This is a genomic window from Rhodococcus sp. MPR-R1B (assembly GCF_058793255.1).
This window is the reverse complement of sequence record NZ_JBXAFO010000017.1, coordinates 55,857-112,763: the sequence shown is the minus strand read 5'-3', so window position 1 is coordinate 112,763 and position 56,907 is coordinate 55,857. Positions and strand designations below refer to the sequence as shown.

The window sequence follows — 56,907 nt, the reverse complement described above, 5'->3', positions numbered from 1 at the left end:
TCGTCGCCTCCGACGACGCCTCGGCGATACACGGGGCCGTCTACTCGGTGGACAACGGAAAAATGGCATGACCCCGTTGGTCTCGGGACCGATCTTCCAGATCTGCTGGGCGGTCGAGGAGATCGAGGCCGCCGAACAGGAGTTCACTCGGCAGTGGGGAGTGGAGCGATGGCTACGTATGCCAGACATCGCCTTTGGTCCCGAGACCACAACGTATCGAGGTGAGCCCGCGGACTATGTCGTTCACGTGTCGATCGGATATGCGGGCAGCCAACAGCTCGAGTTGATCCAACCAGTGTCCGGACGCAACCTGTACACGGAGTTCCTGGAGACTCACGGCGTCGGAGTTCATCACATGGCTTGGGTTCCAGGCGATTACGAGGCGACGTTGCTCGAGGCCGAGCGTCGCGGAATGTCGGTGGTGCAACAAGGTCGGGTAGAGGGCGCCGGCATGGAGTTCTCCTACCTCGATGCCGGGCCGTTGGGTGGATACGTCGAGTTGATGAAGCTCTCGCCCGAGATTCGGTTGATGTTCGCTTCGCTCATTCCTGATTGACGGCAAACAATTTCGTGAAGTAATCGGAAACGTTCTCCGGGTGACCACGGAATCCGAGGTAGCCGTCGGGGCGAATGACCAGCGCCGCCGTACCTTCGACCCCATACGCGGCGCACAGTTGCGAGGCGTTGTCCTCGATGATCGGCACCAGCGAGTCGACGGTCACGGTTCCCGGTGGCACTATCGCGTAGACGTCCAGCAAGCCGTGCGCTGATCGAATTGCGGCGTCGGCGACCTTCTCCAAGCTGTTGATGCTCTCCGCGGATCCGTCCGAAGTCAGCAGTAACGTGTGGTCGACTCCGGACAGCAGGTCGAACAACCGAATTGGATACTGCACACCGTCTCGGCGCATTCCGCGTGCATCGGGTGCACGCTCGCCCGGTTGAACGTGTGGACTCGAAGAATTACGCCCGGTGTTCAGCGGACTCTCCGAGTAGTCGATCAACAATTGAGCCTGGCGCCGCATTGCCGTGTCGATGGAGGACTCTCCCGAACCGATTCCTTCTCGAGCATTTCGGACCGTCATCCCGACGACTTCTTCACCGACCGGCCGCCTTTCGGCGTCGTAGGTCTCGAGAAGATCTGCTGTTGCAACGCCTTTGACGGCGAGCGCTATCTTCCACGCAAGATTGTGGGCGTCCTGGATCCCGGTGTTCATGCCCTGCGCGCCAGTCGGGGGATGGATGTGCGCGGCGTCGCCGGCGACAAAAACCCGTCCGCGACCGTAAGCGTCGACGATGCGGTGGCTGATGCGGAAGACCGAGGACCATCGCAGCATCGAGGCGGTTGTCGGTTCTGGGGACAGTCTGTCGAGCACGGCCTGGATGTGATGGAGTTCAGGTGTCTTGCCGGTTGAAAAACCGTGTTGTACAGAGGCTTTGTTCGACGATTCGTCCGGCATCAAATCGTCCGGAACGAGCATCGACATGCGGTACCGCTTGTGTCCGGGAAGTGGGATGCAGACGAGTAGGTCGTCGGTGGTTCCGTCGTCGGTGGTGTGGTTGGCGCGGACGGAGTAGCCGCTGGGGATCGACCAGTCGACTTCGACGTCACCGAGCATGTAGCTTTCCGCAAACGCGCCGCCCTCGAAGCTCAGGCCAAGCCCTTTGCGGACCACGCTGTGAGCGCCGTCGGAACCCACCAGATACTGGACGTTCACGGTGCTGCCGTCGCTGAGGGTGCAGGTGACGGAGTCGTCGGATTGTTCGAATGCAGTGAGGCCGACTCCGCGTTCGACGGTTGTTCCCAACTCGGTGAGGCGCTCGGTGAGGATGCGCTCCGTCGAGTACTGAGGCAGGCAGAGAAACCAGTAAGGAACGTCCTCGGGGAGGGTGAGGTCGACGCGGCCGACCTCGACGCCGTTCGTGTACATGATCTGACCGCGCATCAATGTCGAGGCGTCGAGTGCCTGGCGGAGCACCCCCATGTTCTCGAAGAGTTCGAGAGTGCGTGGCTGAATCCCGACGGCTTTCGCGTATTGCCGCGGTTCGTCGAGGGGGTCGACTATTCGACAGGAGATACCGCGTCTGCGCAGCTCGATCGCGGTGGTCAAGCCGATCGGGCCGGCGCCCGCTACCAATACGTCGGTATCCATGAGGACCCACTCACGTCGGGGACAGTCGGTCATTTCAGTATGGGTAAGCGAACTTTCGTTTTGGGGAAATTCGCGCAAATCGGACATCGAGAGGTTGTGTCTCGCGCCGACTGTCCGTCCGCGCACCGACTGTTTTGCGCTATTGCTCGTCTTCGAAGCCGAGCGCGATTCTCCTGCACAGAAGCGTGAGCTCGACCTCGTCGACGCGTGGCGCGTCGTCCCATGAATCGACGTCGTTCCAACTCACTGAACTCGGAGCGCCGAAAGGCCTGACGAAAACGTGCTGATGAAAGTGGGGGACGCTTAGCCCAGCGATCGCGGAGAACACGAATTCCGGAGTCAATTCCGAGTCGAGGGCACGTGAGACGCACCAGACCGCGTGTGCGATGGCGAGTGCTTCAGGTTCGGATAGTGAAGGCAACCCGGACACGTGTCGACGGGTCTCGACGAACACATATCCAGGAACCGAACGTCCGTGTGGTGGAGGGGGCCGATGGGAGACAAGGACGAAGTCGTCCTCGAATATTCGAGGGCTGACGAGCGGGCCTGTTCCTCGGTGTTTGGCGCATATTGCGCACGTTGACGTCCCCATTCCACTTTTGTAGCGAGTGTGGCGCGGTGGCGGAAGATTTGCGATCAGCCCGAACGGAGGGTTCATCTAGATGTACAAATTGACATGTTTGTAAAAGTTTTACTTTGAAAATCGTTGACAAAACGCCATCATTTGTCCACTCTCTATACATAGATGTTGTTCGTGTCGCGGATTACCGCGCAGGACGCACTCACTGATCCGAACGAGAACTGGAGAATTCGATGGCGGCGTTGGTGTACACCGAGCCAGATGGTCGGCTCGCAACTTGGAGAGACCGGAAACGCTACTTGTGGCTGTTGGCGCTGATTCCGTCATCGGCAACTTTCATCGCCGTGGGGCTTGTTACCGCCACCGGATGGAATGTCTTCTGGTGGACCGGCCCACTGATCGCGTTTGCTCTCATTCCCGTCATCGACATCCTGGCGGGTGAGGACGGGAAGAATCCGCCCGACGAGGTGATCGACGAACTCGAGAACGACCGCTTCTACCGGTGGTGCACCTACGCCTATCTGCCGCTGCAGTACACGGCCTTCTTCCTGTCCTGCTACATCTGGGCGCGTTGGGATTTGAGCGTTCTCTCCAATATCGGACTCGCAGTGACGATCGGTGTGACGGCCGGAATCGGCATCAACACAGCCCATGAACTCGGGCACAAGAAGGAGAGCGTCGAGCGCTGGTTGTCCAAAATCGTTCTCGCACAGAGTGCTTACGGTCACTTCTACCTCGAGCACAACCGTGGCCACCATGTGCGAGTGTCGACTCCGGAAGATCCGGCGACCTCGCGCTTCGGTGAGACCCTCTACGGTTTCTGGCCGCGCAGCGTCGGCGGGGGATTGAAGTCGGCGTGGCATCTCGAGAAGACCCGCTTCGAGCGTTTGGGCACCACGCACTGGAGCATCAAGAACGACGTGCTCAACGCCTGGCTCATGTCGGTTGTTCTGTTCGGTGTCGCGCTTGCAGTGTTCGGGATCGGCATCGCGCCGTACCTCGTGATCCAGGCGTTCATCGGGTTTTCGCTGCTCGAAGCGATCAACTACCTCGAGCACTACGGACTCCTACGTCAGAAAACCGCAAGCGGACGGTACGAGCGATGCACGCCGGCGCACAGCTGGAACAGTGATCGCATCTGCACCAACGTCTTCCTTTATCACTTGCAGCGGCACAGCGATCATCATGCGAATCCGACACGGCGCTACCAAGCGCTTCGCAGTATGGAAGAGGCCCCTCAGCTCCCGAGCGGCTACGCCAGCATGATCATGCTCGCAACAGTCCCGCCCCTGTGGCGCAAGGTGATGGACCACCGCGTTCTCGAGCACTACCGAGGTGACATCACCCAGGTCAACATCGCGCCGAAGAAGCGGGCCAAGATCCTCGCAGCCTACGGGGTGAACGCATGAACGCCTACATCTGCCCGATCTGCGACTACACGTACACCGAATCGACAGGCGCTGCGCGAGAAGGCTTTCCGCCCGGCACGCCGTGGTCGAGTATTCCGGACGACTGGTGCTGCCCCGACTGCGGCGTCCGCGAGAAGGTCGACTTCACCCTCGTCACGCAATCCTGATCGAAATACCCACCGGTGAAAGGAAAACCGATGTCCGAGACTGCCACTGCTTACAAATTGTTCCGCTGCCTCCAGTGCGGGTTCGAATACGACGAAGCGATCGGCTGGCCCGACGACGGTATCGAGCCGGGTACTCGCTGGGACGAGATTCCCGAAGACTGGTCCTGCCCTGATTGTGGTGCCGCCAAAGTCGATTTCGAAATGGTGGAGGTGGACCGCTGATGACAGCGGTCAGCGAGCCCGACACACGCACCGTCGTGATCGTGGGCACGGGCATCGCCGGTTCCGGTGCCGCGCAGGCCCTGCGCAAGGAAGGGTTCGGCGGCAGCATCATCCTGATCGGAAGCGAACCTGAGGAGCCGTACCGCCGCCCAGCGCTGTCGAAGGAGCTACTGTCCGGGAAAGCGTCGTTCGATCGGGTTCGGTTGCGGCCGTCGACTTTCTGGAACGAGCAGGGTATCGATCTTCGGATCGGCGCAACTGTCACGAGTATCGACACAGATTCCCGCACAGTACTTTTAGCCGACGGTGACAGCATCGACTACGACGTTCTGATTCTTGCCACGGGTGGACGGTCCCGACGGTTGGCCGCGGAAGATTCCGAGCGCGTTCACTATCTTCGGGATATCGCAGACATGCGACGCTTGCAATCCCAGCTGATCGAAGGATCCTCGCTATTGGTGGTCGGCGGTGGCTTGATCGGATCGGAGGTGGCGTCAACGGCACGCGACTTGGGTTGCAGTGTGCAGGTTCTCGAAGCGCAACCGGTGCCCCTGTCCAGGCTGCTTCCACCGTCGATAGCGGAGAAGATCGCCGCGCTGCACGTCTCGGCGGGCGTCGCCTTGCAGACGGGAGTCGACCTCGAGACGCTCACGACGGGTGCCGACGGCGTCACCGCACGTGCGCGTGACGGACGCGAGTGGACAGCGGAGTTGGCCGTCGTCGCAATCGGATCCTTGCCCGATACCGATGTGGCTGCTGCTGCGGGTATTGCGGTGGACAACGGGATTTCGGTAGACCGATACCTCCGGACCTCCGTCGACAATGTGTACGCGATCGGCGATGTGGCCAACGTGCCCAACGGTTTTCTCGGCGGCATGCACCGTGGTGAGCACTGGAACACTGCGCAGGACCACGCAGTTGCAGTTGCCAAGACCATCGTCGGGAAGGAAGAACCCTTCGAATCCGTCCCTTGGAGTTGGTCGAACCAATTCGGCCGCAACATTCAAGTAGCGGGTTGGCCAGGCGCGGACGACACCGTGATTGTTCGAGGAGACTTGGACTCCTATGACTTCACTGCGATCTGCATGCGCGACGGAAATATCGTCGGTGCTGTGAGCGTGGGCCGGCCGAAGGACATTCGTGCCGTCCGAACCCTTATCGAACGCTCCCCGGACATCAGCGCCGACGTACTCGCCGATACAAACAGGGATCTGACCGAACTTGCGGCGGGTCTTGTCGCCTCACCGGTGCTCTGAGTGCACTCGTGACTTCTGTGGCTTGCGTGTCCACCGTTTTGACACCGAGCACGGGCGATGGAAATCTTCCCGATATGTCCACCGCTCGTGCCCGTGTCCCGTACCACGAGGCAGCTCGTCAACTCCTCCGTGCGTCAGCGCTCGACGCCACACGCGAACTCTTGACCGAGAAATCGTGGAACGACATCACGATGGCGCATATCGCGGAAGCTGCGGGTATGAGCCGGCAGACGTTGTACAAGGAGTTCACGTCTCGCCAGGGATTGGCGTCCGGATACCTCATCCGGTTTGTTGACGAGTTCCTCGAAGAGGTGGAACGCGAAGTAACGCTCCATCATTCGGATCCGCGGGGCGCGGTCTCGGCAGCCTTCCGTGCCTTCTTCGACGCCGGTGCCCGGGATCCGATGGTGGTCAGCATTGTCGGTCCCCGGCCGCAGCACGACCTGCTGAGCTTGGTCACCACTGACGGGACTCCGCTGCTCGAACATGCGAGCGCGAGGTTGGCCGAGATCTTCATGACCAGTTGGGCGAACGTCGACCGCATCCATGCCGAGATGTTCGGCAGCACGATAGTGCGTCTGGCGATCAGTCACGTGACGTTGTCTTTCGGTACCCCCGATCAGATCGCCGAGAACCTGGGGGAGATGTTCGGGCCGTTCCTCGATCAGGTCATCGGTTCGGGCACAGTCGAACCGAACTGAGCCGACAGGATCGATACGGTTTCCGGGCTAGGACGGAAGTTCGATCGAGCGTGATCGCCGTAGTTCTTTGGTGGGAAATATCGTCGTTATGTGTGAATCCGCGTCTCACTTCTCGGTAGCGTGCCGGGCGTAGATCGAGGTGCGATCCGCAGGGGGTGGCTCTCGTGAATTTCCGTCAACGGTGGAGGAATTCGAAGATGAAGAGCCGCAACAAATCTCGAGTGATGTCGACAGTCGCGCTAGTTGCAACATTTGTCATGGCCGGTGCAGGTGTGGCACTTGCCGACGAATCATCGTCAGGGTCTTCCGGCAGCGGATCGCTCGGTTCCTCCGGTGCGGCAGCGGTTGATCCGTTGACCTTCGACGGTTGGGGCACGTGCCCGATCGAGGATCTCGAGGTGACGACGTGCGCCAGCGTCGTAGTTCGCGGAGGGACCATGAAATTGGGCGCACTTTCGGTGCCGATCCCGGACGGAAGCCTCAAGGTTGCGGGCGGAGTGAAATACGCGACCCAGCCGGACAACAGTTTCATCGAGACGTTCGTCACCAAGCAGGACGGGTCCAACGGGGTCTATTCCAATCCGATTTCGGTACCCGGAGGTGCTCTCGGGATCGATACTCCGCTGGGACTGACTCAGATCAGCGCGACGGTGGAATCGGTGGGAGTCCCGGATCTGAAGGTTCTCGAGCAGGAACTCACCATGCCTGTTCGATTGAAACTGTCTAATCCCTTGCTCGGTGACGATTGCTACATCGGTTCGGTTTCGAATCCGATCAACCTTCACCTGACCACAACCGGAAACCCTCCGTCGGAACCTATCGGTGAGTTCCCCGGTGCAGTGTTCCCGGCAGTCCCACATTCGGATGCGGTGTTTGCGGCGCCGGGAGCCAGCGGGTGTGGACCGCTGGGTGCGCTCAACTGGGCCGTGAATCTACGCGGGGGAGTGCCGGCGGCCAGCGGAAAGAACTCTCTCACCACGTCGAGCGACGTCTACGCGGTGGCTGCACGAAAGGTGCGACCGCCTGCCTGACGGACGCGCGGGCGCTGGAACGTAAAACGAGGGCCGACCCGTGGGTCGGCCCTCGTTCTACACAATCAGGTCAGCTGACCTCGGGATCACGCACCGTGATGGTGCCGTCCCTAACCGCGTCGGCGATGCTGTCGTGCAGTTTCGGGCATCCGTCTTTCAATGCCGACGACTGCCCGGAAGCAATTGCCTCTTTGAAGGTGTGGCAACGCAGCGCCGGGTCGGAAGTCCACTGAACGCTGGTGTGTTTGTACGTGTTCTTGCGAACCAGTACGCACGCGCCGCATGCCTTGCAGTCGACTTCCTGCAGACCCGAGTCGAGGTATTCGTGCTTGTCCTCGATCGTCTGGGCCGCGATCGCCTCGAGCCGTTCCGTTTGCCCGGCAAAGTCCGGTGCCTTGGCCCAACGAGCCCACCGTGCGTCGGTTCCGATCGAGGCGCTCACGACTAGACCTCTGCTTCCTTCTTTGCCGCTTCTGCTGCAGCTTCCTTCTCGGCCTTCTGGCGTGCGAGGTTTTCCTCGACCTCGGCGTGCCAGGCTTCGTTTGCCTTGGTGGTGTCCACCTCGAACTCGAAGCGCTGCGTCATCTTCTCGGTGACGTCGGCCTTGTCCACGTAGAACTGCTCGTACCAGCGTCGTAGCTGGTAGACGGGGCCGTCTTCTTCGCAGAGAAGGGGATTCTCGATCTTGGTCTTGTTCTTCCAGATCGCGACGTCCTGCAGGAATCCCTCGCTGATGCCCTCGGTGAACTTGCCGGCCAACTTGTCGGCCATCTCGTCGGAGACACCCGTCGGCTTCTTCACCGTCACGCCCCACTGCAGCACGAACGAGTCCGGGCTGATCGGGTAGTGGCAGTTGATCAGAACACTCTCGACCTCGTATCCGCTGTAGCTGTTCCACAGGGGATTGACCATGTACGACGGTCCGTAATACGCAGCTTCGGAGCGAAGCAGCGTGTCGCCGCCGTACTGGGAGGCCATTCCGATGTCGGGACGGCCCGTGGTGTTGAGGTACTGAGTGGCGATCTCACCTTCGAAGACGTTCTTGAAGTACGTCGGGAAGGCGTAGTGGATGTAGTAGAAGTGCGCCATGTCGACCACGTTGTCGATGATCTCGCGGCAGTTGGACCCCTCGATGACCATGGAGTTCCAGGTCCAGTCGGTCCATTCGTCGCTGTACGCGCCCTCGATACGAGGAATCACGATCTCTTCGGGCGGCGGATTGCCCTCGGGGTCGTTCCAGACAAAGAGCTGACCGTTCTGCTCGAGGGTCGTCCACGCGCGGGTGCGTGCGAGCGGAGGCACGCGGCGGGCATAAGGAATGCCGGTGCACTTGCCGTTGCCGCCCCAGCGCCAGTCGTGGAAGGGGCAGGCGATGGAATCGCCCTTGACCTCGCCTTGTGTGAGGTCACCACCCATATGACGGCAGTATCCGTCGAGAACTTTGATGTCGCCCTTGCTGTCGGCGAACACCACGAGCTTCGTACCGAAAGCCTCGATCGCGTGCGGTTTGCCGTCCTTGAAGGTCTTCAGTAGACCCAGGCAGTGCCAACCGCGGGCGAAACGAGTTTGCACCGTTCCGACGTCGATCTCGCGAATCTGCGCCATTGTGACCTCACATCCCTTCTAGCTGTTAGTAGAACACGTTATAGAACTCGATCCGGTTCCGCCAGATTTTGGGGGCACTTGTTACAGCATTGCGGCCACAAACGGGACCTTTGTCAGCGTCTCGACAGAAAAGAGAACGTGTTCTAGTCTCAAGTGTAAGTAAACCAACCGATCGAGGAAGACGGGAGCGTCGAAGTGGGTAACCATGACAGCCACGAGGTGATGCAGAGGCTCGACGCACTACTGCCGGCACTGCGCGAGCGCGCACAGGAGACCGAGGATCTGCGCCGTATCCCCGACGAGTCCATCAAGGCTCTTCAGGAAACAGGCTTCTTCCGCTTGCTGCAGCCGAAGCAGTGGGGCGGATACGAAGCCGATCCGGTGCTGTTCTACTCCGCGGTCAAGAAGATCGCCAGCGCGTGTGGTTCCACAGGGTGGGTCTCCTCGATCATCGGGGTACACAACTGGCACCTCGCCCTCTTCTCTCAGCAGGCGCAGGAAGACGTGTGGGGCAACGACACTGACGTTCGCATCTCGTCCTCTTACGCCCCGATGGGTATGGGTGAAGTAGTCGAGGGCGGATACAAGGTCAACGGTGCGTGGGCGTGGTCTTCGGGTTGTGACCACGCCAGCTGGGCCGTTCTCGGTGGTCCGGTGTTCAAGGACGGCCGCGCAGTCGATTTCGTGAGCTACCTGATTCCTCGCGAGGACTACCAGATCGACGACGTGTGGAATGTGGTCGGTCTGCGTGGAACCGGCTCCAATACCGTTGTGGTCAAGGATGTTTTCGTTCCCAAGCATCGCGTTCTGAGCTTCCGGGCGATGAGCGAACTGACCGCCCCGGGCCTCGAGAACAACACCGCGCCGGTCTACAAGATGCCGTGGGGAACCATTCACCCCACGACGATCTCGGCACCGATCGTCGGAATGGCTTACGGAGCTTACGAAGCGCACGTCGAGCACCAGGGCAAGCGTGTGCGCGCTGCGTTCGCCGGCGAGAAGTCGAAGGACGATCCGTTTGCCAAGGTGCGCATCGCCGAGGCGTCCAGCGACATCGACGCCGCGTGGCGTCAGCTCTCCGGCAACGTCGCCGACGAGTACGCGTTGATCCTTGCGGGCGAAGAGGTTCCGATGGAACTGCGGCTGCGCGCTCGACGTGACCAGGTGCGCGCCACGGGCCGCGCGATCGCCTCGATCGACAAGCTCTTCGAGAACTCCGGCGCCACGGCGCTGCAGAACGGCACTCCTATCCAGCGTTTCTGGCGCGATGCTCACGCTGGTCGCGTCCACGCCGCCAACGATCCCGAACGCGCCTACGTCATGTTCGGAACCGGCGAATTCGGTCTGCCGATCACCGACACGATGGTCTAGAGGAGGCTCAGTGACAACCACCGAAGAAGCCCTCACCTACGAGTCCACTTCACGGTTCGCGCAAGTGCGCCCCGATCTGAAACTGCACTTCCACGAGGCGGGCGTCGGAAACGACAAGACCATCGTGCTGCTGCACGGCGGTGGCCCAGGCGCGTCGTCGTGGTCTAACTTCGCCCGCAACATTCCGGTGTTGGCGAAGAGCTTTCACGTCATCGCGGTCGATCAGCCCGGTTACGGGCAGTCCGACAAGCCGACGGAGCATCCGCAGTACTTCGTGCACAGTGCGTCGGCGCTCAACGATCTCCTGGACACGCTCGAGATCACCGGTCGCGTTGATCTGCTGGGCAATTCGCTCGGCGGTGGCGCTGCTGTTCGCTTTGCGCTCGACTACCCGGACCGTGCGGGTCGCCTCGTTCTGATGGGCCCCGGCGGTCTGAGTGTCAACCTGTTTGCGCCGGACCCCACCGAGGGCGTCAAGAACCTCGGAAAGTTCAGCTACCAGCCCACCCGAGAAAACCTCGAAGCATTCCTGCGGATCATGGTCTTCGATCAGAAGCTGATCACGCCGGAACTCGTCGACGAACGTTTTGCTGCCGCCAGCACTCCCGAGTCGCTGGCTGCGGCCAAGGCGATGGGTAAGTCCTTCTCCAGCGGTGACTTCGAGCTCGGCATGCTCTGGCGCGAGGCGTACAAGCTTCGTCAGCGTGTGTTGCTGATCTGGGGCCGTGAGGATCGGGTCAACCCTCTCGACGGCGCACTGGTCGCGCTCAAGATGATCCCGCGCGCGCAGCTCCACGTCTTCGGCGGTTGCGGTCACTGGGCGCAGCTCGAGAAGTTCGACGAATTCAACCGGCTCGCAACCGACTTCCTGCTCGACGGAGGTAAATGATGGGTATTCGATCTCTGGCGTACATGCGCATCGGGGCCACCGACATGGCTGCGTGGCGCGAATACGGACTCAAGATCCTCGGAATGATCGAGGGCAAGGGCGTCGACGCGGAATCGCTGTATCTGCGTATGGACGACTTCCCGGCGCGTCTTGTCATCGTTCCGAACGACACGGACCGTCTGCTCGTCTCGGGTTGGGAAACCGCGAATGCCGCTGAGCTGCAGGATATCCGTGACAGGTTGTCGGCAGCCGGTGTTCCGTTCAAGGAAGGCACGGCGGAGCAGCTCAAGGACCGTCGCGTCGTCGAGATGATCGCGTTCGAGGACACCTCGGGCAACTCCCTCGAGGTGTTCCACGGAGCTGCTCTCGAACACCGCCGGATCGTGAGCCCGTACGGGCACAGGTTCGTGACGGGCGAGCAGGGCCTCGGCCACGTCGTGCTCACCACCGATGACGACGATGCTTCGCTGCGGTTCTACCGCGACGTACTCGGATTCAAGCTTCGCGACTCGATGCGTCTGCCTCCGCAGATGGTCGGCCGGCCCGCGGACGGCGACCCGGCGTGGCTGAGGTTCCTCGGCTGCAACCCGCGTCACCACAGCTTGGCGTTCCTGCCGTTGCCCAACCCGACGGGCATCGTGCACCTGATGCTCGAAGTGGAGAACTCCGACGACGTCGGACTGTGCCTCGACCGGGCACTGCGCAAGAAGGTCAAGATGTCGGCGACTCTCGGTCGCCACGTCAACGACGAGATGCTCTCGTTCTACATGAAGACTCCAGGCGGGTTCGACATCGAATTCGGTTGTGAGGGGCTAGAGGTCGAGGACGAAAACTGGATCGCGAGGGAAAGCACGGCCGTGAGCCTGTGGGGTCACGACTTCACGGTGGGAATGAAGCCGTGAGTTCGCCCGACGCGTCGGTGAGTGCGGAGCAGGCGATCGATCCACGCCAGTTCCGCACGGTTCTCGGGCAATTCTGCACGGGTATCACCATCATCACGACAGTCGACGACGGTGAGCCTGTCGGGTTCGCATGTCAGTCTTTCGCGGCCCTGTCACTCGACCCGCCTTTGGTGTTGTTCTGCCCCACCAAGGGTTCTCGGTCGTGGGCGGCAATCGAGCGGACCGGTAAGTTCGCCGTCAACGTGTTGGCGGAGGAACAGCAGGCGGTGTGTGCTCGTTTCGGGTCACGTGAGCCGGACAAGTTCGCCGGCATCGATTGGACGCCATCGCCTCTGGGCTCGCCGATCATCGACAAGTCCCTTGCACACATCGACTGCACGGTGGAAACCGTCCACGACGGCGGCGATCACTACGTCGTCTTCGGTCGGGTTTCGTCGATGAGTGAGATCAAGACCGAACGCCCGCTGCTCTTCTATCGCGGGCAGTACACGGGCATCGAGCCGGACAAGACTGTTCCGGCTACCTGGCGTGACGATCTGGAAGCGTTCCTGACGACCACGACAGAAGATACCTGGCTGTAGGGGGCAAGCCCCCTGTGCGCCTTTTTGGTAGCGGTAACTACCAAAAAGGCGCACAGGGCCGGAGGCCCTACAGAGAAAAACAGGTATGACAGAAGTCGTCACCGAACGGCGTCAACAGGATGCTACGACGCACTATCTTGTTCGATCGCCCGGCGCGCTTGACCGCCTCGATCACCGACGGCTGCACCTCGACCACCTGGTACCGGTCGGCCTCGACGGGCTCGCGTGAGAACGCCACCAAACCGAGCCGATGCAGGTTGTTCAGGTAGGCGCTGATGCGGTCCAGATGTCGACATCCCGCCAGTTCTCCGATCATCGACAGACCCTCGTCGATCATCTCCGAGCCGACTCCGAACGGCCGCGCCGTGCGCACGTCGACGCTCGGTTGTGCGCCGGAGGTGGCCAGCAACCGAAGAATTCGAGCTTCGTCTGGTGCGATCTCGTCGAGGATCCGGTCGTAAGCCGGGTGCAGATCGTCGCGATCGGTCACGTCCGCGGAACGATCCAGCAACCTGTCGCCACGTGCCCGCAGCGCCGCGAGAGTGGCCTCCACGCTCTGCTTGCGATTGGTACGAGTTGCCATTGCTGCCCGTAGGTTCTCGGTCCGCGAGCCGTCTCCGTTGGAGTTCTCGGCCCGACGTTCGGATTGAACATTGGCCGATTCAGCGGCCTCTGCCGCGGCTTCGGCGGCAGCCTGAACGATCTGCCGCGTCGCCTCCTTCGCCGTTCCGAAAGCCCACCCTGTCAGCTTGATCGACGTGAGCGTCGTCGTGGCGGTCAGCCCGACGAGGCTACGGATCAGACGCTTTTCGACGGATTCGACCGGCGTGATGTCCGCAGCCCAGTCGTACGATTCCGCTTCGACGATCATGCGATGGTCGTGCTCACTCATGCTCATACTCCGAATATTGCGAGGTGTAGGAAACCGGCAAACGAGCCCAGCACGGCCCCGTGTACGAACAACAGCCACTCGTCCTGCTTGACGGCTGAGCGTAGTAGTTCGCTGAAATCTTCCGGTGAAAGGATGCTCATGCGTTCGGTGACGAAGACACGAATCTTCTCCGACTGGTTCTCGGCGAACTCCGCGTCCTCGAAGACCCTTGGGTACAGGTCGAGCACTTCGGTGGTGGCCAGTCCGGGCAGACGCTTGTAGCTCTGCGAACCGACGGTCATCTTGACCACCGACTTTGCCCAGCCGGCTGCGTCGTCGACGGATTCGCGCAGTACCTGATCGAGCATCCGCCGCGTTCGGTCCGAGCGGGGACCTTCGAGGAGTTCGGTGCCGATGTTCTCGAGCGTCACGACGTGATCGGCGAGGGTTTTTGCGTACCCGGCGATGATCTCGGTGCGTCGCTTCAGGAAGAGCCCCTGCCTCCACGGCACCCAACGGTTGGGGGTGATCGGCTCGAAGATCATGGTGATGCCGAGGTAGTTCACGATGTATCCGATGATCACACCGCCGATGGGAAGCACCCACCACTGCGGAACCAGATGGAGGATTCCGACGAGCACGAAGCCCATCGGGAACCCGAAGTAGAAGCCGAAGTTCTGCATGAACCTGAGCTCTTTGTTGCCCATCGTGCGGAAGATGTCGTTGAGCAGTTTGGGGTGCGAGGAGAGGTAGCGGATCACCATCAGCTTCGCGTCGATGAACTCGTCGATGTCCTCTTCGATGCGGTCGGTGATCATGCGCACGCTGGCCGGCAGATCGTCCTCCACCTTGCGGAAGACGGCCTCCTTCACCGACGTCGGAAGGTTGTGCCAGAGCTGAGGATTCTCGGCCGTCATGATTCTGGTGACCACGCCGCGCACTTCACTGCGAGAAATGTTCACCAAGTGCTCGGCGATGCTGTCCGGGTCCAGGACGCGATAGAAGTCGGCGATGCTGCCGACTTTCGCGAGGGATTTGTCGACGGCGATCGACGCCATCTTCTCCGCCCGCGAGGGGACGATGCCTTGCCAACCGAATCTGCCGTCGCTGGTGATCGCGGGGATCACCTGAACGCGCCGGGGGAGGAACGGGAAGAGCAGTTTGAGTCCGGGCACTTTGATCCCGTGGAAGTTGATCGGCGCAAAAAGCATCAGGACGCCCGACCAATTGGTGATGTACCCGATGATTCCCGTGAACAAAGGAATGGTGATCAACTGTTCGAGCAAGTGGTCCGGCACCGTCGCACATCCTCCTCATATCCGAGAACCTCACGTTCGGACATGATTGCCGAAACTTCGCTCTTCGTGGGTGTTTCGTTGGCTACTGCTGCGCCTTCCCAGTTGCGTCAGCATAGAGGCCCGACAATTCGGGCTGTAGGTGGGTAGGAAGTTGATGTAACCTCACGTACATGGTCAGTATTGCGCACAACACGACGACGCCGGTTCTCTTCCGGCGCATCGTTTAGCAACTGCTGACCGAACCCTTTCAGCCCCGGGAGTTATCGCCCCGGGGCTCTCCTGTTTCGTCGCTCCGTGTGCGTCTCCCCTTGAACGATTTGGAGACCTCTCATGAGCGTTGACCACCGCCAACTCGGGCGCGACCTGGAGTTTTTCGCCACCACCCCCATAGTCGGGGCCGGCCTCCCACTCTGGTTACCGGACGGCGCGATCATCAGGAACGAACTCGAAAAGTTCGCCGCCGAACAAGCAGCGCGCTCCGGTTGTCGGGGTGTCTATACCCCGGTTATGGCGAAGAAAGAGTTGTACGAGAGATCTGGTCATTGGTCCAAGTTCTCGGACGACATGTTCCCCGAAATGAAGATAGGCGGAGAGTCATTTCTCCTTCGTCCAGCTAACTGTCCTCATCACGCTCAGGTATTCGCCGCTCGCGGTCGTAGTTATCGCGAGCTACCTTTCCGCGTTCGTGAACTCGGCTCGATGTTCCGTAGCGAACTCTCCGGTGTTCTCAGCGGATTGAGTCGAGTCCGACAGATCAATCTCGACGATGCACATGTCTTCTGTAGTCGTGAACAAGTGCAAGCGGAAGTGATCGTCGCGCTCGATGCGATCGAGCGCTGCTACTCGACTCTGGGGATTGCCGAACGGAAGTACCGCCTCTCGATCAGAGGGGGAGAGGGGCAGTACCTCGGCACCGACGAGCAGTGGGCGGACGCCGAGGATCACCTTCGCGGGGCGCTGAATGCACGCTCGATCGAGTACGTGGAAGCGAAGGGGGAGGCAGCGTTCTACGGTCCCAAGATCGACGTCCAGGTGCGAGACGCGCACGGCCGCGAGGAAACACTCTCGACCGTGCAACTCGACTTCAATCAACCGGAGCGGTTCGACCTCGAGTACACCGCTGAGGACGGATCCAAGGTTCGCCCCGTCATGATCCATCGGGGCTTGCTCGGGTCGATGGAACGCATGACTGCGCTTTTGATCGAAAGGTTCGAAGGGCGGATGCCGCCGTGGCTGGCACCCAACCAAGTCTCGATTCTGCCCGTCGGCGACCGGCACCAGGTTGAGGCCGAGCGTTTGCGGGCCGATCTCGAGGCTCGCGATGCTCGAGTGGCGATCGCGCCTGACGGATCGTTGGGACGTCGCATCCGCGAGGCACGCACTCACCGTGACCCGTACATCGCGGTGATCGGGGACAACGAGGTGCACGGCGGCACCGTCGACGTTCTGGTCCCCGCGCGTGGTGGGCGGGTGGTCGTCGATGCGAGTGTGTTTGTCGCTCAGGTGGTCTCGGGCATCAAAGAGCGTGCCCTGCTTCCGGCAGACTTCTAGCCGACGGGAAGCTCGTGGAGGGCGCGCACCAGTGGCGCGAGTTCGGGTGTCTTGCATGCCTCGTCGAGCGCCGCCTCGAGGGTGGCGTCGTGCGTCGGCCGTGCGCTTTCGAGAAGCTCGCGGCCGGCCGGCGTCAGTTCGGTGTAGATGCCTCGACGGTCGTCGGCGCACAGGATGCGCGTCAATAGTCCTCGATCTTCGAGTCGATTGACCAAGCGCGTCGTGGCGCTGCTGCTCAGTGCGGCAGCGCGAGCCAACTGAGCCATCCGCATGTGCCAGCCGTCCTGGCGGCTCAACGCGTCGAGGACGGTGTATTCGACGACGGATAGTTTGTGCTCACGCTGGAGCGCGCGTTCCAGTTCGGTGTCGAGGGCGCCGTGCAGTGCTGCGAGCGTGCGCCACCCTTGCGAACGGATTTCGACGGCGTCGTCGGCGATCCCCATGTGATTCTCCTTGTCCGTTTCCTGCGACTCCAGGTTACCAGCTTGCGCATGTAGCGCGCGCGTGCAACTATTTATAGCGCGCCTGCAACTAATGCACACGCCCGCTAACGGCTTACGCGTAAATCTGTGAAAGGAACATCGAGATGCCATTGGGTCTCATTGCCCTCGCTATGGGCGGGTTCGGGATCGGCCTCACCGAATTTGTCATCATGGGCCTCCTGCCCGAGGTCTCGGCTGATTTCGAGGTCACCGAGTCCGTCGCGGGCTACCTGATCTCGGGCTACGCACTGTCGGTGGCGATCGGCGCGATCCTCCTGACCGCTGCCGTCACCCGCTTCGAGCGCAAGAAGGTCCTTCTCTCGCTCATGGTGCTGTTCATCATCGGCAACCTGATGTCCGCGCTCGCTCCCTCCTACGAGGTCATGATGGGCGGACGCATCGTCGCGGCGCTGTGCCACGGTGCGTTCTTCGGAATCGGCTCGGTGGTTGCCGCCGACATGGTCGCGCCCAACAAGCGCGCCGGCGCCATCGCGATGATGTTCGCGGGCCTGACCATCGCCAACGTTCTCGGCGTTCCGTTCGGCACGCTGCTGGGCCAGCAACTCGGATGGCGCTCGACGTTCTGGGCCATCACCGTCATCGGCGTCATCGCCCTGATCGGAATTGCAGCACTCGTCCCGACGACGCCCGCCAGCACGACCGGTGGCGGATTGCGCGGAGAGTTGGGGGCATTCCGCAACAAGCAGGTATGGCTCTCGATCGCCATCACCATCCTCGGCTACGGCGGAATGTTCGGAGCCTTCACCTACATCGCCTTCACCCTCACCGAGGTCACCGGCTTCGCGACGTCCAGCGTTCCGTGGCTGCTCATCCTCTTCGGCTCGGGCCTGTTCGTCGGTAACTTCCTCGGCGCCAAGGCGGCCGACCGTTCGCTCACGAAGGCGCTGGTCTGGATTCTCGCGATCCTGACCGTCGTTCTGATCGTGTTCGCCGCCACCGCGGAGAGCAAGGTCATGACAGTGATCTCACTGTTCTTCATGGGCGCCTTCGGTTTTGCGACGGTACCCGGGTTGCAGATGCGGATCATGAACTACGCGTCGGCAGCACCGACCATGGCATCGGGTGCCAACATCGCCGCCTTCAACGTCGGCAACGCACTCGGGGCATGGCTGGGCGGAATCACCATCGCCGCGGGACTCGGCTTCACCTCCCCGATCTGGATGGGAGCGGCAGTCACTGTCGCCGGTCTGCTGGTCTTGCTCGTCGCGGCGAAGATCGACCGCCCGGCAGCGTCAGAGCCGTCGACGCCGACCACCTCGCTGCACCCGACCGCCGCCTGAACCTGTCCATTGCGCTCTGACCCCATCGCGTGAACGTATCGCTCCCCTTGTCCAACAAGGGGAGCGATACGTTCACGCGGGTCAGGTGAGGCGGAATTCGGCGGTCACCCCGGAGAAAGGCGTGATCGCGCCGCTACCCCGAGCCTTCGACGCACCGAAGTGTTGGACTCGATACGTACCCGCCGGAGTATCGGCCGGAACATCCCACGTGATGCGCACGACGGAACCGTTGCTCCCGACCCGGCGCCAGTGCAGTTTGGTGGACCAGTCGTTGTCGTCGGCGACCCGTGTCCAGGATCCGCCGGTATTGCGCTGGATCTCGTAGAAGGTCCCGTTTCGGTGAGTGTCGTTCTTGGGGTGGCCGGTGACGAACTCGACGGCAACCTGCGCACCCGGTGAGCTGTCGCCGGGCTGGACGGTCGCATCGCCGAATTGTGTTCCCGGCAAGGGCTCGTCGAAGTCGACGCCAGGTCCGAAGCTGGGTTGGAACCCGGACAGGTCGGCCGGAGCGGGGCCGCGAGGAGGTTCGGTGCCGTCGCGCATCGCGGCTGCAAGGGCGGCATACCCCTGCTGATAGGCCGGCAGTGTGTAACGACCGAACATCGTCGAACCGCCCTCGTACTGCTGCGAATCGTATTCCTGTGGTGTGGTGCAGTAGCTCGAGTACGAGTTCGCGTATCCCTGGAAGATGACGTTCTCGAGCGGAATTCCAAGCTCCTCGGCGACGGTTCGACGCACTCGTAATCCGGAGACGATGGTGAATTCCGCAGGGCCACCGACGATGTAGAACTGACCGATCCGCAGGATCTGGATCTTGAGTACGTTCGGCACCCATCCTCCCGGTGGCAGCAGGCCGACCGGAACGACTACGAGTTTGGGCGCCTGTGCATCCTGAAGCCATTGAGGCACAGGAGCATCCATACCGCCCAGGGCGTCGATCATGGGGTTTCGGGTGCCCTCGGGGAAGATCGGGATTGCCGGTCCGTCCTCGACGCTTCCGGCGCTCATTGCCGCGCCGATCGCGGCCGGAGCGGTGCGGTGCTCGCGTCCGTCGGGGGTGAATCTTCCGCTCACCACCTGATTTGCCATGTCCAGGTACATGATCCGACTGTCGACGCCACCGGTGACGGTGTCGGACGCCGCGTCGAAGGCAGTTCGAGCTGCCGCTACCTGGCGCAGCCCGATGATGCGTGCGTTCTCGAATTCGTCTTCGGTCGGTCCGCGTCCGGGCTCGAGGAAGAGGTTGGGTGACATGTCGCCGCTGTTGGTCTGCGGAAACGCAGCAATGAAGCTGGTGTCGCCGTCGAGGTAGCGCACGCCCTGGTCGTCGTGCTCCCAGAAGTACGCCGCGGCGCCCTTGTTGTCCCCGGAGATGAGATGGTTCTCGTTCGTAAGCGAGGCGCAGTGGGTGGCGAACCAGTTGATCGCTCCGATGTCCTTGCTGCCCCGACTGATACGCATGACACGCATGTGGTGGTCGTTGCCACCGGGGTAGTAGGCCTTGTCCTCTTCGGGGTTGAGGTCGAACGCCACTCGCGATCGGTTGACGCTGGCGTCGGTGAGATCGGACCGCCCGAAACGGACCGTGCCTGGCGCCAGGTTCTCGTGCGCAGCGCTGATCGCCTCGACCATGCCGTTGACCTCGGCTTCGAACACCTGCAGTTCGAAGCCGAGAACTGCGAGGTTGTACGCGTAGTTGTGCGAGGCCCCACCACATGCCGCGTGTGAATGGATGGCCGTCAACATGACGTTGCGTTCGGTGTAGATGTCACCGAACCTCCCGGCCAGTCGGCGCAGGACCTCGTCGTGAACGGACTGGAAGATCATGCAGTTGTCGACGCACACGTAGGCGACCCGCGACCCGCCGGACTCGAAGATGAAGGCGCGTGCGCGCATTCGCTGGTGCAGGCCTTCGGCGCGTTGATCGAAGCTCGAGTAGCCCATCATGCCGACTTCGGCGACCGGTCCGGTCACGTCGGAAATTCCGACGCCCACCTGCAGTGACGCCGACGACTTGTCGGTGCGTGCGGGTGAAACGGTGCGTGCCGGCGAAGCTGCGACGGCCTGGTTCGTCGACAGAGCGGCGAGCGCAGGTGCGGCGGCAGCGCCTGCCAGTACGGTGCGTCGGGTGATCTGCACGAGTGTCCTTTCGGGCGGTCTGACGCGAGTTGGTCAACCGTCCAGGAGTGTAGCCCGAGTCACACGTGACCGAAAGGGGTGCCGTCGGCCGACACTCAGATTGTTGTGGCCTCCCCGAACGTCATCGCCAGGTTCTTGATGGTCGTGGTCATCAGGGCCCGGCGGGGGAGTCCCAGTTTCCGAAGCTCCGCCGCCATCGGGTGACTGCCCAGTTGAACCTCGGCTCCACCAGGGCGCGATTTGACGCCGGTCGGTGCCATGTCCCACGACGTGCACCTGGTGGCGCCGTCGAGATGTGAGTACGCGGCCAACGACATGTTGGCTCCGCCGCCCGGCACGCTGACGCCGGATTTCACACTCAACTGTGTGATGAGTTTGCCGTCGCGCGAGACCGATCCGCGCTTGACCGAGCCGACGTGCTCGGTGTCGAACTCGGCGAGCACCTTCGGGAATCCCCAGATTTCCCGGCCGGCGGCCTTGGTGAACTCGCCGTCCACCGGCAACTCGTGAATGAGTGCCCCTGCAGTTCCGGCAGCGAGCGAACGTAGATCTCCCAGCACCGAGGTTTCGGGAGGCGCAGTGTGGCTGCGCACCATGTACGTCACTCCGAATTCGTTGTACGGCCCCAGATCCCCGTCGATGTAGTCGACAAAAACCAGGCCGCACAGCGCCCGGCCGGGGCGGTACTGGAGCACGGTCAAGCCGGTGTAGTCGATGATCGACTGCGCGGTTGTGCTCGGTACCGAGTACAACGCCATGAAGGCCGACGCGGTGCGAACTTCGACGGGCATCTCGACCCTCTTGCCCAGAATCGTGTAGCTCATGGCGCTACCACCCCACGGAGTCCGTCGGAGCCGTAGACGGGTTCGAGCATCGAGCGGAAATCCGGTCCGCGGCGCAGCATTTGGCCTCCGTCGACGTTGATGATCTGCCCGGTGATCCAGGTGGATTGCGGTCCGAGTAGGAAAGAAGCGAGTCCGGCGACGTCCTCGACCTCGCCGACGCGTTCGAGCGGCGTGTTGGCCAGGTAGTCGTCCAGGATGGGGCCACCGTCGGTGATGAGCGCGACCAGATCCGTTCGGGTCAGACCCGGCCGGATCGCATTGACACGAATGTTGCTGGCGCCCAGTTCGTCTGCCGCCAATTGCACCAGGTGGTCGACGCCGGACTTCGAGACGCCGTACGCGCCGAACCAGCGATGTGTGTTGCTGCTGGCGATCGACGAGATCGCGACGATGGATCCACCGCCTCCTGCCACCAGTGCCCGCGCGCCGTGCTTGATCGTCAGCATGGTCCCCGTGACGTTGAGGTCGACGGTGCGGCGCCAGGCGTCGACGTCGAGTTGCGTGACCGGTGCGATGGTTTCGTTCCCGCCGGCGCAGGCCACGACTCCGTCGAGCTTTCCGGTGACGGACACCGCCGCGGCGACGGCGGCGACGACGTCTGTCTCGATCGTGACGTCGGCGGGGGAGACGCTGACCGATCCTTCCGGACTCGACTGCCGGATCGATTCGGCGGCAGCATCGAGTTTCTCCTTGTTGCGTCCGCAGATCGTGACGTGAGCGCCGGACCCAACCAGCGAACGAGCGATGCCCAGGCCGATGCCACTACCGCCGCCGGTCACCAGTATCGATGTGCCGGTGAAAGTGGGTATGCCCGCTGAGGCGGTGTCGTCGTCCATGCGTGTCTCCTGGTCGTTGCTCCGGCGGGCTCGCGTGCTGCTTCTGGAGGTTTTCCGGTCCGGCTTCGGTGAAAACGCCCCACGCTATATAGGAACAGGTTCTACTTATTGAGGCAAGGGTTGTGCGAGAGGTGGAGTGATGGCTACCAGACCGACCTTCGATTTGATCGACGGACGCTTCTACAGCGGAGACCTCGGGAATGTGCGCGACGCATACGCCTGGATGCGTGATCACGAGCCCGTGTACCGAGACGACGCCAACGGAATCACCGCGGCCGCGAGTTACGACGCCGTCGTCGCAGCCGAGCGGGATCCCGAACTGTTCTCCAACGCCGGTGGCATTCGCCCCGAAACCGGTCCATTGCCGCAGATGATCGACATGGACGACCCGCAGCACCTCACACGTCGACGCTTGGTCAATGCGGGTTTCACACGTAAGAAGGTCGAAGCCAAGGCCGGCCGTATCCGGGAGATCTGCGATCAACTGATCGACGCCGTCTGTGAGAAAGGAGAAGCCGACTTCGTCGCAGACCTGGCGGCACCGCTGCCGATGGCCGTCATCGGCGACATGTTGGGTGTCCGTCCGGAGGAACGCGCGTTGTTTCTGCGGTGGTCGGACGATCTGGTGAAGGCATTGGGAAGCAACGCTTCCCAGGATCAACTGCAGGCCATGATGGTTGCGTACGTCGATTTCACCGCGTACATGATGCGAACCATCGCCGAGCGGAGGAGCGACCCGGCCGACGATTTGGTGAGCACGTTGATTCACAGTGCGGTCGACGGCGAAGCCCTCTCCGATCAGGAAATCGTCAACGAATCCCTGCTGATCCTGATCGGCGGTGACGAGACCACACGGCACGTGCTCAGCGGCGGCATGGAACAGCTACTGCGCCATCCGGACCAGCGCCGGGAGCTAGTCGACGATCCCGATGCCATTCCCTTGGCAATGGAGGAGATGCTGCGGTGGTCCTCGCCGATCAAGAACATGGCTCGAACCCTGACCCGTGACACCGATTTCTTCGGCGCGCAGCTGAAGGCAGGTGAGAAGATGCTGCTGCTCTTCGAATCGGCAAATTTCGACGAGTCCGTGTTCCTGAACGCCGAACGGTTCGATGTCGGCCGCACACCGAATCCGCACGTGGCCTTCGGCTTCGGAACTCATTTCTGTCTGGGCAATCAGCTGGCCAGGTTGGAGGGACGGATCATGTTCGAGCAACTCTTCGCCAGGCTGCCGGACATGGAACTTGCCACCGACGCGCCGTTGCAGCGGCGTGCGGCCAACTTCGTGTCCGGGCTCGAATCGATGCCGGTGCGGTTTAACTCTTCTGCCCCGTCAGCCGGGTAGTTGGCAGTTAGGAGGCGCAGCATCTTCGGAGAGGGGGCTGCCCGCCGGATTGACGTAGACGACCTCGAGCACCAATGGTGTTGTCTGCGAGTTGTTTCCGATGTGCACATGATCTGAACCGCTCGGTTCGATCAAAGTATTTCCGGCGCTGTAGATCCCGTCGACGGAGCAATCGGATCGGTAGTGGCTCAACGTGCCCTGCGCGATCAGCGCGTAGAGCGTCCCGTCGTGGAAGTGCCAACCGGTGGAACCGCCGGGGTCGATGGTGATCTGGCGCAGGATGTAGTCCTTGCCGTCGAAAGTCACCTGCCCGAGGATTTCACCGTGTACTCCAGTGCTCGGTGTTGCCGACGCATTGATCGGCGTCAGCGACAATCCGATCGCTGCGGACACTGCAAGCAGAACCTGATGGCGTTTACGCATGAGCGGCCCTCCCAGACGGATGTGCTCCTGAGTGTCCTCCGTCGATGCCTGGTTTATCCCAGTTTTCGAGGATCCAGCACTGCGAAGGCAGAGGTATGCCCTTGAGAGGCGGTTACGCTCGTGCCGTGCAGCAAGTCGCGACGAGGCGCCGGAGCCAGCCGCCGCCTGCGCGCTTCATGTTCGAGGCATTGATCGATCCGTACCGCCAGCCCGACCCGACGCCGTCATCCGATTCGACATCGAGCCGGTCGGAAACAGCACGATGCTGCGTTGGACGCTCTTCTTGGACGATCCGATACCGCCCGAGGCAGAGGTTGTCAGCATGCGAAAGCGGCTCAACACCTTGATAAATGCGAATCTCAGGTTCAACTTCGGCCAATAAGTTGGATCACTGCCGCATTACTTGGTGTCGACTCGGCCGATCGGGTCGGCGTTGTCGCTGAATGCGGCCCGGGCCGCTGGCCAGCTGGTCTCATCGATGCGCAACGCGGTCCGAAGGTAGGCAGTACTCATCCGTTGGATGGCGGCGACCCGCTCTGGGTTCTCGTCAGTGGTCTCGGCGACTTCGTATCCGACGATTCCACCGAGTGCGTGCTCGGCACCGTAGAAGGTCAGGAGGTCGGTGGCTCCGGGGCTGTGCGTGTAGGCGTCGGTGAACCAGTCAGGTCCGCGGCTGGACATCTTGGACTGGTCGTGGTCGCCCGCGACGACGAGTGTCGGCGTCGTCAGTTCCTGGAACGAGGGGCGCATGAACGGGAAGTTCGCCTGCGCGAACGGATGCAGGTTCTCGCCGCCGAGACCGGTTGCTGCGAACAGGATTCCCGCGGTGACGCGACTGTCGGACATGTCCTGGCCGACCTGGCCGGCCTCGTCGAAGATCCTTGCTCCGAGGAGCGACTGAGCGGTTTGCCCGCCCCAGGAGTGACCAGTGGCGGCAACTCGACTGCGGTCGATGCGGCCGGCAAGCCCGGGCACGGCAAATTCGATGGTGTCGAGCTGATCAAGGATGCGTGTGAGATCCGCGATTCTCTCGGTCCAGATCGTCGGGAAAACCGGGTGGTCGAACCCGAAACCGTTCCGGCGCGAGTCCAGATGTGTCGGCTGGATCACCACGAATCCGTGGGATGCCCAGAATGCCGTGAGTGGCGAGTATCCATCGAGGTTCCAGCCGTTGCCGTGGGAGAACACCACAACGGGGAGGTTCGTGCCTGCTGCCGGAGCAGACACACGTACTTCCAGCGGGACAGGTCGATCGGGGGCGAACAACTCGACGGGGGCAACGGAGACGACCGGGGTGCCGGCGCCGATGATGCCGTTAAGAGTGTCGATCATTGATGAGGTCATGGCAAGTTCCTTGCTGAGGCTGCACCCTGCGATACTGTTTATCGGAGCGTCGCTCCGCAACATTACGGAGCGTTGTTCCGTAATGCAAACATATGTTGTGAGTCAGCGAGGAGTGCACATGGCTGATGCCCAGGACGAGCAGTCGCGCGTCGCGTCTCCCAAGCAAGTCGGTCGCCCACGTCGAAGCGAGCAGGCGCTGCTCGACGCGGCGGCAGCAGTGTTCGTGGAGTCCGGAGTCGACGCTCCGGTGCGGGAGATTGCGGCGAAGGCCGGCGTCGGCATGGGGACGATCTACCGCCACTTCCCGACGCGTCCCGAGTTGGTGGTAGCCGTATACCGACACCAAGTCGAGGCGTGTGCGGACGCGGGCCCACAGATGCTCGCGGAGAGTGCAACGCCCGAGGCGGCTTTGCGGGCATGGGTGGCTTTGTTCGTGGAGTTCCTGGTAACCAAGCATGGGCTCGCCGGTGCACTGCAAGGAGACAGCGCCGGGTCCGACGCTCTGCATATCTACTTCGTCGACCGCCTCGTTCCGGTATGTGACTCCCTCCTCGCGGCAGCGCTCGAGTCCGTTGGCACTGCTTCGCGGGTCGATGCGTACAACGTGCTCAAAGGCATCGGGAACCTTTGTATCGGTGCTGGGTCCGATGACCGGTACAAGGCCGAGGTCCTTGTACAGCTATTCATCTCGGGCGTACTCGCGCGGGAGGTTCGCTGACGCTCGGCAGTCAGATCAGCTCCGGATTCTCGGCGTACACCTCTTCGAGGATCGACATGTCGAACAGTTGGTCCGCCGTAATCTCCAGCCCCGCTTTCGACAGTGCCGCGATGTTCTGTTCGATCAGTTGGGGTGTCATCGTGAACAACCCGTTGGCTTTGGTATCTGCCGACACCACAAGATCGTTCTGTGCGGTGGCTTCCTTGATCTGCTCTTCGAGTTCCAGGTTCTGGTCCTTGCCGTAGACCTCGACGGCAAGCCGCGCCGACTCTGCCGGATCAGCGACCGCGTCCTTCCAACCCTGGATCTCGGCCTTCAGGAATGCCTTGAGCTTGTCCCTCTCGTTGTCGATGGTGGACTGGAGAACCGTGAACGATTCGGCGACCAACGGCAGGTTGTAGTCCGCGAAGAGGAAGTGGGCGTTGGGGAAACCTTTGGCGGCCAGTGTGATCGGCTCGTTGGTCACGTAGGAGACCCAGCCGTCCACCTCGCCGTTTGCCAGGGGGCTCGGATCGAACTGCGCGGGCACGATCGTCATCTGGCTTTCGGTCAGGCCGTTGGCTGCCAGGAGAGCTCCGAAGACGAGCTGATTGGAATCCTGGACGCCGATCTTCTTGCCGATCATGTCCTGCGGTGAGTTGATCGGTGCCGCAGCGGAACTGACAATCGCAAACGGATTCTTCTGGAACGTCGCCCCGACGATCTTTGCCTCCAGTCCGTCGAGTACGGCGGGTGCTGTGAGCTGCGGTGCGGACATTCCGATCCACACCTTGCCGGTGTCCAAGCCGGCTTCGACGCCGGTACCGGCTGCGCCACCTGCCACCAGGTCTACATTCCCGAACCCGGCATCCTTGTAGTACCCCTTGTCGAGAGCGAAGTACTCACCGGCGAACTCGATGTTCTTGATCCAGGACAACTGCACTGCAACTGTTCCGAATTCGGAACCGTCGTCCGTGGTTCCGCCACTCGAACTGCTGGAATCACTGCTACACGCGAGCAATGACGCACTACCGGCGACTGCGATGCCGGTCAGCGCGGAGTAGCGGAAGAAGGCCCTGCGGTCCAGCTGGCGGACGGGCTTGAATGGCGTCATGAATCGGAACACTAGGGCCAGTCGGTTTCGTTCAGTTTGCTTGGGAGAGAGAGTTTGTTGAGGTCGTGTTAACAGATGTCACGACTTGCCCGCCGAAGGACCGAAACGAGACAGAGCGATGCTTTCGAAGATCCCGACCACGGCGTAGAGGACGATCGACACCACGGTGATCACCACGATAGATGCCCACAATTCGTTGTACTGGTAGCGCGGAATGGCTTTGATCATGCTCGAACCCAAGCCTTGACCGCTACCGAGCCATTCGCCGATCAGTGCTCCGATCAAAGCGCCGGGCACTGACACCCTAGCGGCGGCGAACACCGCCGGAAGTGCGGACGGTACGGACACCATTCGCAATGCGGTCCAACGACTCCCGCCGTACGCAGCGATGAGGTCTTGTGCCTGAGCTGGAGCGGCGCGCAGACCGACCATGATCATGACCAGGGCAGGAAAGAACACCACTATCGCAACCATGACCGTCACACCCACGATTCCGCGGCCGAATATCAGGACGATGATCGGGGTCATCGCAACGAGAGGAACAGATCGTAGAAGCATTGCAACGGGCATGAAAGTCTGTTCGACAGTGCGGGAAACGACGAAGATCGATGCCACCACGAGCGCGGCAGTCATTCCGACGGCAAAGCCGACACCGGCGTCGCGCAGAGTGATGAACAGGTTGTCGATGATGCCCGAACGAGCGTCGGCGGACTTAGGACCGGAGAACAGGTACTCCCAGACGTCGGCCGGCGTCTTTCCCACACGCGGGCCGACCTGGGGGAAGGTGTTGAGGAAGACCACCCAGATGACAAGCAGCAGTGCCGAGGCGATGGCAATCGGAGCGAGGAATCTCAATGTTCCTCGTACCGCGGTCATTTCTGTGCTCCCGGAGCGCTCGTCCACGGGGTGACGAGCCGGGCGATCGCTGCGACGACGGCGTATCCCAGGCCGGCGAGCAAGGCGGCGGCGATGGCCATTCCCCACGTTCGCGGGACGTTGTACGACGTCTGAGCGGCCGTGAGTGCGACGCCGATCCCGCTGTCCACCCCGCCGAGATACTCTCCGAGGATGGCACCGAGTACAGCCGAGGGTGCAGCAATCTTGAGGGCGGCAAAAGTACTCGGAAGTGCGCTCACCAGTTGAACTTTGGTGAACTTCTGCCAACGCCCACCACCGTAGGCGGCAACGAGATCGAGACTCGTCTTGTCGGCCGATCTCAGGCCGGCGAGTGTGCCGACCATCGTGGTGAAGAAGCAGTACATCGCGGCGAGAAAGATCGTGGGGGTCCGGCCGCCGAAGACGACCAGGATGATTGGGCCAAGCGCCAACAGCGGTGTGCAGTAGCTCAGGATCGCCAATTGTGTGGCCAATCCCTCGATGGGCGGAATGAGGACGACAAGCACGGCAAGCGTGATCGCCAGCAGATTTCCCCAGAGAAAGCCCTGCAGCGCACCGGAAGCCGTGACGGTGAAATTGGGTCCGTACAGCGACCAACCGTCGTCGAACATCGTCGAGACAACCACCCACGGCGTCGGAATCGTGCCTCCCGCAACACCGGCCGCCGCCAGAATCCACCAGAGAACGATCAGTCCGCAGATGCCGACTGCACCGCCGAACCACGGTGGACGCTTCAATCGGATCCGGCGCGGTACAGATTGCTGCGCCGCCGCGGTCGCGACGTTCTCGATATCGGTAATTGTCATGCGACGCCTGCCTTTCCGAAGAGCAGTCCGGAGAGGTAGTCGTGGATCTCGTGGAACTCGGGTGTACGCATCATCTCGGGTGTACGCGGGCGCGGGAGGTCGATCGGCACGACTTCGAGGACGCGTCCGGGCCTCGGCGTCATGACGGCGACGACGTCGGAGAGGAACACGGCTTCGGCGATTCCGTGAGTCACCATCAACGTGGTCGCCGGTTTCTCGGTCCAGATCCTGAGCAATTCGATATTAAGTCGTTGTCGGGTCATGTCGTCCAGCGCGCCGAAGGGTTCGTCGAGTAGGAGGACACTCGGCTTGACCACGAGCGATCGTGCGATCGACACACGCTGACGCATACCGCCGGACAATTGAGCGGGCTTGGCCTTCTCGAATCCTTCGAGGCCGACGAGAGCGATCAGGTCGGCGATCTGGTCGGGGTCGGGATCGATGCCGGCAACCTGAAGCGGCAGTTTGATGTTGGAGGTCACCGTCCGCCACGGCAGCAAAGCCGAATCCTGGAAGGCGATTCCGAGTTCGCGGCGCTTGCGTAACTCGGCGGGCGACTGTCCGTTGACAAGTGCTGTTCCCGACGTCGGAGTGTCGAGGCCCGCAAGGATGCGGAGAACGGTGGACTTCCCGCATCCGGACGGCCCGAGCAGAGACAGAAAGGAGCCTTCGCTGGTTTGAAGGGACACGTCGGTCAACGCGGTCACCGACCGACGACCCATCTCGAAGGTCTTGCCGAGGCCGGAGATGTCGAGACCGGTTCCAGCGGGGCGAGGTGTGGTGACGGGACTGGTCATTCCCGCACAGTACGAACGTCCGGTTGCGGTCATGTTGCCTGCGCGTCACCGCTGCGTGAGGCTGGTTCGGCGTCTCCTGTCACAGCGCCGTGGTGAGATGGACGTCTGGACGGAGTGAGGGGAGCGAAGATTGCTGAAGTTGTACCGGGCCGAGCGTTCGGACACCTTGGTCTCGGCGTTGGCCACGCTCCTCCGTACACCGCTGTCGGATCCATTCGCCCAGGAAACTGTTGCGGTGCCGGCCAAGGGCGTCGAGCGTTGGCTCAATCAGCGGCTGTCCTCCCAGCTAGGTACGTCCGGACCGTCAGCAGTGGACGGAATTTCTGCGAACATCGCGTTTCCTTCACCCGCGCGCCTGGTCGCGGAATCCGTGGCTGCGGTCAGTGGAATCACGGCTGACGACGACCCATGGTCGCCGACGCGATTGGTGTGGACGGTTCTCGACGTGATCGACGAGTCCCTCGGCGAGCCCTGGTGCGGAGTCCTGGCGAAGCATCTCGAAGGCCATCGTGAAGGTCGACGGTTTGCCTCCGCCACACATGTCACCGAACTCTTCCGCAGTTATGCCGCGCAACGCCCACAGATGCTGATCGACTGGGCCGCCGGGCGGTTGACCGACGGACACGGATTGGCGCTGTCGGAGGATTTCGAATGGCAGGCACGTCTGTGGTGCATCGTCGCGGACAAGATCGACGTTCCGGGGCCCGCAGAGCGACTGGGGCAAGTGAGCCGCGCGCTGGTCGAGGACCCGGCCTTGGTCGACCTACCGGAACGTCTGTCGGTCTTCGGGCCGACCCGGCTGCCGGTCGATCAGCGAATGATCTTGAGCGCACTCAGTGCGAATCGGGACGTGCACATCTGGCTCCCGCATCCCAGCCCCGCGCTGTGGACCAAGATGAGCTCGCGCATACCGCCTCGAAGTGAGAGCACGATCCGACGTTCGGAAGACGGGTCAGCGCTGATATCCGCCAATCCGTTGCTGTCGAGTCTTGCTCGCGACGTTCGTGAACTTCAGATCAGCCTCGGTGCCGCCGAGTTCGAGTCGGTGCATCTTCCCGAACCAGCCGGCCCGAAATCCCTCCTGGCGACGGTCAAGGCCGATGTCATCGCAGATCGTGCTCCCAGCGTTGCAGCGGAACCGGACGGGACAGTTCAGGTCCACGCTTGCCACGGGCCGGCACGGCAGGTCGAGGTGCTCCGCGAATGTCTGCTCCGATTGTTCGAGGACGACCCGACATTGCAGCCACGCGACGTACTCGTGATGTGCCCGGACGTCGAAACGTACGCACCCTTGGTTCGTGCTGCATTCGGGCAAGGTGTCCATGGACACCCGGGGCATCTTCTTCGAGTAAAGCTGGCAGACCGCGGATTACGTCAGACCAATCCTGTCCTGGCCGTTCTCGGCTCTCTCCTCGAATTGGCCGACGGCCGGGCCACAGCCAGTGAGGTTCTCGACCTTGTTGCGACCGAGCCTGTCCGCACACGTTTTTCGTGGGGCGACGACGAATTGGAAAGACTGCGGGAATGGACGACGGAAGCGGGTGCTCGCTGGGGAATCGGTAGTCGGCAGCGTGCCACGTTCGGTCTCGATGCATTTCCGCAGAACACCTTCAACACCGCCATGGACCGAATCTTGTTGGGGGTCAGCGCGGACGAATCGGAAAATGCCTGGTTGGATCTCGCGCTGCCACTCGATGACGTGGACGGCACAGACATCGATCTGAGTGGACGTTTCGCAGAGTTCGTCGATCGCCTGGCAGTCTCGCTTCGCGATCTTGCCGGCCCACATTCGCCGGCCGAATGGCTTCGTGTGCTGATGCGGGCCCTGGATCTACTGACCGACACTGCGCCCGCCGATTCCTGGCAGAGCGCGGGGGCCCACCGCGAACTTGTAGCTGCTGTCGAATTCGGCGGAGAGACGGTGTTACGTCTGGCCGATGTTCGCGCGATGCTCTCGCGCAGCCTCGCTGGCAGACCTACGCGGGCCAACTTCCGAACCGGCGAACTGACGGTGTGCACGATGGTTCCGATGCGTTCGGTGCCGCATCGCGTGGTCGTTCTGATCGGGCTCGACGACGAGGTGTTCCCTCGAACCGGTGGAGTCGACGGCGACGACATCTTGTCCCGTGATCCAGTTGTGGGGGAGCGTGATCTGCGCAGTGAAGACCGGCAACTGCTTCTCGATGCCGTGATGTCTGCGGGTGAGCATCTGATTCTGTTGTATACCGGTGCCGATCCGGTCACCGGTGTCGTCAGACCGCCGGCGATCCCCCTCAGTGGCCTCCTCGACGTACTCAGTGCGACGGTGGGCCCGGAAGCGATCAACGGGGTGCTGACTCGACACCCGTTGCAGTCGTTCGACAATCGAAACTTCTCGCCGGATCAGCCGTTCAGCTTCGACACGGCAGCGCTGGCCGGTGCCAGGGCTGCTGCCGGAACACCGATCGAATTGCCGACAGTCTTGTCGGCCAAGCTACTCGAGGTGCATCCGAAGGAAGTGAACCTTGCCGACCTGGTGAACTTCCTCGTACACCCCGCCCGTGGTTTTCTGCGCCAACGCCTCGGCGTCCGGGTACCGGAACTCGACGACGACATCGCGGATTCGCTGGCAACCGAGCTCGATCCACTGTCCACCTGGGCTCTGGGTGACCGAATGCTTCTCTCGCGCTTGGCTGGACGCAGCTCGGCGGATTTCCGTGCAGCCGAGTGGCGCCGCGGTACTTTGCCGCCCTACAACCTGGGCGCCTCGGTTCTGGGCAACGTCGAGTGGGTGGTAGACCAACTTGCCGGTCTTGCATTGCCACACCTCGAGGGCGACTCCGAGGCTGTCGACGTCGACATCGACCTCGGTGACGGGCGTCGTCTCACCGGAACGGTAACCGGTGTGCACGGCAATTCAGTGGTGCGAGCGTCGTATTCCTCACTGGCGCCTAAACATCGAATGACGGCCTGGATAAACCTGCTCGCCTTGAAAGCGCACGGACGACCCGGTGCGCTCGATGCAGTCTCCATCGGACGGGGTCGGGGAAAGATAGCAGCGGCACGGTCGGTGCTCGATGCGCCAGGCAATGCGGTCGAGATCCTGCAGCAACTGGTGGACCTACGCGAGCGGGGGTTGCAGCGTCCGTTGCCGATGTGGGCCGCTACTTCAGCCGAATATGCGCGCCGACGCTTTGGTGGCGAGTCGGTCGACGATGCGACAAACGGTGCGGACACCCAGTGGACCGGGCAGTACGGCGAGATGATCGATCCGAGCAACGCTTACGTTTTCGGAGAAGCTCGAACACTGGCGGAGTTGGCTGCGGATCCGCCGTCGGACGACGAATTCGTCTGGGCCGAGGAACCGACTCGATTCGGAGTTCTCGCCCGACGACTGTGGGATCCGTTGCTGACCAACGAAAGAGCGGAGTAACCCGTGGACTTCGACCTTTTGGGGCCGCTACCGACCGGCACCACGGTGTTGGAAGCGAGCGCCGGAACTGGCAAGACCTACGCGATCGTCGGACTCGCGACCCGTTGTGTTGCCGAAGGTCTCGCTGACATTTCGCAAGTTCTGCTGGTGACATTCAGCCGGGCCGCCACTCAGGAACTTCGTGAGCGTGCCAGGGAGAGGTTCGCCGGAGTGTCCGCCGCTCTGGTCGACCCGGAGGCGGCGAGGCGGTCGGATGATGATCTGGTGTCGTACCTCGCCACAGCTGACGACGAGGAGATCGGCGTGCGGCGTCGTCGACTCCTGCGCGCTCTCGCGGAGTTCGACGCCGGCACCATCACGACCACCCACAGTTTCTGTCAGAGGATGCTCGACGGACTCGGCATCGCCGGGGAACGCGAACCCGACACAACTTTTGTGGAGTCGGTCGACGACCTGATCAGTGAGGTCGTCTCGGATTTGTACCTCAGCCGCTACAGCCGGACGGACTCGTCTCCACCGTTTTCCACGAAGGACGCGCTGGCCATTGCCCGAAGCGCAGTCGGCGATGGCCAGGCAATTCTCGAACCCGACGGCGAGGAGGAGACCGCTCCCGGTCAGCGAGTCCTGTTCGCGGCGGCTGCTCGTCTCGAGGTTGAACGACGTAAGCGGACCAAAGGAATTCGCGACTTCAACGATCTCCTGACGCTGCTGCACGGCGTGTTGACGGATCCGGAATACGGCCCCGTCGCGTGCCGTCGGGTGCGCGAGAAGTTCAAGGTCGTGCTGATCGACGAGTTCCAGGACACCGATCCGTTGCAGTGGGACATTCTGCGGTTGGCCTTCCACGGTCACACCACCCTGGTCCTGGTCGGTGATCCCAAACAAGCCATCTATGCGTTCCGCGGGGCAGAAGTCCTGAGTTATCTCGATGCGGTCAATCAGGCGGATGCGCACCAGGAGTTGACCACCAATTGGCGCAGCGATCCAGGGTTGTTGGCGGCACTCGAACACCTCTACGGCGGCGCCGCACTCGGTAACGAGGGTATCGTCGCGCATCCAGTGGAGGCTTCGCACAAGAAGTCCCGGTTGTCCGGCCCGGTGCCGATGCGTGTACGCCATCTGCCGCGTACCGGAGCCGGACCGCTCAATCGTTCGGGATTTCCGGCCGTAGGCAGACTTCGCAGTCGCGTCGCGGGCGACGTCGCAGCAGACGTGGTCGGACTGCTGGGCAGCGATGCCCGCTTGGCAGTCGACGGTGATCCGCGCCCGGTCGAGCCGGGAGACGTCGCGGTATTGGTGCGCACCCACAAGCAGGTGGCGATGATTCGCGATGCCCTCGATGCCGTAGGTGTACCGTCCGTGTTGACCGGCGGTTCCAGTGTTTTCGCGACACCCAGCGCAACACAGTGGCTATGGCTGCTGCAGGCGATCGAGCAGCCGCACCGGTCTGATCGCGTCCGGTTGACCGCCCTCTCTCCGATTTTCGGGCGCACCGCCGAAGAATTGGACCTCGACGGCGACAACGTCGTCGCGGAACTCGCGGGTCAACTGCGCTCATACTCCGGGTTGTTCGCACGCGTCGGGTTCGCAGCCGTGTTCGAAAGGATCTCCGCCGAAACGAATCTGGAGAAGCGTGTACTCGCGGCCCCGTCCGGCGAACGAGATTTCACCGATCTGCGGCACGTCGCACAACTTCTCGGCCGCGTCGCCACCGAGGAAGCGTTCGGGTTGAGCGCATTGGTTCGCTGGCTCTCCGATCGGATCAAGGACCCGACGTCCGGGAGTGCCACCGACAGAAGCCGTCGCCTCGACAGCGATGCTGCCGCTGTACAAATCGCAACCGTGCACGCCACCAAAGGGCTCGAATTCCCGATCGTCTACGTCCCGTTCAGTTGGGAGAGCGTGGGCGGCTTCAACTCTCCGACGCAGTTGTTGCACGATCCGGATGGGCGCCGCATCCTCGACGTCGGTGGGCAGGAAGGCCCGGGGCACAACGCCAGAAAGACTGTTGCGGAGGCTGAAGAAGCGGGCGAAGAACTGCGGCTGCTGTACGTGGCGCTGACCCGGGCGCAGTGCCAACTCGTGCTCTGGTGGGCGCCCAGCTACGGGACCTCCCGCTCGCCGCTGCACCGGTTGATGCTCGGACGTACACCCGGCATCGCCGAACCTGCTCGGGTAGTGAAGGTGCTCGACGACGGTACAACCGCAGCACGACTCGCGACGTGGCCGGCAGCAGCTTCCGATGTGATCTCGGTGGAACCTGTTGGTCCACATCCACCCTCGCCCGTCCAGTGGTCCGGTGCAGCCGCGAACGTGACCGAACTGGCCGCGGCGCGTTTCGATCGAGACCTGGACACTCTCTGGCGTCGTACGTCGTACTCGGCACTGACCGCCGGAGCGCACCACGCGGTCACGAGCACCGACAGTGAGGTAGAGGATCCCGAAAAGGACGACGAGCCGGAGGATTCCGTAGACGTCGGGACCGTCACCCCCTCGCCGCTGGAGGCGTTGCCTTCACCGATGAACGGTCTTCCGGCGGGCGCCGCATTCGGCACGCTGGTGCATGAAGTGCTCGAGGTGGTGGACACGGCTGCTTCAGACCTGAGAGCGGAACTCCGTATACGCTGCGCCGAGGCGGTCTCGGTTCGGGCGGCCGAGGTCGACTCCGAAGCACTCGCGGATGCGTTGTTGCTGGTGATGCAGACTCCACTGGGATTCGGAACCTTGGCCACGATCGCGCCGAAAGATCGTCTTCCCGAACTCGATTTCGAACTCCCACTGGCCGGTGGCGACGATCCGGTGTCGATGAGTGTCACACTTCGCGGAGTGTCGGAACTGTTGAGGCGCCACCTTCCCCCGGACGACATTCTGGCGTCGTACGCCGACCATCTTGACCGTGTCGAGACGTCACCGATGCGCGGGTTCCTGACGGGCAGTATCGACGCCGTCTTGCGGATCCCGGGCCCGTCGTTCGTGATCGTCGACTACAAGACAAATCGGCTGGGCCGCGGCGATCTGACGGCTGCCAACTACACGCGCGAACTCATGGCGACGGAGATGATGCGCTCGCACTATCCCTTGCAGGCACTGCTGTATTCGGTTGCGCTGCATCGATATCTGCGGTGGCGACTGCCCGACTACGATCCGCATCACCAGCTCGGAGGCGCGCAGTATCAATTCGTGCGGGGGATGCTCGGCCCGGACAGTCCGCCGGAATGTGGTGTATTCGAATGGAAACCGCCTGCTCAGCTGACGGTTGAACTATCGGATCTGCTGGCCGGTCTTGATGCGTCCCACACAGTAGGGGAGAAGATTCGATGACCGAGGCGCAATTGGCGCAGCGCGCCAAAGGGATCGTGCGAATCTTCAATGAAGCCGGGGTTCTGGTTGCCGCCGACGTTCATGTCGCGACGAGAGTGTGCAGCCTGGGCGGTGAAACTTCCGAAGAAGTGATGCTGGCCGCGGCGTTGGCAGTTCGGGCCGTGCGATCAGGTTCGGTGTGCCTCGATCTACGACGGATGCGCGATGTGAGCGTCGACAATGCGACGGAAGACGAACTTACGTCGTTGCCGTGGCCCGAACCGTCGGAGATCGTTGCCGCCCTTCGGCTGAGCCCTCTGGTGATCGGCGGCAACGCCGGACCGCTCAGGCCCCTCCGGTTGGTCGACACGGACGACGGTGAGCTTCTCTACCTCGATCGGTACTTTCTGCAGGAGCAGACGATTCGGCGAGTGCTCGACGAGCGTGCGTCCACGTGGCCGCCCGCCGACCTGGAAGCGGTCCGAACGCGCCTGGATTCGCTGTTCGTAGACGAGAACGGGCCGACCACCAGCCCTGATCGTCAACGGATAGCCGCTGCTCTCGCCGCGACACAGTGGACGACGGTCATCGCCGGTGGGCCCGGAACCGGCAAAACCCATACGGTCGCACGTATTCTCGCTCTCCTGTCGGAGGAACTGGGTTCGAATGCTCGCATCGGGCTGGCCGCACCGACGGGCAAAGCCGCAGCACGTCTGCAAGAGTCCGTACGTGAGCAGACCGCGAGCCTTGGCCTTCCCGAAGAACTAGCGGCCATGACCCTGCACCGGCTACTCGGTTGGCAGCGGGGGAGTTCGAGCCGTTTCAAATACAATGCGACCAACAGACTTCCATACGACGTGGTCGTCGTCGACGAGACGTCGATGGTCTCCCTCACCTTGATGGCGCGCCTGCTCGAAGCGGTTCGCCCCGATGCCCGTCTGCTGCTCGTCGGCGATCCCGATCAGTTGACCTCAGTCGACGCCGGCGCTGTTCTTGCTGACCTTGTCGCCCGCCCGGTAGAAGTCAGTGGAAATCCGGCGCTGGCACAGTTGGTGGGTGACGATCTCACGGCCACTGGTTCCGAAGAGGCGCTGAGTGCGGATGAGCAGGATCGTCTGCGGGGCGGGATCATTCAACTCTCACGTGGGCGCCGCTTCGACGGAACCATCGCGTCGTTGGCCAGGGCAGTTCGAGCGGGAGATTCCGCTGAGGTTCTGCGCATCCTGCGTAGTGGCGATCCCGCAGTCTCCTTCCATTCTCCCGAGGACGTTGACGCATTGCGCGCCGATATCGTTGCGAGTTCAGAGTTGGTGACGAGGTCGGCTGAGGGGGGTGATGCGATCGGCGCCCTGAAAGGCCTGGAATCGCACCGCCTTCTGTGCGCGCACCGTGACGGACCGTACGGTGTCGGGCGGTGGGCGCAGCAGGCGATGGAGTGGGTCGGCACGGCATCAGGGCAATTCCTGGACCCGACGAGGTGGTATCCGGGCCAACCCCTGTTGGTGACGGCCAACGACTACGAGGCCAAGATCTACAACGGGGATGCCGGGGTGATCGTGCAGCGTGAGGATGGCGTTCCTATTGCCGCATTCCAGCGGGGGAGTGATGCGTTTCTGATTCACCCGAGCCAACTCTCGTCGGTGCAGACCGTTTACGCGATGACGATTCACCGGAGCCAGGGCAGCCAGTACGACACGGTATCGGTGATGCTGCCGGCCGAGGCGTCGTCACTGCTGACCCGGGAGTTGTTGTACACGGCGATCACTCGCGCCAGAAACCATGTGAGGGTAATCGGCACCGAGGATTCCGTGAGGGCGGGAGTTCAGCGACAGGTGCTCAGGGCAAGTGGGCTGCGTCGGGAGATCCGTCCGTATGACGGGCCGTAAAAGTCGGATGTTGCGGATTCTCTTGGTCATTCGTTGTATACGACGAACACCTTGCGTACGGTCTCGGTGACCGTCCACGTACCCTTCCATCCGATTGGGAAGATTGCACTCGTACCGGCAACGAGATGTACGGGATCGCCGTCGTCCTCCTCGACGGTCATGGCGCCGGAGACGATGGTGATGATCTCGCCGCGGGTGAGGAACTCCCACCGCGACCTTCCCGGTTCGCTCTCCCAGACTCCGGATTGAATGCGGCCGTCGTCACTGGTGAACTCGACATCTGCACGAGTGATGATGTCTCCGCCGAGTGGCTCTGCACTGGGTTGGCCGAGCAGTGCTTGCTGGAAGATCCCACTTGCGCTGTTCAACTCTGCGGCACGGAAGGTAATGGTCACAATTCAATCCTGACTTTCGAAACTCATGTGAATCATCGGACTTGTCGATGATGTCGTGTGTCTGCTGGGTCGGGATAGGTTCACTTGTCGCATCTTTCGGCACTTCGCTCGTACAGATGTCGAAAGTGCGATCGGCCACCATTCAACCGGGGTTCAGAGACCCGGCTCGCGCCGAAACGTGACCGAGCCAATGGCAAACGGCCCCGCGTCGGTGATTTCGAACGAGGGTGATCGGTTGTGAGGCCTTACGTGGTGGACGCTGTCAACGAGGTGATGAAGCGCTCGGCTGCCGCGTCGACCTCGGCGTCGGGGGTGAGCAACCTCTGCAGCAACAGTCCTCGCAGACATGCGGTTGCGATGATGCTCTGCTGCTTTGCATCCACCACAGTGAATCCTTCGCGAAGGGCTGCCGCTTCAAGGAGATGAGCCAAGTCGTCGAGGTCGGCGGCGAAATCTTGAAATGCTTTGTGCTCGTACACCGCAAGTCCGGCCAGGTGAAAAAAGGTGCGGCTTCGATCTTCATGCTCGGCGTTCGAGTAGAAACTCCAGATCGCCCTGCACAGGGCCGCGAACCCGAGATCTTTGCCCATCGCGGCGATGACGAGGTTGTCACGGCGGCGCGCTTCCGACAGTACGGCGCTGAGGAGACCTGGTCGTGATCCGAAGTGATAGGTCAGAAGCGTGTGGTGCACGCCGAGTCGCTCCGCTACTTGGCGCATCGACAGCTTCGGACTTGGGCCGGTTTCACCGAACTCGTCGAACAGTGCCTGCAACAGTCGCTCTCGACCCTCCCCAACCGGCGATCTCACGCTACCTCCATTGACGGGTTCACCACTGTTGAGTACGGTACCGCATATCGAATTCACCAGTGTTTAGGAGAGTGGTTTCCAATGCTCGGAGGTCCCTTTGACTGACGTATGGTTTGCCGGCGGCATGGTCGCGGATGGATCGGGTACCGACCCGGTCGAAGTCGACGTGTGCGTGAGCGACGGCATTGTCACCGCGATCGGACAGGCGCCGTCGGGTTCGACCACGGTTGACTTGGACGGCATGCTTCTAACTCCGGGGCTCATCGATGCCCATGTCCACCTGGGCATTTCGAGTCCGATCCGAAGGCAATTCGGGTTTGAGCTCTCGGCAGCCGAACTGGCTGCGGGCATCTTCGCCACCGCGGGCCATGCCCTCGACGCGGGCTTCACCACGGTGCGAGACGTCGGTGGCATCGACGGCGGAGTCGTCGACGTTATTGCGAGCGGCAAGGTGCGTGGTCCGCGTGTCCTCTCGTGCGGTCCTGTGCAGTGCCAGACCGGTGGACACGGCTACTACGGGGCCGCATGGGAGCCGACCGAGCTGTGGAACATGCACCACATTCCAGGGCTCTGCGCCTTGTCCTTGATGTCGGGTAATGCCGACGAGCTACGACGCAACGTGCGCGAGTCGTTCCGCCGAGGCGCAACATTTCTGAAACTGTGCGTCACCGGCGGTGTCGTCGGAGGCCATGACAGCCTCACCGACACACAGTTCACCGTCGAGGAAATCTCCGTGGCAGTGGAAGAAGCAGCGTCGCGCGGCACCTACGTCACGGTCCACGCGCACAACAATGCGGGCATTCGCAACGCGGTGCGGGCCGGCGTCCGGTGCGTGGAACACGGCACCGACATCGATGCGGAGACGGCCCAGCTGATGCGGGAACATGACGTGGCACTTGTCCCCACCTTCGCCGTGGTCGAGCAGTTGGCGGACACCGAAAGCATGGACCTGGACCCGGCAATACGAGAGCGTGCAGCCGGAGTGCGTCAACGCATGGCCAGAGCGCTCGAGGCCTCTCGCGCAGCAGGCCTGAGGATCGGCCTGGGCTCGGACCTCATCGGGCCGCACCAAAAGCGCCGAGGTGAGGAGTTGCACTTGCGCGCGGAGTTGGAGTCGCCGATGCATGCACTCGTTTCGGCCACCAGCGTCAATGCCGACATTCTCGGTATCGGGGAAAGCGTCGGAACTATCCGCGTCGGAATGCAGGCGGACATGGTCGCCTGGCAGCAAGACCCGCTCCACGACGCCAAGGTGTTCGCCGATCCGGACATGGCTGTTCTCGTCGTGAAGGCCGGCCACGTAGTGAAGGGAGAGGTTCGATGAGCGCAATGCTGCACGGATGTTTTGCAGACACGGAGTACTTCGAAATAACGGCGAAGTCGGGGTACAGCTACGGCATCTGGGTGACCACACCCCCCGGCTACGCGGACTCCACGGATCCCTTACCGCTGATATACGTGATGGACGGCAACTGGGCTGTAGGTCTTACCGCCCCGCTCATCGTCACGCAGGCAGACCCGTATCTGACGATCGCCCCGTACATCCAGGTCAGCGTCGGTTATGCCGGTGAAGAAGCTGCCAACTGGGCACGACTACGCAACCGCGATCTCGTGCCGCCCGGGGAACCGGTAGGCGACGAAATGACGGCCACTCTTGCCGCTGCTCGCGACTCGGGTGCAATGACCCAGGAGTATGTGGACGCCTACCTCGAGGAGCTGGCAGACACCCACGCGGACGTCTTCCTCGACTTCCTGACCAACGAACTCCACCCTCGCCTGTACTCGTCGGAGCTACGTGTCAGCGAGTCCGGGCACGGACTCTTCGGGTACTCGTACGGAGGCCTTTTCGCCCTCTACGCATGGCTGCGCGACGCGCCCCCATTCGCGACCTTCGGTGCGGGTAGTCCCGGAGTTGTGAACGCCGACAGCCAGATCCACACACTGGTCGAGGCACTGCCCGAGCGTGGCGTGGGCTCAGTTGTTCCGCAGCTGCACGTCACGCTGAACGAAGCCGAACTGACTGGACCCATTCCGATCTATCGCGGACTGTCACGCAACGTTCTCGCCGTCGTGGAGCAGTTGCATGGCAAGGGACGGTCGCAGGATGTTTCGACCGCGTTGTTGCACGAGACGCACGTAACCGGGCTGCAGGCATCGTTCCTGAGCTACTTGAAGAGCTGCCATGCACGTTAGCTCTCCGTCCCGGAGGCGATGTGCCGCTGACACGTTCTAGGGCGATTTTCCGTAGACGCCGTTGAAGGAGAAGTCGGCTGTGGGTGTCCACCACGTAGCGGACACCCACAGCCGTGTCTATTCAGTTGTCGCGGCTATCGATTCTCCAAGCCGGACAAGACTTCTAACCCATGACCGTCCCGGTCGACTCGGCATTGGGTGCCCGAAGGCGGGAGAATGCGCCGAGGTCGATTTCGAGCCCGGTGTGCATCCCGACATAGGTCAGGGGATCAGCGTCGTGATCGTGTCCAGCTTCCACCTGGTCGATGATCCTGGACATGAGGCGCCCAGCGATGGGCGCATTTTTGAATTGGTTCCCGCTGGTGCCCATGGCGACGTAGAAACCTTGCCTGTCTGTCTTGTCATAGATCGGGGTCCAGTCGGATGCTGCGTCGTACACGCCGGCAATACCTTTCGGTTGTGACGGGACCTCCAGGGTGGGGAAACGCCTGGCGGCGCGGAAAACCTGCGCTTCGAACCGGGCAAGAGTGCGATTCGGGTTGGCGGTATCAGGGTCGTCGATCCACTCGAGCGGATCGCAATCCGGTTCGGTTCCGCCGACAAGGAAACCGTTTCCAGGTTCGGCTCGCATGTAGGTTCCGAGATCCAAATCGGCGATCATCGGGCCGAGGATCTCGTCGTCGTTGTAGCCAGTGGGTGCGGTGACGTGATGAACTTCCTGGCGCAAGGGCCGAACCGAAACCTTGAAGTCGGCCCCGACGTTCGACAGCTTGTTGAACGCTCCTGACCAGGGGCCGGCGGCATTGACGACAATCTTGGATTTCACACTTTCCCCGTCGTCGAGCCCTAGCTGCCAGATGCCGTCAGGCAACTGCTCGACTGCCAATACACGCGTGTTGTATGCGAAAACCGCACCGTGCGAACGTGCTGCCGAAGCAAGATTCGCGGCAGCCAGTTGCGGGTCGTCGACGAACCCCGCCTGAGGTGTGTACAGCGCGCCGAGCGTGGTTTCGGCATCTGCGAAGAAGGACTCCGAGTCGACTGGCTTCGGAGGATAGTATTTGCCGGCGTCGATACCGGGAATCTTCTCGACGAGTGTCGTTGCGTCCCAAAGCTGGTAATCGATTCCTATCTTCTCGAATAATCCGATCGTGCGCGCGTGGGGCGCGACGTCGACATCGAGCAGTGCCATCCCGCATTGCCGAAACTTCGCAAGCGCGCCGTCGACTGTCGCGTTGAGATGCTCGCTCCAGTTTTGCCAGCAATGCAGCGACTCCCAAGCCGCAGCCATACCGTCGAATGTGGAGTAGTTGAACCGGATAACCGCACTGGATGCACTGGTCGAGCCGTAGCCCGGACCACCAGACTTGTCGATGACCAGGACTTCGTAGCCTCGAGCGGCCAGTTCGTAGGCGATGGAGCTGCCGATCACTCCAGCTCCGACCACAACTGCATCGGTCTTGTCGGTAGGCACTTTCGGCCTCTCTTTCTACTGATGGCTTCGCCGGATCGAAAGCACAGCTGTTCGATCCGGCAAGCTTGGGTTCTGGTAATTCCGACGCCGTCGACTTCCTCTGGAGAGCTTCATCCCGACTTCTCGGATTCGGCTCTGCCTTAATGAATTTGGCACCTGAAAGTCCAGAGGTGTTCGTCGTCCTCAACTCTCTCGTGGCGGCCATCGGAACGCTATCGACAGCTGCGCAAATAATTACAGCCGTGGCGCGTCCGTTGTCAGAAATGTTTCGTCGGGCTGCCCTGAGTGGCAGACCAGTTTTTCGTTTCCGGAATCCCTCGCCACAGAATGGGAAGCGCGATCAAAGCGATGGCGGTCGCATAGAAGGCAGGCGACAGATCGCTTCCAGTGGCGTTGACCAGTGCTGCGCACACCAGAGGAGCGGTCCCTGCAAAAAGTGCATATGCGATGTTGTAGGGGATTGCCGTGCCGGTGAATCGAGCATGCGTCGGCATCATTTCGAGGATTACGAGCAAAGCGGACGCGAGTAGGGAAAGCGCGATGACCAGAGCAGCCAGTGCAACGGCAATCGCGAAAATGTTTCCGGTGCCGATGAGCATGTAGCTGGGCACCGAAACGAAAACTGACATCACCATGCCGATTCTGACGAGAGGTCTCCGGCCGATTCGGTCGACCGTGGCGCCGAAGAAGATGAACAGCGGGACTGCGAGAACCAAAGCGCCGGTTGTCATCAGCAGTGCCACCGTGCTCGAAACGTCGGCTGAAAGAATCAGAAATGTCGGCATGTAGCCGAGCAGCATATGAGTAACGACACCGAGCGAGGCGAAGTACACGAAGGACGTGAGCAGAGTCCGCCAGTGATTGCGGAACAGATCTGCGAGTGGGCGGGTTGGAAGGGAATCGTTTTCTTGCATTTCCTTGAACGCCGGAGTCTCCTCGACGGCAAGCCTCATGAACAGGCCCACCATGGCGACAACGCCTCCGATGATGAACGGCCAACGCCATCCTCCGTCGGCGAAGTGCTCAGCGCCGACCGAGCTGAATGACAAGACTGTGACCGTGGCCAAGATGCTGCCGACAAATGACGAAGAGCTGATTATCCCTGCGTACAAGCCTCGGCGGTGGGACGGCGCATGCTCGACGACGAAGGTGGCAGCTCCGGTGTATTCGCCCCCGGCCGAGAATCCTTGAACCAATCGGCACAGCAGCAGCAACAGCGGTGCGGCAACACCGATCGAAGCGTACGTCGGTAGGAGACCGATTGCCGCCGTCGAGCAGCCCATGAGCGTAATTGCCAGGGACAGTGACCTCCGTCGGCCGAGGCGGTCACCCAGTCTTCCGAAGAATATGCCGCCGGCAGGTCTGGCCAAGAATGCGACTCCGTAAAGAGCGAAGGTGGCAAGCAGTGCGCCACTGCCGAACTCCGGAGGGAAGAACACTGTCGCGAGAACTGCGGCAGTGAAACCGTAGATCGTGAAATCGAACCATTCGACGATGTTGCCTGTCGCGCCGGCAATCAGGGCCCTACGGCGTGCCGATCGAGGTCCGGGTGACGTCTCGGTTTGATGCTCTACAGGAGCATTTGCTGTGCCGGTCATGATGATTCCTCTCGGGATGTGCTGAATGGCAACGGCTTTGCGATATCACGGTCACCGATGTCATTCGAGGTATTCGACATTGAAAGAGGTCGGTGGGATTCGATGTTGAACTGGCGACCGAAGGTCGTTTGTCGATTTCGGGTCGGAGGCGACTTCGTCTGAGGGAGATCGTGCCGGCCGGCCTCGCTCCCCATTACGCAAATCCCACGGCTGCAACAGATCTCGTCGCTGCCACTTCTGCCGGTTTGCGGACCGAGTGAAGACGTCACGGGTCTCGGGTGCTTGGCATGAAGCGAGCCTATGGTGCAAAAGTTAGTTGCATCACTGTCATGTGTTCAATTTTCTACGTAGAAGTTTGGGCATATGTTGCAAACCGGAGAGGGGGCTCGTACAGTTCGACCATGGTCGGAGAACTGCAGCATTTGGTGGACACTACCGGGCGCCGACTGGACCGTTCCGTTGCGATCGATGATGTACAGATTCGTCTGCTCGCGTACAACTCGCATGACAGTGCCGTCGATTCAGTCAGAATGAATTCCGTTCTACAGCGGAATGTTTCACGCGAGATCGTAGACTTCATCTACGCGAGTGGAGGCCGTGAAGCCCTCGATCTCTTCACTGTTCCCGTCAACGAAGAACTAGGGCTGACCCTTGGCCGGGTCGGGATGCCGATCCGATATCGCAATGCGCTGCTGGGCTTCGTCTGGCTGTTGACTTCGGAGGGCGAAGTTGACGAGGATCAAGCCGAGGTCTTGAGGCGCACGGCTGATGCGGCAGCGATGATCCTCCACCGCGAACAGTTGCTGGACGAGTTGTCCCGAAGTCGGGAGCGGGAACTTACTCGAGACGTCCTGTCGGGCGAGCGGTCGCTGCGCGAGGACGCGGCAAACAGGTTGGCCGAGGAGGGCTTGTTGGCTGCGGGTCCAGCAGTCGTGGTCACTGTGTTGCTCCGTCCTGGCGACCAGTCGACATTGACCGAAAGAGATCGTCTGAGTGTTGCCGTCGGCGTCGATCAGCTTCGTCGGAGGCTCCCGCGGAACAGTGCAATCCAACTCGACCGCCCCGACCACAGTCTGTTGATCGTATCGGTGGCCGAACGCTCGACTCAAACCCATCTGGTCTCGCTGATCGTGGCAGCCCGGGAGCGAGTCTTGTCTGAAAGTGGGCGCCAGAACATCGAATGTTGGGTCGGTATCGGTGAACCGCGAACCTCGGTTGCACACGTGCGCGAATCCTACGAAGAGTCCAGACGTTCCGCAGATGTGGCCCAGGTCGTCAAGGTGCTCGGAAATGTTGTGCGTTATCGGGATCTCGGCGTCTACGGACTTCTGGCCGAACTGTCGGAGGATCGACTCGAGAACAGTATTCACTCAGGTTTGCAGTCCTTGCTCAGCCATGAGGACTCGAAAAGTGAGGCTCTTCTCGCGACGCTGGAGAGTTTTTTGGACAATGCCGGTGACGTAAAGCGAACGTCAGAGGCGCTCTGTGTGCATCGAGGGAGCTTGTACTATCGCTTGCGGCGAATTCAGGAGATAACACGAGCAGACTTGGCAAACGGCGACGACCGGTTGGCCTTGCATTTGAGCCTGAAAGTCGCGCGGCTGTTGGATCTCCGATGATCCCGATCCGAGAAGAGGGGACTGCGGAAGAATCAAGCGGCTCAACGTAGTTGGCGGCTTTCGATCGTCAAGCGGGATGATTCCGGGGTGGGAAAGGAAGCGCGTCGTACATCGGCCGGGGTGGGTTGGCTTGACCTGCTGAGACGTTCATACGTTTGATCGGGCACCTTCTATCCTCCTGTCGGCAGATGCGGCGGAGTGCAACTTTTTCGGGCATTGAAAGTGCAGAATCGTCCAGATGGGTGTCGAGCTGCGTGAAGAACGCGCGTTTTTGCAAACCGAAATGACGACGAATTTGGTCTGAGTTCGGTCCCCCGGTACGCAGATGTTTGCGCGCGAACTGGACTATTTGTTGCCGACTGCAAATTGGGGATTTCGCGACCATCCCGTTGGCTCCCTTTACGGTTGGATTGGATCAGATACCTGAGTCGGTGCGATTTTTACGCACCCCTTCACTGCAGGTCTGGTCTGATCTTTCCGAAATTGGAGTCGCGGAGATATATGCAGTTGTTCGAGATCGTTCCCCCGAAATTGAACAAACGCGCCAGACTGGATTGTGGCCATTGATGCTGCACGTCTAGCCATTTGCTTGCTGCTGAACTGGCTGGTCAGTACGACACGGTATCGGTGATGTTGCCGGCCTAACGCCAAACGGTGAAATGGTTCTGCCAGGAGAACGACACGTTTTTGCCGGCATTCGAGACGACGACTCCGCGTGGATCAACTTCTGGGGGAAGGGGAACCGACCACATCATCTTTCCGTCGCGAGCCCGGATCGCGTGCATGCCGGTGTAGTCGCTGAAGACGAAGTGGTCGCCATCGGTCGCACCGCTTCGAACCCAGTACGCGTCTTGCCAGGGCGTTTGCCACAACTGTCGGCCACTCTCGATGTCGAGACCCGAGATTGTGCGCGTCTCGGGAGACGTGACCAGGATTGTTTTTCCTACCACCGCGGCGATGGCGCTTCCTGTCCCGGCCGTCGCGGTGTTGACGATTTGTGAACTGCGCCAAAGTTCGTCACCCGACTCCGGATCGTAGGCGCCGTCGCCGAGAAACATCGGCACCGCCGTCGAAGGCTTACTTGGGTAGGACGACGATGAGTACGAGGGAATCGGTATCGCACGAATCGTGGATCCGTCGGAAGCCAAGAGGTTTTGGGTTCCGGCATATCCCGACCGGCCGCCGACACTGGTGAGGAACAATCCGTTCCCGTTAGGGACAAGCGAATCGCCCTCGAATCGGAATCGTTCGGCGCCGGACTGCAGATCGTAGATTCGATAGCGGTACTGCGGGTCCCCGCCGTCGCCCTGTTCCATCGCAATGACAGTGTCGGTGTGAGGGACCGTGTAGACGGCTCCGAACTTCTCACTTGGTTCGAAGGTACGCACGAAGTTGGCCGTCAAATTGGTTGTGGTGCCGCTGGCAAGAATTCGTGTTCGAACCGTTCCGTCCATCCTTTCGCCGGACGTGTACACGGTGTCTCCGGCGATGGTGGCGCCATTGAGATCGAAGTCGGTTCCGAGGTCGGACATCAGAGTTCCGGTCGCGGTATCGACAAAGATCATCCGTCGATCGCCCCAGCACGCGATGATCGTGGATTCGTTCTGCTGACTGCACTGGCCGATGACTCCGCCGATTCGCGTTTTCCACAGCGGACTTCCGTCGTCGGGATTCACCCCGACGAGTGTGACGGCACCGACTCCCTGACTCGACGAAGACTCGTCGGTCTTGGGAAGCGGATAAGCAGTCGCGGCCACCAGCACGTCACCGACTTGGTACGTGTTGCCGTAGCCGTAGTAGCCATCGAGCGTGGAAGGCATCGACAGCAGCACGTCCCCGGGGTTGTCCGTGAGCGCTCGGACATCGAGTTCCCAGGCTTGTTGCGGAGGATCGGAGAGGTCTACGTCGACAACGCCTTGCTCGACGATCGGACCGCCTGTCTTCTGCTTCGGCCATGCCGCATCACTGGAGTCGGAGATTACCGATACGACGATGAACGCGATCGCCACGAGCAATGCCAGTCCGAGTGCGACCAGTTTCCAATGTTCCTTCAACCGAAGCTGCATCGAAAGACCGTAACCGATCGATCAAACTGATCGGTTCGTTTCGCGGACGGCCGGCACGATGTCGATCGCGAGATCGAGCCCACGTGCTCGGTGTGACGAAGTGTGGTGGCCTCGTACGCACGAGACCACCACACCGACGGCGTCAGACGTACGGCGAGTACGCCGGAAGATCCAACTGACCGTTGCCGGACAGCCCGATCACGATCACCTCGGGTTCGGTGACGGCACGGGCGTGAGCGATAGCGCCGGCAACCGCGTGGGTTGATTCCGGAGCCGGGATGATTCCTTCGGCGCGGGCGAAAATCAGACCTGCCTGGAGTGCGTCGTCCTGATCGACGGCAATTGCATCCATGAGTCCGAGGTTGACCGCGTGCGAGACCATCGGCGACATGCCGTGGTAGCGGAGGCCACCGGCATGGATGGCCGGCGGTACGAAATCCTTACCCAGAGTGTGCATCTTGAGCAGCGGCGTCAGGCCGGCGACGTCACCGAAGTCGTAGCGGTACTCGCCCTGGGTGAGGGACGGGCATGCCGACGGCTCGCAGGCGACCAGACGAGTCTTGGTGCCTTCGCGAAGGTTTCGTCCCAGGAACGGGAAGGTGAGTCCGGCGAGGTTGGAACCGCCGCCGGCGCAACCGAACACGGTGTCGGGGACGGCGTCGCCGGCTTCTTCGAGCTGGACCATTGCTTCCTGACCGATCACGGTCTGGTGCAGCATGACGTGGTTCAGCACGCTACCGAGTGAGTAGTGCGTGTTCGGATCCTGCGCAGCGACCTCGACGGCCTCACTGATGGCCATACCGAGCGAGCCGGTGGTGTCGGGATGCGACTTCAACAGTGCGCGTCCGGCTTCCGTCAGGTCCGAAGGCGACGGGTGACAGATTCCGCCGTACGCCTCCATCTGGATGCGTCGGTACGGCTTCGAATCGAAGGACGAGCGAACCTGCCATACCTCGACGTCGAGTCCGAGCAGCGCGCCCGCGAACGACAGCGACGCACCCCACTGTCCCGCACCGGTTTCGGTGGTGAGCTTGGTGGTTCCTTCGATCGCGTTGTAGTACGCCTGCGCGACAGCAGTATTCGGCTTGTGCGAACCGACCGGGCTCACGCCTTCGTACTTGTAGTAGATGCGGGCAGGCGTGCCCAGAGTGCGCTCGAGTCGATGCGCCCGGAACAGGGGAGAGGGCCTCCACATGCCGTAGATCTCGCGAACCGTCTCCGGGATCTCGATGTAGCGCTCGGTTGCGACTTCCTGCGCGATGAGGTTCATCGGGAACAGCGGCGCCAAGTCCTCGGGGCCGAGCGGCTCACGAGTGCCCGGATGCAGGTGCGGGGGAACAGGCTCGGGGAGGTCAGCCGCCAGGTTGTACCAGTGCGTCGGCACTTTCGACGGGATGGAGACGCCCAAAGGCTCGAGCGAACGGTTGAGTGGGGTGGTGGTCAACTAACTCTCCTTCGTGGATTCGGTACCTGATCTTGGCGGTCGTAGCGACGACGCGTACGGCATTTGCCGGATCGGGGATCCTGAGAGGAGCCTGCTGGACCACCCGATATCGGTCCGGGCAGCACGCAGTTGCGGCTGACCGTCAGCGGTCGGGCCACCAGAGGTGCGCAGTGAGCAGGGTCACGAGCCGATCGTACATCGGCACTCGCACCCTGCTCACGTCGGGCTTAGCGGAAAATCATGCACGTCGTAGTTCCGTGCGCCACCAACTTGCCGTTCTTGTCCAGGACCTTGCCCTCTGCGGTCGCGGTGCGCCCGCCCACGTGAATGACGCTGCCGTGGGCTGTCAGCTCGTCACCGTCGAGAGGCACAGTGCGGATGTAGTTGAGCTTGAGTTCGAGGGTCGTGTAGCCGACGCCCGCGGGAAGCATCGTGTGTACCGCGCAGCCCATGACCGAATCGAGCAGCGTTGCGCAGATGCCGCCGTGAACAGTGCCGAGCGGGTTGCTGAAATCGGCGCGCGGGGTCAGGGCGAAGCTCACGGATCCTTCGTTGACCTCGCGCATCTCCATGCCGAGGAGGCGTCCGATGCTGGGTCGGTCGTTGACCTGCGTTCCCATCCAGCGGAGAAGTTCGAGGCCTGTCATCTGCGCCGGATCGACGGTCGCGGTTGTCTCGTCACTCATTGTTTCATCCCATCACTATGTAGGTCGTCATACATAACGTAGCGTATGAGTCGACAGGTGTACCGACGGCCGAAGGATCTGTGACATGGCAGAGCTGAGCTCACGTGATCGCATGATTCGCAGTGCGGTTGAACTGATCAGCCGCAACGGTGTCGACGCGACGTCCTTCAGCGACGTCATCAAGCACAGCGGCGCACCCCGTGGGTCGATCTACCACCACTTTCCTGGCGGTAAGACCGAGTTGATGGTCGAAGCCGTGCGCGCGGCCGGTGCGATCATCACCAGACGGATCAGCTCGGCTGCGGCTACCGGTTCCACGGCCGACGTGATCGAAGCGGTCGGAGACATCTGGCGACTCAATCTCACACGCTCGGACTTCGCGATCGGCTGCCCGGTGATTGCCGGCGGGTTGGCGCGTGCCAGTGAGCCGGAAGTCGCGGAAGTGTCGGCTGAGGTCATGCTGGGATGGCAGAAGTTGATCGAATCGCAACTCGAAACTGCGGGTTATCCTGCAGTGCAGGCAAAATCGATGGCAAACCTGACGATCACGTCGGTCGAAGGTGCGGTGGCGGTGTGCCAGACGACTCGAAGTATCGAGCCGCTCGAACAGGTCATCGCTTCACTGCAGGGGCTCTCTCGTTCTGAGGCTTGGTCCGGCTGAGCCTTCGGGGGTTGACTTCGGTCGTCAAGTATCCGTAACTTCATGTAACGGCTAATTGGGCAGGAGTAGGCGATGACACATTGGTTCGACCTCGAACCGGTCGGTGTCGATTTCTTCGACACGGCACCGCATATCTTCACGTACTCGATCGACCTCACCGCCGAACCGGATGACGTCTGGGCTGGTCTGACCGCGGACGAGCCTTTGTCGTGGTGCCGGCTGCTCACCAAAGTGCACTACACCTCGCCGCGCCCCTACGGCGTCGGCACGCGCCGAATCGCGGAGGTGGGCGGCGGTGCGATGCAGATGCGCGAAAAGTTCATCACCTGGGACGACGAAACGCGTCGGCACTCGTTTTACGTCGAACAGTCCAATGTTCCGCTGTTCCAATCCTTCGCGGAGGACTACCGCGTCGACGAGCTCGCAGTGGGTTCGAGACTGCAGTGGAATTTTGCATTCTCGCCGCGTCCGAAGCTGTCGCTCGCGGTGCGCGGCGGGCTACCGGTCAACTCGCTGATCTTCTCGAGCTTCGTGCGCGATACCAAGCGGCACTTCGGTTCTGCGCCACGCCATTGACTTTCTTCCCTTCATACGAGAGGCATCCATGACCACGCTCGGAGAATCGTTGACTTTGCCCTGCGGGCAGATCCTGCGGAATCGCACGATGAAAGCTGCGCTCAGCGAGGCTCTGGGTGACCGCACTCATGGACCGTCCACTCGCTTGGAAACGCTGTACGGTCGTTGGGGCAGTGGCGGGTTCGGTTTGCTGATCACCGGCAATGTCATGGTCGATCGATCGCAGATCGCCGAACCGGGCAATGTCGTCGTCGACGACGATCGTGATGCCGAAGCACTGACTGCCTGGGCCAAGACCGCCAAGAACGGCGGCGCCGAGATCTGGATGCAGCTGAACCACCCAGGGCGGCAATCTAACCCGATTGCCAGCAGAGGTAGACCGGTCGCCCCGAGCGCGATCGCGCTGAAGATTCCGGGAATGGCGACGCCGCGAGAACTCTCGACCGCTGAGATCGACGAGATCATCGACAAGTTCGCGGAAACCGCTCGCGTCGCCGAGTCCTCCGGCTTCGGGGGCGTGCAGATACACGCAGCGCACGGTTATCTTGTTGCGCAGTTCCTTTCGCCCTTGTCCAATCAGCGGACGGACGAGTGGGGTGGAGATCCTGAGCGTCGACGACGCTTTGTGATCGAGATCGTTCGGCGCATACGCTCTGCCGTTGCTCCGGGATTCGCGGTCTCGGTCAAGCTCAACTCGGCTGATTTCCAACGAGGTGGATTCTCGGAAGACGAGTCGCGAGAAGTAGTGCGCGCGTTGACCGAAGAGTCGGTGGATCTCATCGAGATCAGCGGTGGCAGTTATGAATCGCCGGCCATGATGGGTAAAGCGCAGAAGCAGAGCACTCGCGATCGAGAGGCATATTTCCTCGAGTACGCCGAGACAGTCCGAGCGATTGCCGGCGACATTCCCTTGGCGGTCACCGGCGGCTTCCGCTCGCGATCGGCGATGGTCGAGGCACTGGCTTCCGGCGCGTGCGACGTGATCGGCCTCGGCCGGCCGACGATCACGATCCCCGACGCGGCAACCGTTCTCCTGGAATCGGATCGGGAACGATTGACCGTGCCGACTGTTGAGTTCGGAGCGCGGAAGTTGTTGGGGAAGGTTGCCGACATCTCGATGCTCGACGGTGCACTCGACCTGCAGTGGCATACCGATCAGCTGCACCGGATGGGCGACGGAAGCGAGCCGGATCCGGCTCGGCCGTGGTGGAAGACCCTCGGAACGATGGTGAGGCGAAACGGATTCGATGCGCTTCGCCCCACCAAACGAGCGGCTTGATCAGTTCGGTGCACCGATGTTGAGTTCATCGGGATGCGCGCCGACGCGGGTGCCGTCGTCGAGAGTGTCGATTTCGCTCAGGTCGAGATCGGTGAGTTCGAAGTCGAATACGTCGATGTTCTGAGCGATTCGAGCATCGTGTACGGATTTCGGGATGACGATCAGGCCGTTCTGAAGGTGCCAACGGATCAGGACCTGCGCGGCAGTCTTGCTGTGGCGGTCACCGATTCGTGTGATGATCGGGTCGGTGAGCAGGGTGTTGGGCTTGGACGCCTTACCCCAACCTGCGTTACTGGTACCGCCGAGTGGGCTCCACGATTCGACCTTGATCCCGTGCTCGGCGGCCTTGTCGCGAATGGCGTGCTGCGTGAGATGCGGGTGCAGTTCCACCTGATCGACTGCGGGCAACAATCCACCGCGTTCGACGAGAAGCTGCAGATGATGCGGCTCGAAGTTGCACACCCCGATTGCCTTGGCGCGGCCCGATTCCGCGATCTTTTCGAGTGCGTCCCACGTGCGGAGGAGTCGGTCGTTGTCCTGCAGAGGCCAGTGGATGAGGTAGAGATCGACGTAGTCGACGCCCAGCTTGTCGATGCTGGTGTCGAAAGCCTTCAACGCCGGCTCGTAGCCCTGATCCGCATTCCACAGCTTCGTGGTGAGGAAGATGTCCTCTCGCGCGACGGACGAGTTGGCGATACCTCGTCCGACGCCCTCTTCGTTTCCGTAGGCGGCAGCGGTGTCGATGTGCCGGTAGCCGGCCTCGTCGAGTGCGAACCGTACTGCATGCTCGGTTTCGTCGTTGGTGGCCTGCCAGACTCCGAGGCCGAGTTGCGGGATCGTGGTTCCGGAATTCAGCGTGATGTCAGGAATGCTCATGGATCAAGGCTAGCGATCTCGAGCTGTCCTTGCCTGGGTCAGAGCTGCCTGGGTCAGAGAGTGGTAGCCGAGTACCCATGCGCCGCTGCAACACTGTCGGACAGGAGCAGGCCGTCGTGTGTGCTCAGACCTGACCCCAGGCCGGGAACTGTCGCGACCGCGTCCTTCCACCCCTTGTCGGCCAAGGCGACGACGTACGGAAGCGTCGCGTTGGTGAGTGCGTAGGTGGACGTACGGGGGACCGCTCCGGGCATGTTCGCAACGCAGTAGAAGACCGAACCGTGAACCTGGTACGTCGGATCGGCGTGCGTGGTCGCGTGTGAATCCTCGAAGCAGCCGCCCTGGTCGATGGCGATGTCGACCAGGACAGAACCCGGCTTCATACGCGCCACCAGGCTGTTGGAGACGAGAGTCGGCGCCTTCGCCCCGGGGACCAGCACTGCGCCGATGACCAGGTCGGCGTCGAGTACTGCCTGTTCGAGTTCGAGGCTGTTGGACGTGATGGTCTTGACCTGGCCGTGGTACAGTTCGTCGATTTCCCGCAGGCGCGCGATCGACAGATCGAGAACGGTGACGTCGGCCTGCATGCCGTAGGCCACGGCGATGGCGTTCTTGCCGGAGACTCCCGCACCGATCACCACGACCTTGGCGGGGCGCACTCCGGGGACGCCGCCCATCAGAACTCCGCGTCCGCCGCCGTGACGCATCAAGTGATAGGCGCCCGCCTGCGGTGCCAGGCGTCCGGCTACTTCACTCATCGGGGCGAGGAGGGGCAGTGAACCGTCGGAACCGACAACTGTTTCGTAGGCGATGGAGGTGGTCTTCGACGTCAGGAGCGCGTCGGTGCATTCCTTCGACGCCGCCAGGTGCAGGTAGGTGAAGAGCACCTGATCCTTACGGAGTCGTGAATACTCTTCTGCAATAGGTTCTTTGACCTTCAGGAGTAGATCTGCGTCCGTCCAGACCTGATCGGCAGATCCGAGGATCTGCGCGCCCGCGGCCTTGAAATCCTCGTCACTGAACGAGGAGCCGACGCCTGCACCCGTTTCGATGACGACCTCGTGCCCTCGGCCGACCAGTTCGTGGACGCCTGCTGGGCTGATGGCCACGCGGTACTCGTGGTTTTTGATCTCGCGGGGGATTCCGACCTTCATGACACGGCTCCGAACTGAGTCTGTTGTTTCTTCGAATGGCAGGTGCCAAGCATGAAGTTTCGTCGCCAGATAGTGAAGAGAAGTGAAGATAATTCTCTACGCTGTATGCATGGTGCGTGAAAGTTCAAAAATCGGTATTCAGACGGCTGCCTCGCCGAAGCATGTTCGGGCTGCCGTGAAGTTGGACGAGGTCGACCGGGTTCTGCTCGAAGAGCTGGCGAAAGACGCGAGGATTCCGAACAATGCGCTGGCCGCGATCGCGGGAATTGCGCCGTCGACATGCCTCGGACGTGTGCGCGCCTTGGTGGACAGCGGTGTGATCAGGGGATTCCATGCGGACATCGACCCCGCCGCTCTAGGAATGGATCTGCAGGCGATGATCGCAGTTCGACTGCAGGCCAACGCGCGGTCGCACCTCAACCGGCTCGGTGACGACTTCGCCAAGCTGGACTCCGTGCTCAACGTGTATTTCGTGGCCGGTGTCGACGACTACATGCTGCACGTCGCAACGACGGATTCGGCGCAGTTGCGTGACTTCGTCGTCAACAATCTCTCGGCGCATCCGGCGGTTGCTGCGACCGAGACGATTCTGATCTTCGAACATGTCAGGCCGCGAGGCGGTACTGCCTGATTCGTTCTCACCTGATGGCGGGTCGACGCCCGGACCAGGCGTTCTCGAGGAGTTCGCTCAGGCCTGCCGGGGTGATCTCACGCGGGTTCGGATAAGCGGCGGCGTTCGCGAGTTCGACTGCACGGCCGATCTGATCGTGACTCATTCCCACCTCTCTCAGGGAGGTCGGTCCGCCGCACGAGGTGACGAGGTCGAAAACGCCGGTGGCGGCGTCGGATACACCCAAGGCAGTCGCTATTCGAGACATCACATCCGGGACAGCAGGCGCGTTGAATGCCATCGCGTGTGGGAGGACAACGGCGTGGGTGGGAGCGTGCGGCAAACCGAAGCTGCCACCGAGGGTGTGGCACAACTTGTGATGAAGTCCCATACCGACTGTGCCCAAGCAGGTTCCGGCCAACCAGGCCGATTGCAGCAGATCTGCCCGGCCTTCCACATTTCTCGGATCGCCGACGATGATCGGCAATGCCCGGGCGATTCCGGAGAGTGCCTCGATTGCCATCAAGTCCGTGATCGGGTTGGACTCGGTGGAGTACAACGCTTCAACCGCATGCGCCATCGCGTTGACGGCACTGGTGACCGTGGTGTCCAGCGGCAGATCGAGAGTGAGGTCGACATCGTATACGACGGTTTCGGGTCTGATGTGGGGAGAGGAGCGAGTTGTCTTGCGTCCGTTCTCTGTTTCACCCAACACCGGAGTGACTTCTGATCCCGCGTACGTTGTCGGAACGACGATCTGATCGAACCCCGCTCGTAGTGCCAGTGCCTTGGACAACCCGGTTGCCGAACCGCCGCCGATCGCGACGACCGTGTCGACGTGATGGTTCTCGGCAAGTCTCAGCGCGGCTGTCGTGACTTCGATCGGAGTATGCATCACAGCGCCGTCGAAGCGGACCACCGCCATGTCGCCGAGAGATTCGGTCACGGCGGCGGCAACCGCGTCGAGTCGACGACTTGCCAGCACCATCACTCGGCTACGGCCGAGCCGCCGCACTTCTTCGGCGATCGTATCGATCATCCCTTGGCCGAAGACGATTCGAGCCGGTGAAGCGTCGTACGAGAAGGGCTTCATGTCATCCCTGCGAAACGGTGGCGTGCATTTCCCAGACGATGACCTCTGCCCCGGTATCGGAGCTGAGCTGCTGACCTCCGCCGCCGGACACGCGTACCGCGTCACCTTGTTCGAGCACTCCGACGCCTTCCATGGCGGCCTGACCGTCGGCGACAAAAACGTGCAG

Annotated in this window: 53 protein-coding genes (2 of these 53 running past the window's edge); 26 read left to right on the top strand and 27 right to left on the bottom strand. The window is 61.7% G+C overall.

Features of this window, described 5'->3' with window-relative positions; translation table 11 throughout:
* Together AC1Q61_RS22365 and AC1Q61_RS22360 are read left to right on the top strand one after the other, a co-directional pair.
* Positions 1-71, top strand: partial view of an SDR family NAD(P)-dependent oxidoreductase gene (locus tag AC1Q61_RS22365; protein WP_003945607.1) — the 3' end only. The gene continues 682 nt to the left of window position 1, outside the view; the window shows 71 of its 753 coding nt (coding positions 683-753); its start codon lies beyond the left edge, outside the window; the stop codon is at positions 69-71.
* On the top strand, positions 68-556 hold the full coding sequence (locus AC1Q61_RS22360) for a VOC family protein (RefSeq protein ID WP_058227278.1): 489 nt from the start codon (positions 68-70) through the stop codon (positions 554-556). The genes AC1Q61_RS22365 and AC1Q61_RS22360 overlap by 4 nt, the downstream gene beginning before the upstream one ends.
* Here the strand turns inward: AC1Q61_RS22360 and AC1Q61_RS22355 are convergent.
* Both AC1Q61_RS22355 and AC1Q61_RS22350 read right to left on the bottom strand, forming a co-directional pair.
* Entirely contained in the window at positions 543-2,150 is a 1,608-nt protein-coding gene (locus AC1Q61_RS22355) for an FAD-dependent monooxygenase (protein ID WP_492651059.1), read from the bottom strand. The two genes, AC1Q61_RS22360 and AC1Q61_RS22355, sit on opposite strands and share 14 nt — an antisense overlap.
* A 139-nt stretch (positions 2,151-2,289) precedes the next feature.
* Entirely contained in the window at positions 2,290-2,571 is a 282-nt protein-coding gene (locus AC1Q61_RS22350; protein ID WP_197523640.1) for an HIT family protein, read from the bottom strand.
* A gap of 392 nt (positions 2,572-2,963) precedes the next feature.
* On the opposite strand from AC1Q61_RS22350, the gene AC1Q61_RS22345 reads away from it, so the two are divergent.
* From AC1Q61_RS22345 to AC1Q61_RS22320, 6 genes are all read left to right on the top strand, one after another.
* The gene (locus tag AC1Q61_RS22345; protein ID WP_003945652.1) at positions 2,964-4,139 is read left to right on the top strand and encodes an alkane 1-monooxygenase; all 1,176 of its coding nucleotides are present in this window, start codon (positions 2,964-2,966) and stop codon (positions 4,137-4,139) included.
* The gene (locus tag AC1Q61_RS22340) at positions 4,136-4,306 is read left to right on the top strand and encodes a rubredoxin (protein ID WP_007734092.1); all 171 of its coding nucleotides are present in this window, start codon (positions 4,136-4,138) and stop codon (positions 4,304-4,306) included. Before AC1Q61_RS22345 ends, AC1Q61_RS22340 begins: the two co-directional genes overlap by 4 nt.
* 30 nt (positions 4,307-4,336) lie before the next feature.
* Positions 4,337-4,528 (top strand): rubredoxin, encoded by a 192-nt coding sequence (locus AC1Q61_RS22335; RefSeq protein ID WP_007734094.1) that lies wholly within the window; start codon positions 4,337-4,339, stop codon positions 4,526-4,528.
* Positions 4,528-5,784, top strand: a complete 1,257-nt coding sequence (locus AC1Q61_RS22330; protein ID WP_007734096.1) for an NAD(P)/FAD-dependent oxidoreductase — start codon at positions 4,528-4,530, stop codon at positions 5,782-5,784. The genes AC1Q61_RS22335 and AC1Q61_RS22330 overlap by 1 nt, the downstream gene beginning before the upstream one ends.
* Positions 5,785-5,858: 74 nt before the next feature.
* Complete coding sequence (locus AC1Q61_RS22325) at positions 5,859-6,485, top strand: TetR/AcrR family transcriptional regulator (protein ID WP_007734097.1); 627 nt, start codon at positions 5,859-5,861, stop codon at positions 6,483-6,485.
* A 197-nt stretch (positions 6,486-6,682) separates the two neighbouring features.
* Positions 6,683-7,516 carry a hypothetical protein gene (locus AC1Q61_RS22320; RefSeq protein ID WP_492651055.1) on the top strand — a complete coding sequence of 278 codons (834 nt, stop codon included), beginning with the start codon at positions 6,683-6,685 and terminating at the stop codon, positions 7,514-7,516.
* Between the two features lie 70 nt (positions 7,517-7,586).
* Here AC1Q61_RS22320 and AC1Q61_RS22315 read toward each other — a convergent pair whose 3' ends face one another.
* The gene (locus AC1Q61_RS22315) at positions 7,587-7,958 is read right to left on the bottom strand and encodes a hypothetical protein (protein ID WP_003945499.1); all 372 of its coding nucleotides are present in this window, start codon (positions 7,956-7,958) and stop codon (positions 7,587-7,589) included.
* Positions 7,959-7,960: 2 nt separating this feature from the next.
* A complete protein-coding gene (locus AC1Q61_RS22310) occupies positions 7,961-9,121 on the bottom strand; it encodes a 3-ketosteroid-9-alpha-monooxygenase, oxygenase component (protein ID WP_003945847.1) in 1,161 nt (386 codons plus the stop codon).
* 195 nt (positions 9,122-9,316) lie between these two features.
* On the opposite strand from AC1Q61_RS22310, the gene hsaA reads away from it, so the two are divergent.
* Genes hsaA through hsaB form a run of 4 tightly spaced genes read left to right on the top strand, consistent with a single transcriptional unit; the run spans position 9,317 to position 12,864 of the window.
* On the top strand, positions 9,317-10,492 hold the full coding sequence (gene hsaA / locus AC1Q61_RS22305) for a 3-hydroxy-9,10-secoandrosta-1,3,5(10)-triene-9,17-dione monooxygenase oxygenase subunit (RefSeq protein ID WP_039973406.1): 1,176 nt from the start codon (positions 9,317-9,319) through the stop codon (positions 10,490-10,492).
* Positions 10,493-10,502: 10 nt separating this feature from the next.
* Positions 10,503-11,381, top strand: a complete 879-nt coding sequence (hsaD, locus tag AC1Q61_RS22300) for a 4,5:9,10-diseco-3-hydroxy-5,9,17-trioxoandrosta-1(10),2-diene-4-oate hydrolase (protein ID WP_003945808.1) — start codon at positions 10,503-10,505, stop codon at positions 11,379-11,381.
* Complete coding sequence (gene hsaC, locus AC1Q61_RS22295; protein WP_003945585.1) at positions 11,381-12,283, top strand: iron-dependent extradiol dioxygenase HsaC; 903 nt, start codon at positions 11,381-11,383, stop codon at positions 12,281-12,283. The genes hsaD and hsaC overlap by 1 nt, the downstream gene beginning before the upstream one ends.
* Positions 12,280-12,864: a 3-hydroxy-9,10-secoandrosta-1,3,5(10)-triene-9,17-dione monooxygenase reductase subunit gene (gene hsaB, locus AC1Q61_RS22290; protein ID WP_003945677.1), complete on the top strand. Its 585-nt coding sequence runs from the start codon at positions 12,280-12,282 to the stop codon at positions 12,862-12,864. The genes hsaC and hsaB overlap by 4 nt, the downstream gene beginning before the upstream one ends.
* Positions 12,865-12,931: 67 nt before the next feature.
* Here the strand turns inward: hsaB and AC1Q61_RS22285 are convergent, their stop codons facing one another.
* Both AC1Q61_RS22285 and AC1Q61_RS22280 read right to left on the bottom strand, forming a co-directional pair.
* The gene (locus tag AC1Q61_RS22285) at positions 12,932-13,756 is read right to left on the bottom strand and encodes an Abi-alpha family protein (RefSeq protein WP_003945623.1); all 825 of its coding nucleotides are present in this window, start codon (positions 13,754-13,756) and stop codon (positions 12,932-12,934) included.
* A 2-nt stretch (positions 13,757-13,758) separates the two neighbouring features.
* Positions 13,759-15,033 (bottom strand): DUF445 domain-containing protein, encoded by a 1,275-nt coding sequence (locus tag AC1Q61_RS22280; protein ID WP_003945674.1) that lies wholly within the window; start codon positions 15,031-15,033, stop codon positions 13,759-13,761.
* Between the two features lie 330 nt (positions 15,034-15,363).
* Between AC1Q61_RS22280 and thrS the strand changes: the two genes are divergently transcribed.
* On the top strand, positions 15,364-16,584 hold the full coding sequence (gene thrS, locus AC1Q61_RS22275; protein ID WP_215515646.1) for a threonine--tRNA ligase: 1,221 nt from the start codon (positions 15,364-15,366) through the stop codon (positions 16,582-16,584).
* On the opposite strand, the gene AC1Q61_RS22270 is transcribed toward thrS, so the two are convergent.
* Positions 16,581-17,027 (bottom strand): MarR family winged helix-turn-helix transcriptional regulator, encoded by a 447-nt coding sequence (locus tag AC1Q61_RS22270; protein WP_003945852.1) that lies wholly within the window; start codon positions 17,025-17,027, stop codon positions 16,581-16,583. The two genes, thrS and AC1Q61_RS22270, sit on opposite strands and share 4 nt — an antisense overlap.
* A gap of 143 nt (positions 17,028-17,170) precedes the next feature.
* Here AC1Q61_RS22270 and AC1Q61_RS22265 point away from each other — a divergent pair, with 143 nt between their 5' ends.
* Positions 17,171-18,367 carry an MFS transporter gene (locus AC1Q61_RS22265; RefSeq protein ID WP_054188054.1) on the top strand — a complete coding sequence of 399 codons (1,197 nt, stop codon included), beginning with the start codon at positions 17,171-17,173 and terminating at the stop codon, positions 18,365-18,367.
* An 81-nt stretch (positions 18,368-18,448) separates the two neighbouring features.
* Here the strand turns inward: AC1Q61_RS22265 and AC1Q61_RS22260 are convergent, their stop codons facing one another.
* The 3 genes from AC1Q61_RS22260 to AC1Q61_RS22250 form a co-directional block, all read right to left on the bottom strand.
* Positions 18,449-20,506 carry a neutral/alkaline ceramidase gene (locus tag AC1Q61_RS22260; RefSeq protein ID WP_209922157.1) on the bottom strand — a complete coding sequence of 686 codons (2,058 nt, stop codon included), beginning with the start codon at positions 20,504-20,506 and terminating at the stop codon, positions 18,449-18,451.
* Between the two features lie 95 nt (positions 20,507-20,601).
* A complete protein-coding gene (locus tag AC1Q61_RS22255) occupies positions 20,602-21,330 on the bottom strand; it encodes an acetoacetate decarboxylase family protein (RefSeq protein WP_042920495.1) in 729 nt (242 codons plus the stop codon).
* Complete coding sequence (locus AC1Q61_RS22250; protein ID WP_064112429.1) at positions 21,327-22,187, bottom strand: SDR family oxidoreductase; 861 nt, start codon at positions 22,185-22,187, stop codon at positions 21,327-21,329. Before AC1Q61_RS22250 ends, AC1Q61_RS22255 begins: the two co-directional genes overlap by 4 nt.
* 139 nt (positions 22,188-22,326) lie before the next feature.
* On the opposite strand from AC1Q61_RS22250, the gene AC1Q61_RS22245 reads away from it, so the two are divergent.
* The gene (locus AC1Q61_RS22245; RefSeq protein ID WP_007734124.1) at positions 22,327-23,532 is read left to right on the top strand and encodes a cytochrome P450; all 1,206 of its coding nucleotides are present in this window, start codon (positions 22,327-22,329) and stop codon (positions 23,530-23,532) included.
* Here AC1Q61_RS22245 and AC1Q61_RS22240 read toward each other — a convergent pair.
* Together AC1Q61_RS22240 and AC1Q61_RS22235 are read right to left on the bottom strand one after the other, a co-directional pair.
* Positions 23,521-23,955, bottom strand: coding sequence for a cupin domain-containing protein (locus AC1Q61_RS22240; protein ID WP_003945598.1), 435 nt, complete (start codon positions 23,953-23,955; stop codon positions 23,521-23,523). The genes AC1Q61_RS22245 and AC1Q61_RS22240 overlap by 12 nt on opposite strands.
* A gap of 399 nt (positions 23,956-24,354) precedes the next feature.
* Positions 24,355-25,299, bottom strand: a complete 945-nt coding sequence (locus AC1Q61_RS22235) for an alpha/beta hydrolase family protein (protein WP_042920492.1) — start codon at positions 25,297-25,299, stop codon at positions 24,355-24,357.
* Positions 25,300-25,417: 118 nt separating this feature from the next.
* Between AC1Q61_RS22235 and AC1Q61_RS22230 the strand changes: the two genes are divergently transcribed.
* Positions 25,418-26,017 carry a TetR/AcrR family transcriptional regulator gene (locus AC1Q61_RS22230; protein ID WP_007734129.1) on the top strand — a complete coding sequence of 200 codons (600 nt, stop codon included), beginning with the start codon at positions 25,418-25,420 and terminating at the stop codon, positions 26,015-26,017.
* Positions 26,018-26,027: 10 nt separating this feature from the next.
* Here the strand turns inward: AC1Q61_RS22230 and AC1Q61_RS22225 are convergent, their stop codons facing one another.
* The 4 genes from AC1Q61_RS22225 to AC1Q61_RS22210 all read right to left on the bottom strand — a co-directional run bounded on the left by AC1Q61_RS22225 (position 26,028) and on the right by AC1Q61_RS22210 (position 29,643).
* The gene (locus AC1Q61_RS22225; RefSeq protein WP_020968444.1) at positions 26,028-27,110 is read right to left on the bottom strand and encodes an ABC transporter substrate-binding protein; all 1,083 of its coding nucleotides are present in this window, start codon (positions 27,108-27,110) and stop codon (positions 26,028-26,030) included.
* Between the two features lie 78 nt (positions 27,111-27,188).
* Positions 27,189-27,986, bottom strand: coding sequence for an ABC transporter permease (locus tag AC1Q61_RS22220; protein WP_042950824.1), 798 nt, complete (start codon positions 27,984-27,986; stop codon positions 27,189-27,191).
* A complete protein-coding gene (locus AC1Q61_RS22215) occupies positions 27,983-28,813 on the bottom strand; it encodes an ABC transporter permease (RefSeq protein ID WP_084326845.1) in 831 nt (276 codons plus the stop codon). The genes AC1Q61_RS22220 and AC1Q61_RS22215 overlap by 4 nt, the downstream gene beginning before the upstream one ends.
* Positions 28,810-29,643, bottom strand: a complete 834-nt coding sequence (locus AC1Q61_RS22210; protein WP_020906250.1) for an ABC transporter ATP-binding protein — start codon at positions 29,641-29,643, stop codon at positions 28,810-28,812. Before AC1Q61_RS22210 ends, AC1Q61_RS22215 begins: the two co-directional genes overlap by 4 nt.
* A 97-nt stretch (positions 29,644-29,740) precedes the next feature.
* Between AC1Q61_RS22210 and recC the strand changes: the two genes are divergently transcribed.
* From recC to recD, 3 genes are read left to right on the top strand one after another with little or no spacing between them, the layout of a single operon-like run.
* Positions 29,741-33,022 (top strand): exodeoxyribonuclease V subunit gamma, encoded by a 3,282-nt coding sequence (gene recC, locus AC1Q61_RS22205; protein ID WP_021332393.1) that lies wholly within the window; start codon positions 29,741-29,743, stop codon positions 33,020-33,022.
* 3 nt (positions 33,023-33,025) lie between these two features.
* The gene (locus AC1Q61_RS22200; RefSeq protein WP_492651054.1) at positions 33,026-36,343 is read left to right on the top strand and encodes a UvrD-helicase domain-containing protein; all 3,318 of its coding nucleotides are present in this window, start codon (positions 33,026-33,028) and stop codon (positions 36,341-36,343) included.
* Positions 36,340-38,208, top strand: coding sequence for an exodeoxyribonuclease V subunit alpha (gene recD / locus AC1Q61_RS22195; protein WP_492651053.1), 1,869 nt, complete (start codon positions 36,340-36,342; stop codon positions 38,206-38,208). Before AC1Q61_RS22200 ends, recD begins: the two co-directional genes overlap by 4 nt.
* A 26-nt stretch (positions 38,209-38,234) precedes the next feature.
* Here the strand turns inward: recD and AC1Q61_RS22190 are convergent, their stop codons facing one another.
* Positions 38,235-38,603 carry a cupin domain-containing protein gene (locus AC1Q61_RS22190; protein ID WP_445387678.1) on the bottom strand — a complete coding sequence of 123 codons (369 nt, stop codon included), beginning with the start codon at positions 38,601-38,603 and terminating at the stop codon, positions 38,235-38,237.
* Between the two features lie 245 nt (positions 38,604-38,848).
* Positions 38,849-39,412 (bottom strand): TetR/AcrR family transcriptional regulator, encoded by a 564-nt coding sequence (locus AC1Q61_RS22185; RefSeq protein WP_029254476.1) that lies wholly within the window; start codon positions 39,410-39,412, stop codon positions 38,849-38,851.
* Positions 39,413-39,509: 97 nt separating this feature from the next.
* Between AC1Q61_RS22185 and AC1Q61_RS22180 the strand changes: the two genes are divergently transcribed.
* The gene (locus AC1Q61_RS22180) at positions 39,510-40,736 is read left to right on the top strand and encodes a metal-dependent hydrolase family protein (protein WP_252194249.1); all 1,227 of its coding nucleotides are present in this window, start codon (positions 39,510-39,512) and stop codon (positions 40,734-40,736) included.
* A complete protein-coding gene (locus AC1Q61_RS22175; protein ID WP_020906257.1) occupies positions 40,733-41,605 on the top strand; it encodes an alpha/beta hydrolase in 873 nt (290 codons plus the stop codon). The genes AC1Q61_RS22180 and AC1Q61_RS22175 overlap by 4 nt, the downstream gene beginning before the upstream one ends.
* A 163-nt stretch (positions 41,606-41,768) precedes the next feature.
* On the opposite strand, the gene AC1Q61_RS22170 is transcribed toward AC1Q61_RS22175, so the two are convergent.
* On the bottom strand, positions 41,769-43,079 hold the full coding sequence (locus tag AC1Q61_RS22170; protein ID WP_492651052.1) for an NAD(P)/FAD-dependent oxidoreductase: 1,311 nt from the start codon (positions 43,077-43,079) through the stop codon (positions 41,769-41,771).
* 257 nt (positions 43,080-43,336) lie between these two features.
* Positions 43,337-44,677 (bottom strand): MFS transporter, encoded by a 1,341-nt coding sequence (locus AC1Q61_RS22165; RefSeq protein ID WP_042920482.1) that lies wholly within the window; start codon positions 44,675-44,677, stop codon positions 43,337-43,339.
* A 401-nt stretch (positions 44,678-45,078) separates the two neighbouring features.
* Here AC1Q61_RS22165 and AC1Q61_RS22160 point away from each other — a divergent pair, with 401 nt between their 5' ends.
* Positions 45,079-46,296, top strand: a complete 1,218-nt coding sequence (locus AC1Q61_RS22160; protein WP_007734149.1) for a PucR family transcriptional regulator — start codon at positions 45,079-45,081, stop codon at positions 46,294-46,296.
* Positions 46,297-46,937: 641 nt separating this feature from the next.
* Here AC1Q61_RS22160 and AC1Q61_RS22155 read toward each other — a convergent pair.
* The 3 genes from AC1Q61_RS22155 to AC1Q61_RS22145 all read right to left on the bottom strand — a co-directional run bounded on the left by AC1Q61_RS22155 (position 46,938) and on the right by AC1Q61_RS22145 (position 50,492).
* A complete protein-coding gene (locus AC1Q61_RS22155) occupies positions 46,938-48,362 on the bottom strand; it encodes an outer membrane protein assembly factor BamB family protein (protein WP_042920480.1) in 1,425 nt (474 codons plus the stop codon).
* 142 nt (positions 48,363-48,504) lie between these two features.
* On the bottom strand, positions 48,505-49,806 hold the full coding sequence (locus tag AC1Q61_RS22150; RefSeq protein ID WP_042920478.1) for a TrpB-like pyridoxal phosphate-dependent enzyme: 1,302 nt from the start codon (positions 49,804-49,806) through the stop codon (positions 48,505-48,507).
* 227 nt (positions 49,807-50,033) lie between these two features.
* Entirely contained in the window at positions 50,034-50,492 is a 459-nt protein-coding gene (locus AC1Q61_RS22145; protein ID WP_003945940.1) for a PaaI family thioesterase, read from the bottom strand.
* Between the two features lie 85 nt (positions 50,493-50,577).
* Between AC1Q61_RS22145 and AC1Q61_RS22140 the strand changes: the two genes are divergently transcribed.
* The 3 genes from AC1Q61_RS22140 (at position 50,578) to AC1Q61_RS22130 (ending at position 53,008) form a co-directional block, all read left to right on the top strand.
* Positions 50,578-51,153 carry a TetR/AcrR family transcriptional regulator gene (locus AC1Q61_RS22140; protein WP_003945856.1) on the top strand — a complete coding sequence of 192 codons (576 nt, stop codon included), beginning with the start codon at positions 50,578-50,580 and terminating at the stop codon, positions 51,151-51,153.
* A gap of 72 nt (positions 51,154-51,225) precedes the next feature.
* Entirely contained in the window at positions 51,226-51,729 is a 504-nt protein-coding gene (locus AC1Q61_RS22135; RefSeq protein WP_042920475.1) for an SRPBCC family protein, read from the top strand.
* A 28-nt stretch (positions 51,730-51,757) separates the two neighbouring features.
* A complete protein-coding gene (locus AC1Q61_RS22130) occupies positions 51,758-53,008 on the top strand; it encodes an NADH:flavin oxidoreductase/NADH oxidase family protein (protein WP_215515648.1) in 1,251 nt (416 codons plus the stop codon).
* On the opposite strand, the gene AC1Q61_RS22125 is transcribed toward AC1Q61_RS22130, so the two are convergent.
* A complete protein-coding gene (locus AC1Q61_RS22125) occupies positions 53,009-53,884 on the bottom strand; it encodes an aldo/keto reductase (RefSeq protein WP_007734162.1) in 876 nt (291 codons plus the stop codon). It abuts the gene before it with no gap.
* 53 nt (positions 53,885-53,937) lie between these two features.
* A complete protein-coding gene (gene ald, locus AC1Q61_RS22120) occupies positions 53,938-55,038 on the bottom strand; it encodes an alanine dehydrogenase (RefSeq protein ID WP_003945541.1) in 1,101 nt (366 codons plus the stop codon).
* Positions 55,039-55,147: 109 nt separating this feature from the next.
* On the opposite strand from ald, the gene AC1Q61_RS22115 reads away from it, so the two are divergent.
* Positions 55,148-55,669 carry an Lrp/AsnC family transcriptional regulator gene (locus AC1Q61_RS22115; RefSeq protein ID WP_042920557.1) on the top strand — a complete coding sequence of 174 codons (522 nt, stop codon included), beginning with the start codon at positions 55,148-55,150 and terminating at the stop codon, positions 55,667-55,669.
* Positions 55,670-55,676: 7 nt separating this feature from the next.
* On the opposite strand, the gene AC1Q61_RS22110 is transcribed toward AC1Q61_RS22115, so the two are convergent.
* Entirely contained in the window at positions 55,677-56,741 is a 1,065-nt protein-coding gene (locus AC1Q61_RS22110; RefSeq protein ID WP_042449442.1) for a maleylacetate reductase, read from the bottom strand.
* 1 nt (position 56,742) lies between these two features.
* Positions 56,743-56,907, bottom strand: the final stretch of a protein-coding gene (locus AC1Q61_RS22105; RefSeq protein ID WP_020906267.1) for a pirin family protein. Its footprint extends 624 nt past the window's final position; 165 of the gene's 789 nt are visible here — the last part of the coding sequence; its start codon lies beyond the right edge, outside the window; the stop codon is at positions 56,743-56,745.

Coding starts and splice junctions, on each gene's coding strand:
- AC1Q61_RS22320 (WP_492651055.1), top strand. CDS start 6,683: ATGAAGAGCCGCAACAAATCTCGAGTGATGTCGACAGTCGCGCTAGTT.
- AC1Q61_RS22135 (WP_042920475.1), top strand. CDS start 51,226: ATGACACATTGGTTCGACCTCGAACCGGTCGGTGTCGATTTCTTCGAC.
- AC1Q61_RS22125 (WP_007734162.1), bottom strand. CDS start 53,884: ATGAGCATTCCTGACATCACGCTGAATTCCGGAACCACGATCCCGCAA.
- AC1Q61_RS22285 (WP_003945623.1), bottom strand. CDS start 13,756: ATGAGTGAGCACGACCATCGCATGATCGTCGAAGCGGAATCGTACGAC.
- AC1Q61_RS22155 (WP_042920480.1), bottom strand. CDS start 48,362: ATGCAGCTTCGGTTGAAGGAACATTGGAAACTGGTCGCACTCGGACTG.
- AC1Q61_RS22330 (WP_007734096.1), top strand. CDS start 4,528: ATGACAGCGGTCAGCGAGCCCGACACACGCACCGTCGTGATCGTGGGC.
- AC1Q61_RS22115 (WP_042920557.1), top strand. CDS start 55,148: ATGGTGCGTGAAAGTTCAAAAATCGGTATTCAGACGGCTGCCTCGCCG.
- AC1Q61_RS22160 (WP_007734149.1), top strand. CDS start 45,079: ATGGTCGGAGAACTGCAGCATTTGGTGGACACTACCGGGCGCCGACTG.
- AC1Q61_RS22250 (WP_064112429.1), bottom strand. CDS start 22,187: ATGGACGACGACACCGCCTCAGCGGGCATACCCACTTTCACCGGCACA.
- AC1Q61_RS22255 (WP_042920495.1), bottom strand. CDS start 21,330: ATGAGCTACACGATTCTGGGCAAGAGGGTCGAGATGCCCGTCGAAGTT.
- AC1Q61_RS22325 (WP_007734097.1), top strand. CDS start 5,859: ATGTCCACCGCTCGTGCCCGTGTCCCGTACCACGAGGCAGCTCGTCAA.
- AC1Q61_RS22310 (WP_003945847.1), bottom strand. CDS start 9,121: ATGGCGCAGATTCGCGAGATCGACGTCGGAACGGTGCAAACTCGTTTC.
- hsaC (WP_003945585.1), top strand. CDS start 11,381: ATGGGTATTCGATCTCTGGCGTACATGCGCATCGGGGCCACCGACATG.
- AC1Q61_RS22245 (WP_007734124.1), top strand. CDS start 22,327: ATGGCTACCAGACCGACCTTCGATTTGATCGACGGACGCTTCTACAGC.
- AC1Q61_RS22235 (WP_042920492.1), bottom strand. CDS start 25,299: ATGACCTCATCAATGATCGACACTCTTAACGGCATCATCGGCGCCGGC.
- ald (WP_003945541.1), bottom strand. CDS start 55,038: ATGAAGGTCGGAATCCCCCGCGAGATCAAAAACCACGAGTACCGCGTG.
- AC1Q61_RS22175 (WP_020906257.1), top strand. CDS start 40,733: ATGAGCGCAATGCTGCACGGATGTTTTGCAGACACGGAGTACTTCGAA.
- AC1Q61_RS22130 (WP_215515648.1), top strand. CDS start 51,758: ATGACCACGCTCGGAGAATCGTTGACTTTGCCCTGCGGGCAGATCCTG.
- AC1Q61_RS22240 (WP_003945598.1), bottom strand. CDS start 23,955: ATGCGTAAACGCCATCAGGTTCTGCTTGCAGTGTCCGCAGCGATCGGA.
- thrS (WP_215515646.1), top strand. CDS start 15,364: ATGAGCGTTGACCACCGCCAACTCGGGCGCGACCTGGAGTTTTTCGCC.
- AC1Q61_RS22230 (WP_007734129.1), top strand. CDS start 25,418: ATGGCTGATGCCCAGGACGAGCAGTCGCGCGTCGCGTCTCCCAAGCAA.
- AC1Q61_RS22355 (WP_492651059.1), bottom strand. CDS start 2,150: ATGGATACCGACGTATTGGTAGCGGGCGCCGGCCCGATCGGCTTGACC.
- AC1Q61_RS22140 (WP_003945856.1), top strand. CDS start 50,578: ATGGCAGAGCTGAGCTCACGTGATCGCATGATTCGCAGTGCGGTTGAA.
- AC1Q61_RS22340 (WP_007734092.1), top strand. CDS start 4,136: ATGAACGCCTACATCTGCCCGATCTGCGACTACACGTACACCGAATCG.
- AC1Q61_RS22145 (WP_003945940.1), bottom strand. CDS start 50,492: ATGAGTGACGAGACAACCGCGACCGTCGATCCGGCGCAGATGACAGGC.
- AC1Q61_RS22110 (WP_042449442.1), bottom strand. CDS start 56,741: ATGAAGCCCTTCTCGTACGACGCTTCACCGGCTCGAATCGTCTTCGGC.
- AC1Q61_RS22335 (WP_007734094.1), top strand. CDS start 4,337: ATGTCCGAGACTGCCACTGCTTACAAATTGTTCCGCTGCCTCCAGTGC.
- AC1Q61_RS22210 (WP_020906250.1), bottom strand. CDS start 29,643: ATGACCGCAACCGGACGTTCGTACTGTGCGGGAATGACCAGTCCCGTC.
- AC1Q61_RS22265 (WP_054188054.1), top strand. CDS start 17,171: ATGCCATTGGGTCTCATTGCCCTCGCTATGGGCGGGTTCGGGATCGGC.
- AC1Q61_RS22225 (WP_020968444.1), bottom strand. CDS start 27,110: ATGACGCCATTCAAGCCCGTCCGCCAGCTGGACCGCAGGGCCTTCTTC.
- AC1Q61_RS22360 (WP_058227278.1), top strand. CDS start 68: ATGACCCCGTTGGTCTCGGGACCGATCTTCCAGATCTGCTGGGCGGTC.
- AC1Q61_RS22215 (WP_084326845.1), bottom strand. CDS start 28,813: ATGACAATTACCGATATCGAGAACGTCGCGACCGCGGCGGCGCAGCAA.
- AC1Q61_RS22220 (WP_042950824.1), bottom strand. CDS start 27,986: ATGACCGCGGTACGAGGAACATTGAGATTCCTCGCTCCGATTGCCATC.
- AC1Q61_RS22165 (WP_042920482.1), bottom strand. CDS start 44,677: ATGACCGGCACAGCAAATGCTCCTGTAGAGCATCAAACCGAGACGTCA.
- AC1Q61_RS22270 (WP_003945852.1), bottom strand. CDS start 17,027: ATGGGGATCGCCGACGACGCCGTCGAAATCCGTTCGCAAGGGTGGCGC.
- recD (WP_492651053.1), top strand. CDS start 36,340: ATGACCGAGGCGCAATTGGCGCAGCGCGCCAAAGGGATCGTGCGAATC.
- AC1Q61_RS22345 (WP_003945652.1), top strand. CDS start 2,964: ATGGCGGCGTTGGTGTACACCGAGCCAGATGGTCGGCTCGCAACTTGG.